This window comes from Enterobacter sp. Cy-643, from assembly GCF_011752815.1.
Classification (GTDB): Bacteria; Pseudomonadota; Gammaproteobacteria; order Enterobacterales; family Enterobacteriaceae; genus Cedecea.
This window is the reverse complement of the sequence record NZ_VWWV01000001.1, coordinates 1-55346: the sequence shown is the minus strand read 5'-3', so window position 1 is coordinate 55346 and position 55346 is coordinate 1. Positions and strand designations below refer to the sequence as shown.

60 protein-coding genes and 1 rRNA gene (1 of these 61 running past the window's edge) are annotated in these 55346 nt (G+C 54.5%); 14 read left to right on the top strand and 47 right to left on the bottom strand.

What is annotated here, in order from left to right; all coding sequences use genetic code 11:
• A protein-coding gene (locus F3J29_RS00305; protein ID WP_008459451.1) for a KpsF/GutQ family sugar-phosphate isomerase crosses the window boundary here: on the top strand, nt 1–297 show its 3' end. The gene continues 303 nt to the left of window position 1, outside the view; the window shows 297 of its 600 coding nt (coding positions 304–600); its start codon lies beyond the left edge, outside the window; its stop codon occupies nt 295–297.
• A 207-nt stretch (nt 298–504) separates the two neighbouring features.
• On the opposite strand, the gene glyA is transcribed toward F3J29_RS00305, so the two are convergent.
• Nucleotides 505–1758 carry a serine hydroxymethyltransferase gene (glyA, locus tag F3J29_RS00300; RefSeq protein ID WP_038479905.1) on the bottom strand — a complete coding sequence of 418 codons (1254 nt, stop codon included), beginning with the start codon at nt 1756–1758 and terminating at the stop codon, nt 505–507.
• A 328-nt stretch (nt 1759–2086) separates the two neighbouring features.
• On the opposite strand from glyA, the gene hmpA reads away from it, so the two are divergent.
• Entirely contained in the window at nt 2087–3277 is a 1191-nt protein-coding gene (gene hmpA, locus F3J29_RS00295) for an NO-inducible flavohemoprotein (RefSeq protein ID WP_166862112.1), read from the top strand.
• Nucleotides 3278–3368: 91 nt separating this feature from the next.
• Here hmpA and glnB read toward each other — a convergent pair whose 3' ends face one another.
• The 5 genes from glnB to purL all read right to left on the bottom strand — a co-directional run bounded on the left by glnB (nt 3369) and on the right by purL (nt 11833).
• Nucleotides 3369–3707, bottom strand: a complete 339-nt coding sequence (gene glnB / locus F3J29_RS00290) for a nitrogen regulatory protein P-II (RefSeq protein ID WP_002438074.1) — start codon at nt 3705–3707, stop codon at nt 3369–3371.
• A 66-nt stretch (nt 3708–3773) separates the two neighbouring features.
• Nucleotides 3774–5111, bottom strand: coding sequence for a two-component system response regulator GlrR (gene glrR / locus F3J29_RS00285; protein WP_008459460.1), 1338 nt, complete (start codon nt 5109–5111; stop codon nt 3774–3776).
• A complete protein-coding gene (gene qseG / locus F3J29_RS00280; protein WP_502706540.1) occupies nt 5108–5857 on the bottom strand; it encodes a two-component system QseEF-associated lipoprotein QseG in 750 nt (249 codons plus the stop codon). Before qseG ends, glrR begins: the two co-directional genes overlap by 4 nt.
• 4 nt (nt 5858–5861) lie before the next feature.
• Complete coding sequence (locus F3J29_RS00275; RefSeq protein ID WP_166862108.1) at nt 5862–7298, bottom strand: sensor histidine kinase; 1437 nt, start codon at nt 7296–7298, stop codon at nt 5862–5864.
• 647 nt (nt 7299–7945) lie between these two features.
• Nucleotides 7946–11833 (bottom strand): phosphoribosylformylglycinamidine synthase, encoded by a 3888-nt coding sequence (gene purL, locus F3J29_RS00270; protein WP_166862106.1) that lies wholly within the window; start codon nt 11831–11833, stop codon nt 7946–7948.
• A 248-nt stretch (nt 11834–12081) separates the two neighbouring features.
• Between purL and mltF the strand changes: the two genes are divergently transcribed.
• Nucleotides 12082–13632: a membrane-bound lytic murein transglycosylase MltF gene (mltF, locus tag F3J29_RS00265; RefSeq protein ID WP_166862104.1), complete on the top strand. Its 1551-nt coding sequence runs from the start codon at nt 12082–12084 to the stop codon at nt 13630–13632.
• On the opposite strand, the gene tadA is transcribed toward mltF, so the two are convergent.
• Together tadA and yfhb are read right to left on the bottom strand one after the other, a co-directional pair.
• Nucleotides 13523–14026 (bottom strand): tRNA adenosine(34) deaminase TadA, encoded by a 504-nt coding sequence (gene tadA / locus F3J29_RS00260; RefSeq protein ID WP_166862102.1) that lies wholly within the window; start codon nt 14024–14026, stop codon nt 13523–13525. The two genes, mltF and tadA, sit on opposite strands and share 110 nt — an antisense overlap.
• Nucleotides 14027–14089: 63 nt before the next feature.
• Nucleotides 14090–14728: a phosphatidylglycerophosphatase C gene (yfhb, locus tag F3J29_RS00255; RefSeq protein ID WP_166862100.1), complete on the bottom strand. Its 639-nt coding sequence runs from the start codon at nt 14726–14728 to the stop codon at nt 14090–14092.
• A 207-nt stretch (nt 14729–14935) separates the two neighbouring features.
• Between yfhb and F3J29_RS00250 the strand changes: the two genes are divergently transcribed.
• Nucleotides 14936–15784, top strand: coding sequence for a MurR/RpiR family transcriptional regulator (locus F3J29_RS00250; protein WP_008459467.1), 849 nt, complete (start codon nt 14936–14938; stop codon nt 15782–15784).
• Nucleotides 15785–15787: 3 nt separating this feature from the next.
• On the opposite strand, the gene F3J29_RS00245 is transcribed toward F3J29_RS00250, so the two are convergent.
• Nucleotides 15788–16348 (bottom strand): recombinase family protein, encoded by a 561-nt coding sequence (locus F3J29_RS00245; protein WP_166862098.1) that lies wholly within the window; start codon nt 16346–16348, stop codon nt 15788–15790.
• Nucleotides 16349–16377: 29 nt separating this feature from the next.
• Here F3J29_RS00245 and F3J29_RS00240 point away from each other — a divergent pair, with 29 nt between their 5' ends.
• On the top strand, nt 16378–16776 hold the full coding sequence (locus tag F3J29_RS00240) for a gp53-like domain-containing protein (RefSeq protein WP_286175094.1): 399 nt from the start codon (nt 16378–16380) through the stop codon (nt 16774–16776).
• A 3-nt stretch (nt 16777–16779) separates the two neighbouring features.
• Entirely contained in the window at nt 16780–17190 is a 411-nt protein-coding gene (locus F3J29_RS00235) for a tail fiber assembly protein (protein ID WP_166862096.1), read from the top strand.
• Here F3J29_RS00235 and F3J29_RS00230 read toward each other — a convergent pair.
• The 21 genes from F3J29_RS00230 to F3J29_RS00130 all read right to left on the bottom strand — a co-directional run bounded on the left by F3J29_RS00230 (nt 17171) and on the right by F3J29_RS00130 (nt 31224).
• Nucleotides 17171–17356 carry a hypothetical protein gene (locus tag F3J29_RS00230; RefSeq protein WP_166862094.1) on the bottom strand — a complete coding sequence of 62 codons (186 nt, stop codon included), beginning with the start codon at nt 17354–17356 and terminating at the stop codon, nt 17171–17173. The two genes, F3J29_RS00235 and F3J29_RS00230, sit on opposite strands and share 20 nt — an antisense overlap.
• A 13-nt stretch (nt 17357–17369) precedes the next feature.
• Nucleotides 17370–18056, bottom strand: coding sequence for a hypothetical protein (locus F3J29_RS00225; RefSeq protein ID WP_166862092.1), 687 nt, complete (start codon nt 18054–18056; stop codon nt 17370–17372).
• Nucleotides 18056–18736: a DUF2612 domain-containing protein gene (locus F3J29_RS00220; RefSeq protein WP_166862090.1), complete on the bottom strand. Its 681-nt coding sequence runs from the start codon at nt 18734–18736 to the stop codon at nt 18056–18058. The genes F3J29_RS00225 and F3J29_RS00220 overlap by 1 nt, the downstream gene beginning before the upstream one ends.
• Nucleotides 18733–19932: a baseplate J/gp47 family protein gene (locus tag F3J29_RS00215; protein ID WP_166862088.1), complete on the bottom strand. Its 1200-nt coding sequence runs from the start codon at nt 19930–19932 to the stop codon at nt 18733–18735. Before F3J29_RS00215 ends, F3J29_RS00220 begins: the two co-directional genes overlap by 4 nt.
• On the bottom strand, nt 19933–20283 hold the full coding sequence (locus F3J29_RS00210) for a contractile injection system sheath initiator (protein WP_166862086.1): 351 nt from the start codon (nt 20281–20283) through the stop codon (nt 19933–19935).
• Nucleotides 20280–20963 carry a Gp138 family membrane-puncturing spike protein gene (locus F3J29_RS00205; RefSeq protein ID WP_166862084.1) on the bottom strand — a complete coding sequence of 228 codons (684 nt, stop codon included), beginning with the start codon at nt 20961–20963 and terminating at the stop codon, nt 20280–20282. The genes F3J29_RS00210 and F3J29_RS00205 overlap by 4 nt, the downstream gene beginning before the upstream one ends.
• A 44-nt stretch (nt 20964–21007) precedes the next feature.
• Nucleotides 21008–22009 carry a hypothetical protein gene (locus F3J29_RS00200; RefSeq protein ID WP_166862082.1) on the bottom strand — a complete coding sequence of 334 codons (1002 nt, stop codon included), beginning with the start codon at nt 22007–22009 and terminating at the stop codon, nt 21008–21010.
• A 10-nt stretch (nt 22010–22019) separates the two neighbouring features.
• Nucleotides 22020–22328, bottom strand: a complete 309-nt coding sequence (locus F3J29_RS00195) for a phage baseplate plug family protein (RefSeq protein WP_166862080.1) — start codon at nt 22326–22328, stop codon at nt 22020–22022.
• Between the two features lie 9 nt (nt 22329–22337).
• Nucleotides 22338–22916 (bottom strand): phage baseplate protein, encoded by a 579-nt coding sequence (locus F3J29_RS00190; RefSeq protein ID WP_166862078.1) that lies wholly within the window; start codon nt 22914–22916, stop codon nt 22338–22340.
• Nucleotides 22916–24667: a phage tail tape measure protein gene (locus tag F3J29_RS00185; protein WP_166862076.1), complete on the bottom strand. Its 1752-nt coding sequence runs from the start codon at nt 24665–24667 to the stop codon at nt 22916–22918. Before F3J29_RS00185 ends, F3J29_RS00190 begins: the two co-directional genes overlap by 1 nt.
• A complete protein-coding gene (locus F3J29_RS00180; RefSeq protein WP_166862032.1) occupies nt 24657–24845 on the bottom strand; it encodes a DUF6889 family protein in 189 nt (62 codons plus the stop codon). Before F3J29_RS00180 ends, F3J29_RS00185 begins: the two co-directional genes overlap by 11 nt.
• On the bottom strand, nt 24845–25258 hold the full coding sequence (locus tag F3J29_RS00175) for a phage tail assembly chaperone (protein ID WP_166862074.1): 414 nt from the start codon (nt 25256–25258) through the stop codon (nt 24845–24847). The genes F3J29_RS00180 and F3J29_RS00175 overlap by 1 nt, the downstream gene beginning before the upstream one ends.
• Before the next feature lie 3 nt (nt 25259–25261).
• The gene (locus tag F3J29_RS00170) at nt 25262–25702 is read right to left on the bottom strand and encodes a phage structural protein (protein ID WP_166862072.1); all 441 of its coding nucleotides are present in this window, start codon (nt 25700–25702) and stop codon (nt 25262–25264) included.
• A gap of 10 nt (nt 25703–25712) precedes the next feature.
• Nucleotides 25713–26852 carry a DUF3383 domain-containing protein gene (locus tag F3J29_RS00165; protein WP_166862070.1) on the bottom strand — a complete coding sequence of 380 codons (1140 nt, stop codon included), beginning with the start codon at nt 26850–26852 and terminating at the stop codon, nt 25713–25715.
• Between the two features lie 3 nt (nt 26853–26855).
• Nucleotides 26856–27395 carry a phage neck terminator protein gene (locus F3J29_RS00160; protein ID WP_166862068.1) on the bottom strand — a complete coding sequence of 180 codons (540 nt, stop codon included), beginning with the start codon at nt 27393–27395 and terminating at the stop codon, nt 26856–26858.
• A gap of 199 nt (nt 27396–27594) precedes the next feature.
• Nucleotides 27595–28473 (bottom strand): esterase/lipase family protein, encoded by an 879-nt coding sequence (locus F3J29_RS00155; protein WP_045783583.1) that lies wholly within the window; start codon nt 28471–28473, stop codon nt 27595–27597.
• Between the two features lie 50 nt (nt 28474–28523).
• Nucleotides 28524–28976: a lysis protein gene (locus F3J29_RS00150; RefSeq protein ID WP_166862066.1), complete on the bottom strand. Its 453-nt coding sequence runs from the start codon at nt 28974–28976 to the stop codon at nt 28524–28526.
• On the bottom strand, nt 28973–29464 hold the full coding sequence (locus F3J29_RS00145) for a lysozyme (RefSeq protein WP_166862064.1): 492 nt from the start codon (nt 29462–29464) through the stop codon (nt 28973–28975). Before F3J29_RS00145 ends, F3J29_RS00150 begins: the two co-directional genes overlap by 4 nt.
• The gene (locus tag F3J29_RS00140) at nt 29464–29763 is read right to left on the bottom strand and encodes a hypothetical protein (protein ID WP_045783586.1); all 300 of its coding nucleotides are present in this window, start codon (nt 29761–29763) and stop codon (nt 29464–29466) included. Before F3J29_RS00140 ends, F3J29_RS00145 begins: the two co-directional genes overlap by 1 nt.
• Before the next feature lie 57 nt (nt 29764–29820).
• A complete protein-coding gene (locus F3J29_RS00135; protein ID WP_166862062.1) occupies nt 29821–30156 on the bottom strand; it encodes an antitermination protein N in 336 nt (111 codons plus the stop codon).
• Nucleotides 30157–30477: 321 nt separating this feature from the next.
• Entirely contained in the window at nt 30478–31224 is a 747-nt protein-coding gene (locus F3J29_RS00130; protein ID WP_166862059.1) for a LexA family transcriptional regulator, read from the bottom strand.
• A 261-nt stretch (nt 31225–31485) separates the two neighbouring features.
• On the opposite strand from F3J29_RS00130, the gene F3J29_RS00125 reads away from it, so the two are divergent.
• Nucleotides 31486–31746 carry a YfhL family 4Fe-4S dicluster ferredoxin gene (locus F3J29_RS00125; protein ID WP_045783589.1) on the top strand — a complete coding sequence of 87 codons (261 nt, stop codon included), beginning with the start codon at nt 31486–31488 and terminating at the stop codon, nt 31744–31746.
• Here the strand turns inward: F3J29_RS00125 and acpS are convergent.
• The 12 genes from acpS to rseD form a co-directional block, all read right to left on the bottom strand.
• Nucleotides 31743–32123: a holo-ACP synthase gene (gene acpS / locus F3J29_RS00120; RefSeq protein ID WP_008459499.1), complete on the bottom strand. Its 381-nt coding sequence runs from the start codon at nt 32121–32123 to the stop codon at nt 31743–31745. The genes F3J29_RS00125 and acpS overlap by 4 nt on opposite strands.
• Entirely contained in the window at nt 32123–32854 is a 732-nt protein-coding gene (gene pdxJ, locus F3J29_RS00115; RefSeq protein WP_166862057.1) for a pyridoxine 5'-phosphate synthase, read from the bottom strand. Before pdxJ ends, acpS begins: the two co-directional genes overlap by 1 nt.
• Nucleotides 32855–32928: 74 nt before the next feature.
• The gene (recO, locus tag F3J29_RS00110) at nt 32929–33666 is read right to left on the bottom strand and encodes a DNA repair protein RecO (RefSeq protein WP_166862056.1); all 738 of its coding nucleotides are present in this window, start codon (nt 33664–33666) and stop codon (nt 32929–32931) included.
• A 5-nt stretch (nt 33667–33671) separates the two neighbouring features.
• Complete coding sequence (era, locus tag F3J29_RS00105; protein ID WP_008459503.1) at nt 33672–34580, bottom strand: GTPase Era; 909 nt, start codon at nt 34578–34580, stop codon at nt 33672–33674.
• Nucleotides 34577–35257, bottom strand: a complete 681-nt coding sequence (gene rnc / locus F3J29_RS00100) for a ribonuclease III (protein ID WP_008459505.1) — start codon at nt 35255–35257, stop codon at nt 34577–34579. The genes era and rnc overlap by 4 nt, the downstream gene beginning before the upstream one ends.
• 172 nt (nt 35258–35429) lie before the next feature.
• Complete coding sequence (gene lepB / locus F3J29_RS00095) at nt 35430–36404, bottom strand: signal peptidase I (RefSeq protein WP_008459507.1); 975 nt, start codon at nt 36402–36404, stop codon at nt 35430–35432.
• Nucleotides 36405–36418: 14 nt separating this feature from the next.
• Nucleotides 36419–38218 carry a translation elongation factor 4 gene (lepA, locus tag F3J29_RS00090; RefSeq protein WP_008459509.1) on the bottom strand — a complete coding sequence of 600 codons (1800 nt, stop codon included), beginning with the start codon at nt 38216–38218 and terminating at the stop codon, nt 36419–36421.
• A gap of 194 nt (nt 38219–38412) precedes the next feature.
• Nucleotides 38413–38895: a SoxR-reducing system protein RseC gene (gene rseC, locus F3J29_RS00085; protein ID WP_166862054.1), complete on the bottom strand. Its 483-nt coding sequence runs from the start codon at nt 38893–38895 to the stop codon at nt 38413–38415.
• Nucleotides 38892–39857 (bottom strand): sigma-E factor regulatory protein RseB, encoded by a 966-nt coding sequence (gene rseB / locus F3J29_RS00080; RefSeq protein WP_166862052.1) that lies wholly within the window; start codon nt 39855–39857, stop codon nt 38892–38894. Before rseB ends, rseC begins: the two co-directional genes overlap by 4 nt.
• Complete coding sequence (gene rseA, locus F3J29_RS00075; RefSeq protein WP_166862050.1) at nt 39857–40504, bottom strand: anti-sigma-E factor RseA; 648 nt, start codon at nt 40502–40504, stop codon at nt 39857–39859. The genes rseB and rseA overlap by 1 nt, the downstream gene beginning before the upstream one ends.
• Before the next feature lie 31 nt (nt 40505–40535).
• Nucleotides 40536–41111 (bottom strand): RNA polymerase sigma factor RpoE, encoded by a 576-nt coding sequence (gene rpoE, locus F3J29_RS00070; RefSeq protein ID WP_008459517.1) that lies wholly within the window; start codon nt 41109–41111, stop codon nt 40536–40538.
• Nucleotides 41108–41245, bottom strand: coding sequence for a rpoE leader peptide RseD (gene rseD / locus F3J29_RS22820; protein WP_166990376.1), 138 nt, complete (start codon nt 41243–41245; stop codon nt 41108–41110). Before rseD ends, rpoE begins: the two co-directional genes overlap by 4 nt.
• Before the next feature lie 298 nt (nt 41246–41543).
• Between rseD and nadB the strand changes: the two genes are divergently transcribed.
• A complete protein-coding gene (gene nadB, locus F3J29_RS00060) occupies nt 41544–43160 on the top strand; it encodes an L-aspartate oxidase (protein WP_166862046.1) in 1617 nt (538 codons plus the stop codon).
• Here nadB and trmN read toward each other — a convergent pair.
• Nucleotides 43145–43882 carry a tRNA(1)(Val) (adenine(37)-N(6))-methyltransferase TrmN gene (gene trmN, locus F3J29_RS00055; RefSeq protein ID WP_166862044.1) on the bottom strand — a complete coding sequence of 246 codons (738 nt, stop codon included), beginning with the start codon at nt 43880–43882 and terminating at the stop codon, nt 43145–43147. The genes nadB and trmN overlap by 16 nt on opposite strands.
• Nucleotides 43883–44003: 121 nt before the next feature.
• On the opposite strand from trmN, the gene srmB reads away from it, so the two are divergent.
• The gene (srmB, locus tag F3J29_RS00050) at nt 44004–45341 is read left to right on the top strand and encodes an ATP-dependent RNA helicase SrmB (protein WP_166862042.1); all 1338 of its coding nucleotides are present in this window, start codon (nt 44004–44006) and stop codon (nt 45339–45341) included.
• Nucleotides 45342–45602: 261 nt separating this feature from the next.
• Here the strand turns inward: srmB and grcA are convergent, their stop codons facing one another.
• Nucleotides 45603–45986 carry an autonomous glycyl radical cofactor GrcA gene (gene grcA, locus F3J29_RS00045; RefSeq protein WP_008459527.1) on the bottom strand — a complete coding sequence of 128 codons (384 nt, stop codon included), beginning with the start codon at nt 45984–45986 and terminating at the stop codon, nt 45603–45605.
• A 319-nt stretch (nt 45987–46305) separates the two neighbouring features.
• Here grcA and ung point away from each other — a divergent pair, with 319 nt between their 5' ends.
• Nucleotides 46306–46995: a uracil-DNA glycosylase gene (gene ung / locus F3J29_RS00040; protein WP_166862041.1), complete on the top strand. Its 690-nt coding sequence runs from the start codon at nt 46306–46308 to the stop codon at nt 46993–46995.
• Between the two features lie 57 nt (nt 46996–47052).
• On the opposite strand, the gene F3J29_RS00035 is transcribed toward ung, so the two are convergent.
• Nucleotides 47053–48123 (bottom strand): tRNA/rRNA methyltransferase, encoded by a 1071-nt coding sequence (locus tag F3J29_RS00035; RefSeq protein ID WP_166862040.1) that lies wholly within the window; start codon nt 48121–48123, stop codon nt 47053–47055.
• A gap of 206 nt (nt 48124–48329) precedes the next feature.
• Here F3J29_RS00035 and trxC point away from each other — a divergent pair, with 206 nt between their 5' ends.
• The 4 genes from trxC (at nt 48330) to pssA (ending at nt 53690) form a co-directional block, all read left to right on the top strand.
• Nucleotides 48330–48749 (top strand): thioredoxin TrxC, encoded by a 420-nt coding sequence (gene trxC, locus F3J29_RS00030; protein WP_166862039.1) that lies wholly within the window; start codon nt 48330–48332, stop codon nt 48747–48749.
• Between the two features lie 76 nt (nt 48750–48825).
• Nucleotides 48826–49527 carry a tRNA-uridine aminocarboxypropyltransferase gene (locus F3J29_RS00025; RefSeq protein WP_166862038.1) on the top strand — a complete coding sequence of 234 codons (702 nt, stop codon included), beginning with the start codon at nt 48826–48828 and terminating at the stop codon, nt 49525–49527.
• A 32-nt stretch (nt 49528–49559) separates the two neighbouring features.
• A complete protein-coding gene (locus F3J29_RS00020; protein WP_166862037.1) occupies nt 49560–52220 on the top strand; it encodes a bifunctional acetate--CoA ligase family protein/GNAT family N-acetyltransferase in 2661 nt (886 codons plus the stop codon).
• Nucleotides 52221–52334: 114 nt separating this feature from the next.
• The gene (pssA, locus tag F3J29_RS00015) at nt 52335–53690 is read left to right on the top strand and encodes a CDP-diacylglycerol--serine O-phosphatidyltransferase (protein WP_166864823.1); all 1356 of its coding nucleotides are present in this window, start codon (nt 52335–52337) and stop codon (nt 53688–53690) included.
• Between the two features lie 34 nt (nt 53691–53724).
• Here the strand turns inward: pssA and F3J29_RS00010 are convergent, their stop codons facing one another.
• Together F3J29_RS00010 and rrf are read right to left on the bottom strand one after the other, a co-directional pair.
• On the bottom strand, nt 53725–55023 hold the full coding sequence (locus tag F3J29_RS00010; RefSeq protein ID WP_166862035.1) for an MFS transporter: 1299 nt from the start codon (nt 55021–55023) through the stop codon (nt 53725–53727).
• A 203-nt stretch (nt 55024–55226) separates the two neighbouring features.
• Nucleotides 55227–55342 (bottom strand): 5S ribosomal RNA (gene rrf / locus F3J29_RS00005).
• Between the last annotated feature and the right edge of the window lie 4 nt (nt 55343–55346).

Below are 55346 nucleotides of genomic sequence, written 5' to 3'. Positions count from 1 at the left end.
TCCGACGAGCTAACGCGGCTGCTGCCGGGCCTGGCGGCCAGAAACGTGCCGCTCATTAGCGTCACTGAGAACCCGGATTCGGCCATCGCCCAGGCAGCAAGGCTGGTGATTTCTACCGGCGTGAAGCAGGAAATGGATCCGCTGAATATGCTGGCGACCACGTCGATAATTCTGGCGCTGGCGATTTTTGATGCTGCCTGCGCCTGCCTGATGAGCGAGAGCGGGTATTCGAAGGAGACGCTGCTGGCCGTTCATCCCGGCGGGGATGTCGGGCTGACGCTAAGCCAGAAGCAATAAAAAAGGCTCCCGATTGGGAGCCTTTAAGCTTGCTGACAAAGAGGGAAAAAGCGTGGTTTTTCCCTCTTTGTGGTTATCAGCCGAAAATCAATGAATTGATTTTCCGGTTTGTTTTTCTGACGACACATTGCAGAATTTTATCCGCATCAGGTTTGTCATCAGTATCAGGCTCCCGATTGGGAGCCTTTAAGCTTTTCAGCTTAACGGTTATGCGTAAACCGGGAAGCGGGCGCAGATATCCAGCACTTTACCTTTGACGCGCTCGATAACCGCTTCGTCATTGATGTTGTCCAGCACGTCACACATCCAGCCAGCCAGCTCTTTCACTTCCGCTTCTTTAAAGCCGCGGCGAGTGACAGCCGGAGAACCGATACGGATACCGGAAGTCACGAACGGGCTCTTCGGATCGTTCGGTACGCTGTTTTTGTTCACGGTGATGTTGGCACGGCCCAGGGCAGCATCAGCTTCTTTACCGGTCAGGTTTTTATCCACCAGATCCAGCAGGAACAGGTGGTTTTCAGTCCCGCCGGAAACCACTTTGTAGCCACGGTTCAGGAACACTTCCACCATCGCTTTGGCGTTTTTCGCAACCTGCTGCTGATAAACCTTGAACTCAGGCTCCATCGCTTCTTTCAGCGCCACAGCCTTGGCCGCGATAACGTGCATCAGCGGGCCGCCCTGCGCGCTTGGGAATACGGCAGAGTTCAGTTTCTTGTACAGATCTTCGTCGCCGCCCTTCGCCAGGATCAGACCACCGCGTGGGCCTGCCAGGGTTTTGTGGGTGGTGGTGGTCACAACGTGAGCGTGTGGCACCGGGTTCGGGTAAACGTCTGCGGCGATCAGGCCCGCAACGTGCGCCATGTCAACGAACAGGTAAGCGCCGATGCTGTCTGCGATTTCGCGCATCTTAGCCCAGTCAACCACGCCAGAGTATGCGGAGAAGCCGCCGATGATCATCTTCGGCTTGTGCTCTTTAGCCTGCTTCGCCATGTCTTCGTAGTCAATTTTACCGGACTCATCAATACCGTAAGGAATGATGTTGTACAGCTTACCGGAGAAGTTAACCGGGGAGCCGTGAGTCAGGTGGCCGCCCTGCGCCAGGTTCATGCCCAGCACGGTATCGCCCGGCTGCAGCAGCGCGGTGTATACCGCGAAGTTAGCCTGGGAACCGGAGTGCGGCTGCACGTTCGCATAGTCTGCGCCAAACAGCTCTTTTGCACGGTCGATAGCCAGCTGCTCGACGATGTCCACGTACTCGCAACCGCCGTAGTAACGCTTGCCCGGATAACCTTCAGCATATTTGTTTGTCAGCTGAGAACCCTGAGCCTGCATCACGCGCGGACTGGTGTAGTTTTCGGAGGCGATCAGTTCAATGTGCTCTTCCTGACGTACTTTCTCTTGCTCCATGGCCTGCCACAGTTCGGCATCATAATCGGCAATGTTCATTTCACGCTTTAACATTCGCATCTCCTGACTCAGCTAACGGTAAAAATTTTACTGCAATGAGGGGGCCCATTTGGGCGACGGGCAACAGTGTAAACCGAAACCCTTTCGGGTGATAGGGCTTGACAGAGGTTTTTACGCAAACGATTACCCAGGCATGAAATAAGGCTTCCCGGCAATAAAACCTGCTCCTCTTAGCAGGATATTTCTTCATCAATACTCTGTGCATTTTTCATGTTCTGTGAGCTCAGTCGTTAACAACGATAACCCATTTACAACATAAGGCCATTTCTATAAGATGCATTTAAAATGCAATTTATACACTACGCTGTTTATGGAGACCGCCATGCTAGACGCACAAACCATCGCCGTTGTTAAGTCGACCATCCCTCTGCTGGCCGCGACCGGGCCGAAACTTACCGCCCACTTTTATGAGCGTATGTTCAGCTACAACCCGGAGCTGAAAGAGATCTTTAACATGAGCAACCAGCGCAACGGTGACCAGCGTGAAGCGCTGTTCAACGCCATTTGCGCCTATGCTTCCAACATCGAAAATCTGGCCGCCCTGCTGCCCGCAGTAGAGAAAATTGCCCAGAAACACACTACCTTCCAGATTAAGCCGGAGCAGTACAACATTGTGGGCGGCCATCTGCTGGCCACGTTAGACGAGCTGTTCAGCCCGGGGCAGGAAGTGCTGGACGCCTGGGGAAAAGCCTACGGCGTTCTGGCGCAGGTCTTTATTAACCGTGAATCAGAAATTTACCAGGATAACGCCGCTAAGCAGGGTGGCTGGGAAGGTACGCGTCCCTTCACCATTGTAGAGAAAAAAGAGCAAAGCTCGCTGATTACAAGCTTTGAACTCGTTCCGCTCGATGGCGGCCCGGTGGCTGATTATCAGCCGGGGCAATACCTCGGCGTCTGGCTGAAGCCTGTTGGTTTCCCGCATCAGGAAATTCGTCAGTACTCTTTGACCCGCCAGCCGAACGGGAAAAGTTACCGCATTGCCGTGAAGCGTGAAGAGAAAGGCATGGTCTCAAACTGGCTGCACAATCATGCTCAGGCGGGGGATCGGGTGCATCTGGCTTCACCGGCAGGCGACTTCTTTATGAACGTAAAATCCGACACGCCGGTGACGCTGATTTCCGCGGGCGTGGGCCAGACGCCGATGCTCTCGATGCTGGACGCGCTGGCGAACGGCGGCCATCAGGCACAGGTCAACTGGCTGCACGCCGCCGAGCACGGGGATGTGCACGCGTTTAGCGAAGAAGTCGCAGGGCTTGGCGCTCGGTTGCCGAAATTTGAAAGTCACGTCTGGTACCGTGAACCTTCCGCAGAGGATCGTGCCCTGGCACGCTTTGACCGTGAAGGACTGATGAACCTGCTGGAAATCGAGGGGAAGTTAAGCGACCCGGCGATGCAGTTCTATCTCTGCGGCCCGATCAACTTTATGCGCTTTGCGGCGGAACAGCTGGTGAAGATTGGCGTGAATAAAGACAGTATTCACTATGAGTGCTTTGGTCCGCACAAGGTGATGTAGTTTAGTAAGACTGCCCCTCACCCCAGCCCTCTCCCCAAAGGGGCAAGGGCGTAAAAGGCAATGTTCGCCTGGGTGAGGGTAAAAATCTAAATCAAATCGCCGCGTCGTCTTCTTCGCCGGTACGAATACGCACCACGCGCGCCACATCAAACACGAAAATTTTACCGTCACCAATCTTGCCGGTCTGTGCGGTGCGGATAATGGTGTCCACGCAGGTATCAACGATATCGTCGGTCACCACAATTTCAATTTTTACTTTTGGCAGAAAGTCCACCATGTACTCGGCACCGCGGTACAGCTCGGTATGCCCTTTCTGACGGCCAAAGCCTTTGACTTCCGTCACCGTCATGCCGGTAATGCCCACTTCAGCCAGCGCTTCGCGCACATCGTCCAGTTTGAAAGGTTTAATAATCGCATCAATTTTTTTCATGGTATTACCGGTGTCCCCGCGCGGCGTTTTGTACTGTTAGTAATCGGTTGCTCACACTACCACAGCCTACTCTTTAAAGTCATTGGCCTCGAGTTCATGCCTGGCCAGTAATTTATAGAATTCGGTTCGGTTACGCCCCGCCATGCGTGCGGCATGGGTGACATTGCCTTTGGTAATTTGCAGCAGCTTACGCAGATAGTTTAGTTCGAACTGGTTACGGGCTTCGACAAAAGTCGGCAAGGCGGTGTTTTCACCTTCCAGCGCCTGTTCCACCAGCGCTTCGCCAATCACCGGGGCTGAGGTCAGGGCTACGCACTGCTCAATCACGTTCACCAGCTGGCGTACGTTGCCCGGCCAGCTTGCGGTCATCAGCCGCTTCATCGCGTCGGTAGAGAAACTCCGCACGAACGGTTTATGCCTGTCGGCGGACTGGCGTAACAAATGATTCGCCAGCAGTGGAATATCTTCGGCACGTTCGTGCAGCGCAGGGATTTTCAGGTTCACAACGTTAAGGCGGTAGAAGAGATCTTCGCGAAACTCTCCGCGCTCCATCGCTTTCGGTAAGTCGCGGTGCGTGGCGGAGATAATCCGCACGTCAATGTCCAGATCGCGGTTGCTGCCCAGCGGACGAACTTTCCGCTCCTGCAAAACGCGCAGCAGCTTCACCTGCAGCGGAATAGGCATATCGCCGATTTCATCGAGGAAAAGCGTCCCGCCTTCCGCCGCCTGGAACAACCCTTCACGGCTGCTGACCGCGCCGGTAAAGGCCCCGCGAGCGTGGCCGAACAGCTCAGACTCCAGTAACTGCTCAGGCAGCGCGCCACAGTTGATAGCGATAAACGCTTTTTTGCTGCGCGGGCTGGCGTTGTGTATCGCCTGGGCCAGAATCTCTTTCCCGGTGCCGCTTTGACCGTTAATCAACACGCTAACGTCCGACTGCGCCACCATCCGCGCCTGCTCGAGCAAGCGCTGCATAATCGGGCTGCGGGTCACAATGGTGTCGCGCCACATGTCATCGCCAGCGATGACCGTGTGCTCAAGCGCATTGTCGATGGCCTGATAAAGCGCGTCTCTGTCCACCGGCTTGGTGAGGAAGCTGAACACACCTTGCTGGGTCGCCGCCACAGCATCAGGAATAGATCCGTGCGCGGTCAGAATGATCACCGGCATCCCCGGCTGGCCTTTTTGGATCTCCGCGAACAGCGCCATGCCGTCCATTTCGTCCATTCTGAGATCGCTTATCACCAGGTCGATTTTTTCTCGCGCCAGGACTTTCAGCCCCTCGGCCCCACTTTCAGCCGTGGTAACCGTATAACCCTCACTCGACAGACGCATTCCCAGCAGCTTTAACAGGCCGGGATCATCATCCACTAATAATAAGCGCGCGGGTTTCCTTTGCGTCATGGTTTTGCCTCCGGCTGCGATTTGTTTGAAACGCCGCTATCGTCGTCGTCGTTCTCATCCGTGCTGTGCGTGTCGGGCACCAGATTACTTCCCGGCTTGCGGCTGGAAAGCTGGCGCTCAATGTCGGTCAGATTTTCCAGTTTGCGGGTAGTGAGATCGAGCTGGCCGCGAAGGCGCTGCTGCTGCTCCCGCAGCGTATCCAGTTCGCCGTCGGTCGACTGCTGTAGCTTACTGTAGCGCGTGCGCTCATCCGAGAGCTTAAGCTGAGACTGTTGCCCGTCGCGCCAGATCTCAAACAGGGGACGCACCTGCACAGGCACTTCGCTGGTCATGGTGTCGAGCTGGGTCATGTAGCGGCGACGCTCGGTCGGGGTGATTTTAGCCGTGGACAGCAAAATGCCACGCTTGAACGTGTCCTGCCAGGTATCCGCAGGCCACTGGCGAGCTTCCGCCCGGGCTTCCGCGGGCGGCAGGCGCTGTGCGCAATCCATACCGCGCAGCCAGTAAAGCGGGTTACTGCTAACGTCATGCCCCGTGAGATCCCATATTTCGGTACAGTCCGTGGACAAATAATCAGGAATTTGCTGTTCCGGAATGTGCGGTTTGTGGGCCTCATCCAGGCTGCTGGACACGCTTGCGGGGGAGCATCCTGTCAACAGCGCCGCGCCAGCCAGCGCCCCCGATATCCAGCAAATCAGGCGAGTCAAAGACCCGCGGCGTGGTTCACGCAATAAAAGTACTTTCATCGTTTTAATCATTCTCAGGGAAAACCGGTAATTCGATACGGAAGCACACTTCCGCGCTGTTAGCGTTGATCAGGCTAAGTTTTCCGTGCATACGTCGAATGCAATCCCTGGCGATACTTAACCCCAGCCCACTTCCCTTTACGGAGCCCTTCCGCTGGTGGCTGCCCTGGAAGAAAGGCTCAAAAATCATCTCTTGTTCCGTGGCCGGAATCGGCTCGCCGGTATTCGCGACCTCAATGTACAGTATCGCGCCCACCTGCAAACTCCGGAGGTAAATGGTACCGGATTCACTGCCATAGTGCACCGCATTGGAGTAGAGATTATCCAGTACGCTCATCAGTAGCGTAGCCTCTGCGAGACAGGCTTTGGGGCTTAATTGAATGTCCGTATGCATCATTTTAGCCCTCGCCGGCAGACTGTGGGCAGAGATAACCATCTCCACAATCGGGGCCAGCTCGACCCTTTCCAGCGTGACCGTTCCGTCTGCCAGCTTGCGGTTATAGTCCAGCAGCTGTTCAATCAGCTTTTGCAGATGGCGGCTGCTGTTGTCCAGGATGGCAACGACCTCCTTCTGGTCGGCATTGAGCGGCCCGGCAACCTGGTCAGCAAGCAGCTCAGTTCCTTCTCGCATACTGGCGAGCGGCGTTTTTAATTCATGGGAAAGATGGCGGAGGAACTCGTGGCGCTGGGACTCAAGCCAGGACAAGCGCTCGCTTAGCCAGACAATGCGCTGCCCAACGGAGCGCAGCTCACGCGGGCCTTTAAATACCTCGCTGTTGCCGAGAGAACGCCCTTCCCCCAGCCGGTTAATCATCCGTTCGATGCCTTTCACCGGGCCGATAATCATGCGGGTGAAGATAATAACCAGCCCCAGGCTGAGCAGAAACAGCACTAAAGCCTGCCAGCCGAAGAACTGGCCTCGTTCGGCAATTTCCTGCTGCAGCTGCTGTCCGCGAGAGAATACCACCGCCCGCGTGGCCTGCACCATTTCAGCATTGGTTGAGGCGAATTGCTCCAGCTGGTTCGCCGCAGGCGCTTCCGGCCCGCTGTTTTTACATTTGAGTTCTGCCAAATCGTTCAAAGACTGGCTGAGCGATTGGTAGAGTTTCGGATCGGGTAATACGGAGGCATGGGCTTCGAGCATTTGAGCATAACGCTGGCGCTGCCCCTGATACAGCTGGGCAAGGCGTGAATCATCAAGCACGCAATACTGCCGGTAGCTCCGCTCCATTTCCAGCGCGACATTGGTCATCGCTTCGCTGCGGCGGGCATCGGTCAGCGTGGTGCGGTTGGTCAATGCGGCCTGAGCGCTCAGGGCGTTAAGGCTTTGCCACGCCTGCCACGCAAGCACCAGCAGCGGTACGAGCACCAATAAAAAGGCCATCATGACAAGCTGGCGCAAAGATCGAGGGAAAAAATGCCACTGGTTCAATAGCTTCATCTCACATTACCTGTATGACACGATGCTAGCCGCGATTGCGCGTGGTGGAAAGGTGCGATTCCCGGAAACAACAAAGGCAGGGTTAAAAACCCTGCCTTTGCTTAGGAATTAGGCGGCGCCTTACTCAACGTTTCGCCCGGAGCATGATAAGCCAGAAGGCATTTATCAAAAATCGGACGGCAGGCACCTTTTTGTGCGTCATTCGGCGGTTTATGTAGTCTGTCTGAAAAGACGCTGACATAAGAGATTGAATGAGCCACTGGGCTTTATTAAGCAGATATCATGCCAACTTCATCTATTTCAATTCAACTCATTGTTTTAAAAATGATTAAAAGAGCCAGAAGGAAGATATATTGTGCGTATTTTTTGTTCTTTGTGTCGCCATTTCACAACACTCTAAAATCCACCCAATTACATCATTTAAAATCAATGCGTTAAATGTCTCCTTTTGGAGACATCATATAAATGGAAATGTCGTGATTTAGTGACAAAAAAGGCCCCTCACCTGGCCCTCTCCCCAAAGGGGAGAGGGGACTGGATCGGAGCCTGTTGGCTATTTCACACCCTCTAAAAGCAGGGCACCGGATCGGAGCCTGCCGACCGTTTTCCCCCTCTCCCTTTTAGGGAGAGGGTCGGGGTGAGGGTAATCAGCCCAGCTGCTTACGTGCGTTGCGGAAAATACGCATCCACGGGCTGTCTTCGCCCCACTCTGCCGGATGCCAGGAATTACTCACGGTACGGAACACGCGCTCAGGATGCGGCATCATGATGGTCACGCGCCCGCTTTCGTTGCTCACCGCGGTGATCCCATTTGGCGAACCGTTCGGGTTAGCCGGGTAGGTTTCCGTGACTTTCGCGAAGTTATCCACGAAGCGCAGCGCCACCAGCCCTTTGCTTTCAAGCGCGGCGAGATGAGCGGCATCACGCACTTCCACACGACCTTCGCCGTGAGAAACCGCGATAGGCATATGAGAGCCGGCCATGCCCTGCAGCAGCAGCGACGGGCTGGAGGTCACCTCAACCAGGCTGAAGCGCGCTTCAAAGCGATCGGACTGGTTACGCACAAAGCGCGGCCACAAATCACTGCCTGGGATCAGCTCACGCAGGTTAGACATCATTTGGCAGCCGTTACAAACGCCAAGCGCCAGGGTTTCCGGGCGATGGAAGAAGGTTTCAAACTCATCGCGCACGCGAGCGTTGAACAGGATGGACTTCGCCCAGCCTTCACCCGCGCCCAGCACGTCACCATAAGAGAAGCCGCCGCACGCCACCAGCGTGTGGAAGTTTTCCAGCCCGGTGCGGCCCGCAAGCAGGTCGCTCATATGCACGTCGATGGCGTCAAAGCCCGCACGGTGGAAGGCGGCCGCCATCTCAACGTGGGAGTTAACGCCCTGCTCACGCAGGATGGCCACTTTAGGACGCGCGCCCGTCGCGATGAACGGCGCAGCAATATCTTCTTTGATATCGAAGCTCAGCTTCACGCTCAAGCCTGGATCGTTATCGTTCGCCTTGGCGTTGTGCTCTTCATCCGCACAGGCCGGGTTATCACGCAGACGCTGCATCTGCCAGGTGGTTTCTGCCCACCACATACGCAGCGTGGTACGGCTTTCACTGAACACCGCGCGCCCGTCAGCGCTAATGGTGAAGCGGTCGCCTTCGACAGCTTTACCGAGGTAATGCACGCAGTCAGCCAGGCCATGCTTAGCCAGCAGCGCCTCAACGGCTGCGCGATCCTCAGCGCGAACCTGGATCACGCCACCCAGCTCTTCGTTAAACAATGCGGCCAGGCGATCGTTCCCGAGACCGGCGATATCAACCTCAACGCCGCAGTGGCCGGTAAAGGCCATCTCCGCCAGGGTCACCAGCAGCCCACCGTCGGAACGGTCGTGCCAGGCCAGCAGTTTACGATCCGCCACCAGCGCCTGCATTGCATCCCAGAAGCCTTTCAGTTGCTCAACGCTGCGAACGTCAGCAGGCTTGTCGCCCAGTTGACGATAAACCTGGGACAGCGCGGTTGCACCCAGCGCGTTATGACCTTTGCCTAAATCGATCAGCAGCAGGGCGTTGTCTTCGGTGCTCAACTGCGGCGTCACGGTGCCGCGCACGTCTTCCACGCGGGCAAACGCGGTGATCACCAGCGACAGCGGAGAAGTCATCTCGCGCTGCTCGTTACCTTCCTGCCAGCGGGTTTTCATCGACATGGAGTCTTTGCCGACCGGGATAGTGATCCCCAGCGCTGGGCACAGCTCTTCCCCCACGGCTTTCACCGCTTCATACAGGCCAGCGTCTTCACCAGGGTGGCCGGCGGCGGCCATCCAGTTTGCGGAGAGTTTAATGCGCTTCAGGGAGCCAATTTGGGTCGCGGCGATGTTCGTTAAGGCTTCACCCACGGCCAGGCGACCGGATGCCGCGAAGTCCAGCAGGGCTACCGGCGCACGTTCGCCGATAGACATCGCTTCACCGTAATAGCTGTCCAGGCTGGCGGTAGTTACCGCGCAGTTGGCAACCGGGATCTGCCACGGGCCAACCATCTGATCGCGCGAAACCATACCGGTTACCGTGCGGTCGCCGATTGTCACGAGGAAGGTTTTTTCAGCCACGGTCGGCAGGTGCAGAACGCGTTTCACCGCATCGGCAATTGAAATTTCGCTGCTGTCGAAGGCATCGCCTTTAGCTTTCAGCGTCTCAACGTTGCGCTCCATCTTCGGCGTTTTGCCCAGCAGCACATCCAGAGGCATGTCGATCGGCTGGTTATCAAAGTGGCTGTCGTTGAGCGTCAGGTGCTGTTCGGTGGTGGCTTCACCAATCACCGCATACGGCGCGCGCTCGCGGCGGCAAAGTTCATCAAACAGCGGCAGCTGCTCTGGCGCAACGGCCAGCACATAGCGCTCCTGAGATTCGTTACACCAGACTTCGAGCGGGCTCATCCCCGGTTCGTCGTTAAGAATATCGCGCAGCTCGAAGCGGCCACCGCGCCCGCCGTCGCTGACCAGCTCAGGCATGGCGTTGGACAGACCACCCGCCCCAACGTCGTGGATAAACAGGATTGGGTTGTCGTCGCCCATCTGCCAGCAGCGGTCGATCACTTCCTGGCAGCGGCGTTCCATTTCAGGGTTGTCGCGCTGCACGGAAGCAAAATCTAAATCCGCATCGGACTGGCCGGAAGCCATTGACGAAGCCGCCCCGCCGCCCAGGCCGATGTTCATTGCCGGGCCACCCAGCACAATCAGCTTCGCGCCCGGCGTGATTTCGCCCTTCTGCACGTGGTCGGCACGGATGTTGCCGATCCCGCCCGCCAGCATGATAGGTTTGTGGTAACCGCGCAGCTCCAGACCGTTGTGGCTGTTCACCTGCTCTTCGTAGGTACGGAAGTAGCCGGTCAGCGCCGGACGACCAAATTCGTTGTTAAACGCCGCCCCGCCCAAAGGACCTTCGGTCATAATATCCAGCGCGGTGACGATGCGGTCTGGCTTGCCGAAATCCTGCTCCCACGGCTGTTCGAAGCCCGGAATACGCAGGTTAGACACGGAGAAGCCCACCAGGCCCGCTTTTGGCTTCGCGCCGCGCCCGGTAGCACCTTCGTCACGGATTTCACCGCCGGAACCGGTTGCCGCCCCCGGCCACGGAGAGATAGCGGTCGGATGGTTGTGGGTTTCAACCTTCATCAGGATGTGCGCGTCTTCCTGATGGAAGTCATAGCGCCCTGCTTCACGGTCAGCGAAGAAGCGACCGACGGCGGAACCTTCCATCACCGCCGCGTTGTCTTTATAAGCAGACAGCACATAATCCGGCGTTTTCTCGAAGGTATTTTTGATCATTTTGAACAGCGATTTCGGCTGCTTCTGCCCGTCGATAATCCAGTCGGCGTTAAAGATCTTATGGCGGCAGTGCTCGGAGTTCGCCTGAGCAAACATGTACAGTTCGATGTCGTTCGGGTTGCGGCCAAGCTTGTTGAACGCATCCTGCAGGTAGTCGATTTCGTCTTCCGCCAGCGCCAGGCCGAGGCGAATATTCGCTTCCACCAGCGCATTGCGCCCTTTGCCGAGCAGGTCAACGCTCTGCACCGGAGCCGGCTGCTGCTGGGTAAACAGCTGCTGCGCATCGTTCAGAGAGGAAAACACGCTCTCCATCATGCGGTCGTGCAGCAGGGCCGCCACGTCCTGCAGTTGCTCAGCGGTCAGCGTGCTGCCGGTAACATACCAGGCCACGCCGCGCTCAAGGCGCTTAATCTGCGGCAGGTCACAGTTGTGGGCGATATCGGTAGCTTTAGAAGACCAGGGGGAGATGGTGCCAGGGCGCGGAGTCACCAACAGCAGGGTGCCTTCCGGCGCATGCTCTGCGAGGGTTGGACCATATTTCAACAGCCGCTGCAGGCGGGCAAGCTCGTCGGCGTTTAGCGGCGCCTCGAGGTCGGCAAAATGAACATACTCGGCATAAATATCGCTTACCGGGAGGTTAGCATCGTTGAAACGGGCCAGGAGTTTGTTAATACGAAATGCCGAAAGAGCAGGCGAACCACGCAGAATTTCCATCATTAAAGATCTCTCGTCTTCAGGGCGAAGGGGGGAAAACGGGCGTCATTATAGAGAATCCTCCGTCGCGACGAAACCGTTTGCGTAGAAATAACAGCAGAAGTTTTTATTGCACGAAAAGTAAACGATATATTCTTAAAAGTTGCTTACTGGCGTTTTCTTACGCAAAATGCGCCTCATTCACTGACGGGGTTCAGACAAATCATGGTTATTGTTGGCTAAGGCTCATCCTGCTGCAGAATGTTATCTATTTGAAAAGAATAAAGATTAATTATCTGCTTATCGGTATCGTCACCTTGTTGCTGGCAGTGGCTTTATGGCCCTCCATTCCAGGTTTCAATCAGGCCGAAAACCGTATCGCCGCGATCAAAGCGCGGGGGGTTTTGCGCGTCAGTACCATTTCATCGCCGCTCACCTGGACGATGATTAACGGCAAGGCAACGGGTCTGGATTACGAGCTCGCGAAACAGTTTGCGGACTACCTGGGCGTGAAGCTGTTAGTCGTCGTGCGGCCAAACATCAACGCGCTGTTTGATGACCTGGACAATGACAATGCCGACCTGCTCGCCGCAGGCCTGGTGTACAACTCTCGCCGCAGCAGTGACTACCAGGCGGGGCCAACTTATTATTCCGTTTCGCAGCAGATGGTCTACCGCGTGGGCAGCCCGCGCCCCAAATCTCTCGGCGGCGTCAAGCCGTCGCAGCTGGTGCTTTCTCCCGGCCAGGCGGTGGTGAGCGATTTGCAAAAGCTAAAAGACGCTCAGTACCCCGACCTGAGCTGGAGCATTGACGCCAAACAAACCAGCAACCAACTCTTGCAGCAGGTAATTGACGGCAATATCGCGTTTACCATCTCAGACTCCATCGCCATCAGCCTTTTCCAGCGCGTGCATCCTCAACTGGCCGTTGCCCTGGACGTCACGGATGAACAACCGGTCACCTGGTTCTCTAAACGCGATGGCGACGACAGCATGAGCGCCGCGCTGCTCGATTTCTATAATCAGATCAGCAGCGACGGCACGCTGGCGAGGGTTGAGGAGAAATACCTGGGCCATATTGGTGATTTTGATTACGTCGATACCCGAACCTTCCTGAACGCGGTGGATGCCGTTTTGCCGGAACTCCAGCCGCTGTTTGAAAAGTACTCTGACGACATTGACTGGCCGCTGCTGGCGGCCATTTCCTATCAGGAATCCCACTGGGATACTCACGCGACTTCACCGACCGGCGTGCGCGGGTTAATGATGCTGACAAAAAATACGGCCCAAAGCCTCGGCATCACAGACAGGCTCGACGCCGAACAGAGCATCAGCGGCGGCAGCCGGTATCTGAAAGATATGATGAGCAAGGTCCCGGCCACGGTACCGGAATACGAGCGCATCTGGTTCGCGCTGGCGGCCTATAACATGGGCTATGCCCACATGCTGGATGCCCGTCAGCTGACGGCCAGACAAAAAGGCAACCCGGACAGCTGGGCCGATGTGAAAACGCGCCTGCCGTTGCTGAGCCTGAAGCCTTATTACAGTAAAACAACCTATGGCTATGCTCGCGGACACGAGGCTTACGCGTATGTGGAGAACATTCGCAAGTATCAGCTAAGTCTGGAAGGGTATTTGCAGGAGAAACAGAAGATCGCAGCTCAGGCGGATAAGTTTGCCGAGGCTTACCCTGCGGTTGCCCCGGTTGAGCTGGCTAGTCCGTCTTACGGGCCTTTTCCTTTAGGGCCTTTTTCTCAAGGCGACGAGCGCGAAAAAAATCGCTCAGCATGGCTGAGCACTCTGTCGCGAGCACCCCTTCACTGACCTGCACCTGATGGTTCATTCCCGGATGGCCGAGCACGTCCATCAGCGAGCCTATCGCCCCGGTTTTAGCGTCACGCGCCCCAAACACTAAATGGCCAATGCGGCTATGCACCATCGCCCCCGCGCACATGACGCAAGGTTCGAGCGTGACGTAGAGCGTGGTGTCCAGCAGACGGTAATTTTGCAGTACCAGTCCGCCCTGGCGCAGCGCCATGATCTCCGCATGAGCCGTAGGATCGTGGCGACCTATCGGACGATTCCAGCCTTCACCGATGACCTGATTATTGTGTACCAGCACCGCACCAACGGGTACTTCTCCTTCATCCCAGGCTCGCTGAGCGAGGGTCAGGGCGTGGCGCATCCAGTGTTCATGGGTAAATTCTGTCTCTGACACAACGCTCTCCGCGGCAGAAGTGGGCGGCGCATTATACACACCGCTTAACGGATTCAAAACGCCTCACTCAAGCTGCTGCAGTTCCCCCTGAGGCGTGACGCGCCAGCGGTGCTCACAGAAATACAGCAGAGGATTATCCTGATGGCTGTCGCTGTAGCCGCTATAAAGCCGCAGCGGCACGCCGAGATGCTGCTCCAGTTGAGCCACTTTCTCATGGCCGAGACAGCGCAGGGTCAGGATCCATCCACCGTAAGCTCGCGCCATCTGGCTGGCAATAACGTTGACCTCCGGCAGCCACGGCGTATCAAAATAGACTTTCTCTACCAGCGGCTGCGGCGAGCCGGTAATCAGCCAGACGTCGGCGTTCGGGCTGTGCAAATAATCCGTGAGGCGCTGCTGGACAACCGGAAATACCCTCACCTTCTGGCGGAACCAGGCGACAAACTCACTTTGCAGCCGCTGGAGCCGGGCCTCGCGGCGCCCAAACGTGATGCTCCACAGCAGCAGGCTCATTGGCTGGCGGGCCGCGCTGCCTTTGATCAGCATCATGCCGCCAATCAGCGGCAGCAGCATAATAACCAGCGGCACGTTCAGCGGCAGGCGACGCAGAAGATAAAACAGGAAACTGCCGAACATGTCCTGCTGATGCAGGGTGCCATCGAGGTCAAAAAAGACGATGCGGCGCGGATAATGAGTTGTCAATTCTGGCTCCTTTGAGACTCGCGTGCACAAAACGACGCAGGGTAAAGCCTAACAGATAGCCCGGTGATTTTCCGCGCGCCTTCCAGGCTGGCCGGTTGAACACAACAGAATATTTAATTCGGCAACATTGCTCTATAATGGAATTTATAATTCGCTCAGATGCTTACCAGAGCAAGTCGTTATCAGAAGTGCCGCCCCGGAGGTGAAATGAACTGTTTACTGCGCATTCGAAGCCGTTACGCCATGCTGGCCCAGAGTGACCGCAAGCTGGCCGACTTTTTGCTCGCGGAGCCCGATCGCGCACGCCATCTCAGTTCACAGCAGCTGGCAGAAGAAGCCGGTGTCAGCCAGTCCAGCGTCGTAAAATTTGCGCAGAAACTGGGGTTCAAGGGCTTCCCGGCGATGAAACTGGCTATCAGCGAAGCGCTGGCGAGCGGCCAAAACCCTAACTCCGTTCCGGTTCACAACCAAATTTTGGGTGACGATCCGCTGAGGCTTGTTGGGGAGAAGTTGATTAAAGAGAATATCGCGGCAATGCACGCCACGCTGGATATTAATGCGGAAGATAAATTGCTGGCGAGCGTTTCACTGCTGCGCAATGCGCGGCGCGTGCTGCTCGTGGGAATAGGCGCATCCGGCCTGGTAGCGAAGAATTTCTCGTGGAAGTTAATGAAGATTGGTATTCACGCCGTCGCCGAGCAGGATATGCATGCCCTGCTGGCAACCGTGCAGGCGATGACGCCGGAGGATGTGCTGCTCGCTATTTCCTACTCGGGCGAGCGGCGGGAGATCAATCTGGCGGCCGATGAAGCGTTGAACGCCGGGGCGAAAATCCTCGCAATTACCGGCTTCACGCCTAATGCTCTGCAGCAGCGAGCCAGTCTGTGCCTGTATACCATCGCGGAAGAACAGGCCACGCGCAGCGCAGCCATCTCCTCAACCAGTGCCCAAATGATGCTGACCGATCTGCTCTTTATGGCGCTGGTGCAGCAGGACCTGGAAAATGCGCCGGAGCGGATCCGCCAGAGCGAGGCGCTGGTGAAGAAGCTGGTTTAGGGCTCAAGGCTGCTTCGCATTTGCCGGAAATTTTTTATACAGCGTGGAAACGCCGACATCGTAAATAATCGCCACCTGCTGCCTTGTTTCTCCGGCAGCAATTAATCGCCCGGCCTGCGCCCACTGCGTGGCCGACAGTTTAGGCCGCCGCCCGCCAATTCGCCCTTCCACTCTGGCCGCAGCCAGTCCGGCCCGGGTTCTTTCGACGATAAGCTCGCGTTCCATCTCGGCCAAAGCGCCCATCACGTGAAAGAAAAATCGCCCCATCGGCGTAGAGGTATCAATGCTGTCCGTCAGGCTACGGAAGTTAATCCCGCGCGTGCGCAGTTCCTCAATCAGCGAAACAAGGTGGCGCATACTCCGCCCAAGCCGGTCCAGCTTCCAGACAACAAGCGTATCGCCTTCACCGAGCGTTCTGAGCACTTTTTTTAACCCCGGCCTGTCCGCCGTTTTACCGCTGATTTTATCCTCAAAAATCAGCTCACATCCTGCACACTCCAGCGCATTTTTCTGCAGCGCGGTGTTTTGGTCATTTGTTGACACCCTGACATAGCCTACCAGCATGACGTTTTGCCTCACAAAAGGCTGAGAGCATGCCACGGCGCGGCAGGATGTGCATTTTCTTAAAGGTTGGTTTGGGGGAAGCGGCGAAACGGGGTGTAGGGACGGGAGCAAGCCAGATACCTGATATGTCTTTCTGGCAAAAAAGTGCAGGTACTAGTCGATGGAGAAAATTTCCAGACGGAACAATAATTCAGACAGGAATTTCCGTTGCTGGTAATTTAGGAACACCATCAAATATTACATTGCCTGTATCGTTCAGCAATACAGCTTATTCAGTTGTAACATCTTATGATAATGCTCGTTCAGGGGTCACTGCCGTTTATAGTTTCTCGGCCTTGCCCGTTACACCATCTCAATTTTCTTTGATGGGTTCGCTAGCATCTCAGATATCTGAGCAATTTGCTTACTGGATAGCTATAGGGGATTAACAGATGAAAAATTATTTTTATTCTAAAAAAGAGAATGGCTTTTTTATTGATGCTGAATATGCACCTGATGATTCGGTTGAAATAAGTGCTGAGCGCTGGTCAGAGTTGCTCAAGGGCCAAGAGAAAGGACTTTTTATTTCAGGTGATAAAAACGGGGAGCCAGTACTACTCGAAAAGCCACCGCTCACCCATGATAATCTTATTCATATGGAAGAAATGAATAAGAACTTTTATATATTAAAAGCAAACGAATTCATTAACAATAAACAATGGCCTGGTAAAGCCGTAATTGGCCGTCTAAAAGACGACGAACGGATGCAGTACAATTTATGGCTAGATTACCTTGATGCACTAGAGGCTGTTGATACCTCTAGCGCACCAAATATTGAATGGCCTACTGCTCCGAATCAGTAATATCAACTAATATTGGCTCGCCGTTTTCATTGGCTGCGAGTCTTTTTCCTTGTGGCATATATGATAACGTAAAGAACCAATTGTCATCCGGTAACTCAATCGTACCAGCAGTATTATGTATGACAGGCAAAACCTCAGTCATTGTTGTAGGATCAAAATAACGCATGGTAACCTCTTTATTAATTAGATGAGCAATAAACACGCCATGAAAATCCGTATCCTGATGGACCACCATTTATAGTTTGACAACGAGCTTTAAATCCGCTGGTTGTTATTGTGTCATCTATAACCATAGAAACATGTAGTTGTTCAACAGATGACCCTAGATCAGTATTTAAATGCTCAGCAATAGATATATTCACTGCCAGTTTTGGTAAGGTTATTGGAAAAATGACGGTTGCGAGACCATCAACAATCGTTGACCTATAGCCATTCAACTCAATAGTACCATCGGACCAAATGGTCCAATCGCCATTAACGTTGCTCCCTTGGTTAGTTACAAACTTCGCATTTCCCAAACCAAGGTTTGCGAGAGCCGTAGAAACAGCCCCGGCACCGTCGGCCTTAATATCCGCGAAGGGGTTTTGGCGGCTGAGATATTGGTTACCAAAACCTGAAGTAAGCTTCGCCAGGAAGGCGGCGATGTCGCCGTCGTCCAGCACGTCCTGCCCGCTTTTATCGCTCACGAACTGGGCCAGCGCGGCGGCAATAAATGACGTCTGGCGCAGCGCTTTGTTCACCTGAGCGCTGCTGGCTTTACCGCCGGCAAAGCCGCTTAACAGCGCGGGCAAATTTTCCCATTCATTTTGCGGCGTGACGTTGGCGTCAGGCCTGGTCGCAAAAGGTTTAAACTGATTTGTAGCCATTAAAGTTTCCTCTCCCATGCGCCGTCGTCAAAACCGGCGATATAGTGATTGTTGATATCAAACCCAAAGAATTTGCCGCCCTGCGACGGCGCTTCTACCGAAGGCGTCTGAATGTCTCCGGCCCAAACGCCCGCGGCTTTCACCGTCAGGTAGCCCTGTTTGATGGCCGCAATAAGCTCCAGAGAAACGTCTGCAATGTCCGTTTCCGGCAGCACCCATACGGAAATGGTCATGTCCTGGTTGTCGACGATTTGCATGCGCAAACCCGCCCCTGCCGTGGCGGCGTCCAGAATCGCGGGCAGCGTGTCGTTCTGCCCGTCCCAGTTGTTCATCGCGATTTTTGCCTTGAGGATGATGCGGTAGGTTTCATCGCTCAGTGAGGTGTAGCCTGCATCAGGATCGTAAGGCCCCTGCCACACGCCCTGGTCGTAACCCAGCCCGTCGGTGTCCCAACTGAAATAGACGCCGGAAATAGGCTGACTAACGATACGGCTTCGCCCAATCCACTTTCCCAGCGCGTCAAGCTGAACCCCAACCGCAGTGTCGATATCAAACGCATTGACCAGACTTTCGGTGGTGTTGGCGGTTTCAGTGAAAGGACGGGTACTCAGATCCACGTGGGCAAAAAACAGGGGCTTGCTGGCGTGGTAACTGGTGATGCGCCCGGTATATTTACTCATGAGCTCACCGTGATAGTGATGTTATCCACGCGGCAGGAGGCGGCTTCGCTGTAGCCAATATTGACGTTTGCTGCCGCGACCGCAGAAGAGGATTTGCCGATCAGCAGGTCAGTGATGTCGTAATATCGCGCTTGCCCGCCGCTGACCACGCCCAGGTTAGCCGGTGAGTAAATGCGGCTCAGCAGCACGCTGTCGCCAATGCCCAGGCCGTTGATATAGTCGGCAATCGCCTGCTTCATCTGTTCGCCGATTTGCGACGTATAGCCGGTGAACACTTTCAGCACGATGTCGACGTAAATCGGCACATTGTCAGATCGTGAGAAAGCAATACAGTGGGGATTGCCATAGAGATCGGGCACCACAATGGACGTCGCGCCGAAGGTTGCTACGCCCTGCCCCTTTTTGCCCCTGATCGTCCGGGCAATTTCCGTCACATCCCCACCGTCCACAATCGCGGCAATGGAATGCGGCGGCAGGCCATTGGCGTTGACGGCACCGGTATCATTTTCGTAGAGCTTATGCCGGGTTACCCCTGCGATGTTGGCAATCGCCCCCTCAACCGCCTCAAACGGCGTGAGCGCAGGTAAGGCAACGCTCTGCGACTGCCGGATGCGTAATTCGGCATCGGTTTCCGCTGCAACACCCGGCGTGGCAGCCTGAGGGTTCGTGACGGCAGTCCAGCCGCGCGTTGGGGTGCCCATAATGGTGATGGACCCCGCGGGGGCAGCCATTACGCCGCTGCTGGCGCAGGTTGCGGTGGCTGTTACCGAGCCATCAACGCCGAGCGATACCACCTCAGGCAAAAACCACGTCACGCCGCTGTCATCTCTGACAGAACCTCGGGTGATAGTCGTGCCGGGAATGCCCGTGAGAAGCAGATCGACCGTCGAGAAGGTCGCCGCACGCCTGACAATACCGTTGATCTTAACGTTGCTCGATAACGCCCGCCCCATCGCTGTCGCAGGCGAAAAGCTGTTGTAGGTGGCAATCGCCGCGTTGTTGGCGTCATGAATGGCCAGCGCCACCAGCGAGATGAGCTGCCCGTCTTTGCTGTCCGGCTCCAGGTACGCATCGGTGCCGTAGATTTGCCTGAACGCATCCATCAAAGTCCCTAGCAGGCTTTGATAATCAGGCGCGGTTATCCCCTGGGCCGTTACCGTTGCCGATAACCCCAGCGTTTCAGAATTGAGGGCCATTTATGCCTCGCTGTTTAAAGTGGTGGGACCGTAAACGGTGTCGATGGTGGCGTTGAAGGTTACGGTGCGTTTTTCAGTACGTGCGGCGGTGACATCCAGCACGGACTTAACGCCCATGGTCTGGCTGACGCGGTCAATCAGCATTAATACCCAGGTATCATCCTGCTGCTTGCCAAGAACGGACTGGCGGTAAGGCGTGCCGGCGCGGTTATCCAGAAACCACTCCCCCTGCCACAGTTTTAGCCGGGTACTCACTGCCTGAGCTACGCACTCGGGCGAATTTTCCAGGAAAGTGTTTTCTCCCTGGCCAAAGGTGTAATCCCCGTCGCTGTTCTCTCTGCGATATTTCATACCGGACCTCCCGTATTTGCGCCGCCGGACTGCACGCCGCCGTGGCGGTGCTTTGTCAGGCTTATGCCGCTGGCAGTAACATCGCCGCTCACTGTCAGGTTGCCTTTGATATTCACCTCACCGGTCAACTCAATGCTGGCCGCCGTCGCGGTGAGCTTTCCCGGCGTAGCGAGCGTGATGCCGTGACTGCCGGGATCCAGCTCAACAAAGGCTTTGCCGTCTTCGCTGCGCAGTTGGACTGCCGTGGAACTGATACCGCTGATTTTTTTCGCCTGTGATTGGGGGCCGGGTAGCACGAAAGCGTCCGACAACGAGTGCTGGCGGGCATCGACCGGCTCCTGGATGCCCCCGCTTTGCCACCAAAAATCGATGGCGCGATCGGCGAAAATGACCAGACATTCGTCTCCCTTTTTAAGCGGAAACGTTAGCGAGCAGCCCCCGCCGTGCGGGAAAACAACCGGCACATCCACCAGCAGCGGGTAGGCGACTGAAGCCATTGTCCCGTCACTCTCCATCCTCGCGCCCCGGATAGCAGGCGCAACTTCACAGGTAACAGATAGCGGATCAAAAGATTGAATAATGCCGGGTAACGCGACCCGAAGATCGTTACTTAATGCGGCCCGGCTGGCCGCAAGCGTATCGGCCAGCTCACCGCTGAGAACCGAAGTCGTCAGAGCCATGATTCCTCCAGGGATAAAAAAACCCGCAGAGGCGGGTTTGGCTTTTATTTATTAGAGGTGGAATGGTTTTTCCACGCCCCTTCTACATCCTTGACGTACTGGCCTGCCGGGAAGCACATCATGGTCATATACCATTGATTTTCGCGGGTATCCCCGTTGTAGGTAATGCCATAAATATCGTACACGCCGTCCGGAGAAGGCCGGGTATAGTCATCCTTAGCAAGTAGCGCAGGCTTATAGAGCGTGTTTTGATCTAACTTCACCTGGCCGTGGAGCAGGATTGTGGGATTAATCAGGCATTTCAGGGTTACGCCAGCATTGGTTGACGTTTGCGGCCGCCCAACCAGGCCACTCTGGCTGTTAAGGTTCACGGGCGGATGCGCTTTCTCAGCGGCGTTGAAATAGTCCAGCCTGTCATTCGACAGCTTCCAGGTGGCGTTGCAGAGCTTACCGATTTGATCGAGATAGCTGCTGACCTTGCCGTGGAAGGTATACCCTCTGGGAAACTTCGTTTCAGGAAAAGGCGGCAGCCTGCCGGGCAGAACGCCAAAAGGTTTCAGCGCCCCTGCCGCAAGCTGGTACATGTCATATACCGTGTAGCCTTTAGCAAGCGTGGCGCTCAGCACCGCGGACATCAGCGCCTCATGGCCATCAATAGCCTGAATTAAAATCCAGTCGTCAGGGGTATCCTCTCGCCCGGTCATCCAGATGCGTATATCCCCGCTGAAAAGCACCCCGAAATTCATGCCATCTCGCGGCCCCCACTCGGCAGGTTCGACAACCCGGATTTTTCCCACTTCACTGCTGTCTACAACCGGTTCTAATCCGTTGTAGCCCGCAATCAGCCGGATTTTGCTGTACTCCTTTTGAGCAATCCGATTCACGTTGTCCGGCGCGAGATTATAGATCTTCACCTCGGCCGTTTTCGGTGAGCTGCCGGCATGCCAGTCGATTTTAAACGTCACCTTAAAGCCAGAGAGCGCAATACCGCTGCCGTCTTCCTTCAGAAGCTGGAGCTCAAAGTGGCGGGACCAGTTTTGACTCATCTCCTCCTCCTTAATCTGCCGTCACGAAGTAAAGATGGCTGCCGTGCCCGAGATCGGTTTTGCTCGGGTAATCCTGAGCCTCATTATCACAGCCAACCCATAGTCCTCCGCCAAAACCAAGCCAGTTATATGGCGCCAATAAATCGGCACCGGCCACCAGCGGGATCCCGTTCACAACAGGCTGATTGTCAGCATCGAGAATATCCAGGATCCAGCCAGCGGCATCCCGATACAGCAGCCGCATGCGCAGAGTCCGTCCGGCAAGTTGGATCGTAAAGACCTGGTTATCCGCGCTGAGGGGAATTTCTGCAATTGACATTGTCTCTCCTCATTTTGTTTTCGGCTGGAGCGGCGTGATTTTGGCCGAGCCCATTGGGGTGGTAACCACTTTCTCTCCCTTATTGCCGACAGAAGTCGTCGAAACCCCTTCGTCCATATCGGTTTTCGGCGGCATGGCACTCGCTTCTGTGGCCGTCAGTAATACTTCCGTCAGCACCAGCTTGCAGCCAAGAATATTTTCCGATTTAGCCCCCGTCGTTACCGTCAGCGAGGTAATCAACATATTGTCGTAAGAGCGTCGACGGGTGATGACCCTGAAGGGTTCGGCTTTGGTCTGGAGATCCAACAGCTGCTGGTAAATTTGTGCCGGGCTGGGGCCCGCGTTTAGCCAGGAGCCGAGCGCGGTCGTATTGGCAAAATCAACCAGTGAGCCACCGGCCTTAAAGATGCAATCTATCGTTAACTCGCCGGGCTCGGCCCAGGCGTGGTCGCTGATATTCGGGCCAAACTCGACCGGGTGTTTAGCCACGGTTAATTTATCGGTATGCACCTCGCTGACCACCACATCCGGCACCAGAAAACCGGAGAAGCTCGTACGTGGCTGAAAGTAAGCACCAAAAATATCCATTAGCTCATCCTCCTGTCATACTGCTGCGCCAGCTGAGAATGAACATTGAACAAGCGCTCAGATGTCTCGGTCGCGGCCAGATGGGGTTCAGAGACGCCATTCACGACGATATGGGTATTACTGTTAATCGTGGGTGAATGCGTAGTGCTGTTGTTCGCCGTGGTAAAATCTCCCGAAGTCGCCAGGCGTTCATTGTTGGCAACACCAGCGGGAAGCAGCATTGAGACAGGATCGGGCTGAATGAGATTATTGACAGCATTGGATAACTTTCCGCCAGAGCCTTTTTCTTCATCTCCAGCAAGCCAGCCCTGGAATGTGTGCCATCCTTTAGAGAGCTTCTCTTTAATAATTCCTGCTGCGCCATCCGCAATTTTGGTCGCCGGCGTCTGGAACAGACCGTTTGCTACCAATGACTTTCCGATATTGGCTGCTTCTGTCCAGTTCCCCTCTTTTAGCGCATTGATCAGACTCCCAATCAGTCTTAGCGTTGCGCCTAACTGATTAAAGTTGTCCAGAAGCCCCTTAAAGATGGTGCTGATAGACCACTTGCTAAAATCGATGCCCAGTAGGCTGCCAATATCAACAATAAGATCTTTTATGGTTTTCGCGAGGCTACCGATCGTGTCCGCAGCCATTTCAATAACCGGTCCCCACTCTCCCCAGTTAATAAAGCTCTCTTCCCCAGCTTTCCATTTCTGGTAGTCGTTATAAAGCAGGCCAATGGCCGCAGCCAGCGAGAGGATAATCCCGACAGGGGAAGCGAGAAATGCGCTGTTCAGAACCAGCCAGGCCGCGGTAAGCCCCGCTAAACCACCGATTAGCCCCTGAGAACCTTCGTCAAGGCGCTCCCACCAGGCCATCACGTCGGTAACCCAGTCGATGGTGCCGCTCAGTGCATCAACGAAAATGTCAGCAAACTGTTCAACGACGGCGCCAATTTTGTCCAACACGCGTTCAATTTGTGGCGCTTTAACCAGCATTTTTTCGGCCAGTCTCTCAACGGGCTCAGCCAATTTTTCGGCCAGATCGCCGCCTGATTTTGCTACTAACAAATCAAACACGGAGTCGGCTTTACGCCAGGACTGCATAAATTTTTCGGACTGGTCGGCGCTTTGCTCTGCGCTTCCGCCTATGCGGAGGGACAAGTCCTGATACTCTTCGGCAAACTGGCCTAATCCGCGCTGCATCGCATGCAGCGTGTCGTCATCAATCCCCAGATTCAATGCATAGAAATCGGCGCTGTCTCTGTTCACTGCGCCCAAAGAACGGGCAACCTGCGTGAAAATATCGGCGTTATCCCGCTTTAAGCCAGCGCTATCATGCGTTTTTACGCCGAGACTTTTCAACAGGCTCTCGTGCAGAGAGTCACCGTTCACATACTCACTGACGTTTTTAATCGACTTTTGCAGCGCACCAATGTCCGCCCCTGACTGACTGGCACCGTATTGCAGTGCCTTGTAAGCCTCTAAATCGGCGTTCAGAGATTGAGCTGCCTGTGCATCCTTCTCGATGCCAGACAGCCGCTTTTCAAACCAGGATCCCGCTTTAGTTAGCGGAGACAGCACCTGATTACTGAAGTTTTCGAAACTTTTGGTCAGTTTTTCAAAATCAACTTTTGCCGCCTCTTCTTTTCCCTTTTTCAGCGTTTTATCCAGTTCCCCAAAAGCGGCGTTGATTCGCGAGCTAAGGTCTTCTTGATAAAAAAAATCTGGGATCGGGACGTAAGGAACAAGCTGTGCGCTAGCGCTCATTTTCCTCTCTCCAGCGTGCGACGCAGACCTTATTCTCGGCCTGCATCTCAAGGTAATCATTCATCAGCGCAATGTCGTAGAGATCCACCGCGCCGCTTTTCAGATCCAGCCAGCTGAGGCCGAAGACCTCCGCCGGGCGAAGAATGTAATCTTCCCCGCCCGGCAGCGTCTCCAGCATCAGGCCGCCGACGGGGCCAGGTTTTCGCTGCCGGGGAGTTCTTGCAAAAAATTTCCCAACGAGTCGGCCACCACCCGGGCCACCAGCTGCAGCAGCGTCATCAGGTCGATATCATCAAAGGACAATGCGCCCTGACTAAAGACCGGCACCCAACCCTTCATATGCTCGCGCGTCACGACCGAGAGGCATGGATACAGAATGGTGTTGCAATCCTCCTCGCTGAGGTCAGCCAGTGTCCGGGCAATTTTAGGCAGCACGGTTTCGAGGGCGTTACCGCCCTCCTTACCCTGTAAGCTGCGAAAATCACCCACAACGCCCGCCAGAACCGGCAGCAGCTTGCGTGCAACGCTAAGCTGCTCAAAAACGCCGAGCTTGCCAATGCGGTAGTTCACCGCTTTCAGGGTAATTTCCATGGCTTAGAACTCCCCGAGCTGCTGATCGATTTTGCCGCAGTCAAACTTCCAGTCCATGGTGCCTGCATCCTTGCCATTGCTGTTCGCTGGCAGCTGGGAAAACGCCACGCTGCTGGCCGACACCAAATCGCCGGAGGAAGTGTTGCGCACGACGATCGTATTCTTACCCCACAGGGCCGAAGAGAGGGTTTGGGCGTTGTAGGCCTGCATCAGCTTTTTGTTCACCGGCGAGGTTTTCATCAGCGTCACGGTGATAGCGCCGTTTTTCGCCGGAGAGAGGTTATGCATTACCTCACCGTCAATACCCACGGTCATGGTATTTTTTGGGCCAGCCATTTCCACTTTGATCCCGGCGTCGCCGTTCGCGCTGCCCGCGCCCAAATCAATCACGCCGGTTGGCCCCACGAGAGAGGCCGTAACATCCATAAAAGAATAAGTACCCATTTAAATCTCCTTAACGAACAACATTGATTTCGACGTCGGCGAAGTGCACGGCACCCGCCAGTTTGCAGGCCACCTGAATCACTGGCGCCTTACGCGCCTCGCGGTCTGACTGCGCCTGAGTCGCTACAGCCGGAGCGTAGACGTAGTAGCCTTTGGTCAGCGTGTCGCCGGAGGCCAGTTGGCCAATATCGGCGCCATTCCAGACACCCGGTGCCACCAGGCCATTGGTGACCGCCTGCGCCATAGAATGCTCGACGTTGCTCAGCAGACGGGTTACACCGGCATCGGTTTGTGGGATTTTGGTGGTGCTGGTGTAAAGCAGGTTGTAGAGGTTGGTCTGCACATAGTTTTGCAGCCAGTCCAGGCCGTGGCGCTCATCAATAAAGCTGCCGTTGCTCATTACGCCTTCCTGAATAATGGCGGTGTCGTTGTTGTAATTCACAAAGACGTTGGCGTTTTTCGCGGAAAGAGCATTGATTTGCGTTTGGGTCAGCGTTTCTGCGGTAATCCCCGGTTCCTGCTTGAATTTCAGGGTAATGGTGGTGTTATTGCCGTTGAAGTTAACGGTGAACGCACGGCCAAACAGGGAGGCTGCCGCAAACGGCGTGGCGCTGGAATACTGACCAAAAGTGCGGGCGAACTTAGCCGCTTTCAGTTTGCTGAAGATATCGGTGCTGTCGTTAGCGTCCAACACTTTAGCGCTGGCGGAAGTATGACCAAAGATACGGGAAACGCCGTCGCCTTCAATAACCGCCGCCACGGCCAGCACGCCTTCATCGGTAAGGGTATCGTCGGCAATCACCAGACCATACCAGTCGGTCGAGTGCGCACTCAGCGCGGAGACGCATTCGGCGATGGTTTCTCCGGCTTTGCCCTCGCTCTCTTCTTTTACCCAGCGCCCGATATACAGGTCGGCAGGCTGCGGGGACTGCTGGTAGTAAAGGCTGGCGGCTTTGTATTCCGGGGCGTCCAGGCCAAAGTCGGCGGCCACGCCGCTCAGGCTGGAATAAGCGCGCATACGCTCTTTCGCATCGATAACGTTGCTCGCCCCTACGACCAGAAGCGCACCATAGTTACGGGACTGCGCCGCTCGTGGCGCCATATTCACTGTCACGCTGACAATGTTAGATACAGGTAAACCCTGTGACATAGCTTACTCTCCAATGATTTTTACTGCGGATGAAAGGATGGAACGAATACCGTAGCGCCGGGCAATACTGCGCTTGAGCGCCACGGTGAGGGTGTAGCGGCGTAGCCACTGGTTGTTGATAAATTCAGGATCCGGCGTGAGGCCACTGCACCGTAAAAACGTCAGGCCCAGCCGGTTCAGCTCGGCATTGTTTTGCGGCACGTTCAGGCCATCACGAAAAAGCGCGGCAACGGCCTGAGCGCCGGGGCCATAAAAGCCGCAGGTCACGTCCACGGACTCGATGCTCTGAAGTACGCTTTGGTCGCTGTCCTGCGAGTGGAAGAAAGGCGTTTCCGTCTGCTTCACATGGGTAAAAAAGTCACACCAGGTAATACCGGCTGCAGGCGTGGCGGGGGGTGGATCGCTCCACTTCGCCATCACCATTTCCGGCGGCAGGCCCGATACGCCGACAATCCAGCCGGTAAGATCCGCATCAAGCGCATCGTCATAATGTGGCGATGCCCCCAGCGGCGTCAGAAAGCCCGGACGCGTGGTGTCATTCATTGATTTCTCCTAAGAAAAACCGCCCAAAGGCGGTTGAGGTTGCTAACAAAGAGGGAAAAGCGTGGTTTTTCCCTCTTTGTGGTTATCAGCCGAAAATCAATGAATTGATTTTCCAGTTTTTTCACGAGCCGTCCGGCATATCTTCTATTACCGGAGGTTTGTCAGCAGTCTGAACCGCCCGAAGGCGGTCAGATAAGGCTTACAGCCCTTTGGCCTGCAGACGAGCCACGTGGTCGACGTACAGCTTGACCGGGTCGCTGTTGCTGGCCACCACGCCGGCAAGCTGGTTGATGGCATCGACGTGATCCATTGAATAGTCGGAGCCAATCACCTTGCCCAGATGACTGCTGTAGCGACCGACCAGGCCATCGTTCTGGAAACGTTCGTTGGTAAACAGGATGGAAAACGCCAGCATGGCCACGTGCAGTGGATCCAGGTTATTCGCGCCCTGGTTCAGCGGGTTGTAGTCGATAATCCCGCTCCAGGAGTAGTAGTACACGCCGTTGTCCAGCTCTTTGCCCTGGCCGCCCCACTGTGCAGGCAGCCCCTGCGGATACTTCTTGTTAAAGGCGGCCACGCCTTCGCTGGTCAACGCATCCAGGGCATCCACGCCGGATTGAGGCAGACGAGGCGCCCCGGCCAGGGCGGAAAGCAACTGCCCAAAGGCCGACAAAGCCGCATTAGCGATAGACTCAGGCAGGCGGCCAGGCTTCAGCGCCAGTCGAACAAGGTCTGCCACTTCTGAGCCATGGTTAACGCCGTTCACGGAGGTGACCGAGGCAATAAGTTCAGGATGGGTCGCCGCAGCGTAGCGACAGGCCAAGGGCCCCTGACTGTGGCCAATCAGGTTAACTTTTGCAGCCCCCGTTTCAGCCAGGACTTTACGTACAAATTCCAGCAGCTGCTCGCCGCGCATTTCATTGCTGTTCAGCGCGGAAATCGTGGCGATGTAGACCTTCGCCCCGGCTTTCTCCAGCGCCTCTTTGATGCCGTAGAAATAGGGGTAGATCCCGCCAATTTTGTCGAAACCAAACAGACCGTGGACCAGAACAATCGGGTACTTCAGGGATGTAGACATAGGAATGACCTCTTTGACGTAGGAATAAAAAAGCCTCGAAAATTCGAGGCTTAGTTCAGGCACTGATTGCGGATGTACTCCTGCAGCCCCGCCAGCTGCTTGTTGCTCGTTTCTATTCGCTCCCGGAGAAGGAAATAATCCCGCTGAGCGGCGTCAGTAAGTCCGGGGGCGGCGCCATCATCCAGCCTGGCGGTGGCGGTGGGGGCAGGCACAGTTTTGCAGGTGGCGCTGACGCGCAGCCGCTGAGTACCAGCAGCCACATCACGCTGCAGATTTTCAATGGTGAGCCGGGCATGGGTTAACTCCTCGCTATAGTGGGTATCCAGTTCGGCTAGCGCCTGCTGGCGCAGGACAAGGTTTTGCAGCGCATTTTTTTGCTGAGCCAGCTGCTGTATGGCTGACTCTGCCCTTTGTTTTTGTACCGCGTAGCGTTGGTGAAACCACCAGCTGATGGCGATGAGCAGCGTAAAGGCTGCCAGCATAAATGAGGTTAAAGGCTTCATTTTTCCGGCTCCGACCAGGTACAAAGCTGGTACTCCACTTCGCGACGGTTGATAAGCCCCTGCCACTGCTTCCCCCCCGCCCGGATCCATTTTTTCAGTCCAGCGCAGGCTTGTTCATAATCGCCCGCGTTTAACATCCTGAGCACGGCCGAGTGCTGAAAAGCGGCTGTGCCGACGTTGTAGGTAAAGCTGATCAAAGCTGCACGTTGGTACTCACTCACCGGGACTGTGACGGCCCTGGAGACTACCTGAGCTGCGGGACGGAGATCCTGGTCAAGCCAGCGTCTGCACTCAGACAGGGTGTAAGTTTTATCGGGAATAATATCTTTACCGGTATGCCCGTAGCAGACGGTCAGCACGCCAGCGACATCGTAATACGGGGTGTAGCTCACGCCTTCCAGTTCGGGCAGGAGCGTGCCAGCAATCGTCAGAGCGCCCGCCCCTGACAATCCGAGTAATGTTTTTCTGAGTCCGGGAGAAAGCGCCATCAGTTACCTGCCTTTTTCAGTACCTCGCTGACTGCCCTGATAATCTCAATCTGCTCGGCTCGGTTTAGGGTTTGCAAGTCATCCACCAGCGTCTGGAGGATACGGGTGCGTTTTTGATCTTCGAGATGCTGGCGGTGAGCATCCAGCCTGCCGCCCAGCCAGGAAGCCAGTGAAATCAGTACGCTTAGCAGCCCGAATATCATGTAGACCATATCCTGTGTCGTGATACCCAGACCGGCGGCAAGCGCCGCCAGCCACGCAAAAGACTGCGTGACCAGATTTGCGGGTTGGTCGTGCATGGAAGAACCTTCGGTTGAGGAGTCGAACTGCCGTGGGGGTAAAGAAGCGATTTGGCGTTAAATCAGTGGAATCGGTTTTCCGCGTCGGATCTGCTTGCCCGCGGCTTCCGGTAAGCCGGATTCGTTGCGGGGCGCGGCCTGATAAACGCTTTTTTGCCTGGCGTCTAACTTCTGGCGCAGTCGCTGATAATGCTCTGCCTGCTGGATGATTTGCAGGCCATAGATGTTAATCACCTCCAGCGCCTTGTCGGGACGATGCCCGGGTTTACGGGCTAGCGAGAGAACAGGTCGTGCGTCAGGTTTCGCTCTTATCCCGACTAACAGCGGGTTGGCAGCTTTCCAGACGGCCTGTTTAGCTTCGCGGCGCTGGCGGCGACGTGCCTGTGCGTCCATACAACCTCCTGTCAATCAACTTTGGCGATATCTCTCTGATATCCCAAAGCTTCTTGCTTTGGTGTATGTGCCCTTTTTCAGGGCCAGATGTTAAGGAGCGTTCACTTGCCTTGTGAGTCGGTGCGTCCTGCCGATGAATTAATATTGAACCAATAGTACGATTTCGTCAAGAACCAAAAGTACGAAATATTTAAAAAAAAAGCCTAAATGACAATTAGCAATTGATTTATAACATCATTTTTATATCAATTAGCATTCGAGTTGCTGCAAGGCGGCAGGAGAGTGCAGCCAACACGGCTGCAGCTTGAGGGATGAGTTATCTCAGGCGTGGCGGCGAATGGAATGGCTGTACATCACCCGACCAATGATTTTGAGGTGCTGTTCGTTCTCTTCGCTGATCCGCCAGTCGGCGTACTTCGGGTTGTCCGAGCGAACCAGCAGGCAGTCGTGAGTCATCTGCAGGCGCTTCACCAGCAGTTGCCCCTTATAGAGGAACACGTAGATGCCGTCCCCGTCGAAATAATCTTTGCCGATATCCACAAAGATATAGTCGCCCAGTTCAATGGTGCCGGACATGCTGTCGCCGGTGACGGTAATGACTTTTATTGTTGAAGCCGGACGGTGACCGAACAGTTCCAGCGCTTCCTGGCTGTCGTAAACAATGTGGTTAATGGTTTCGGTAACTTCACTGGAGACCAGTCGCCCGGGCCCCGCGCTGGCCTCAATGTCCAGCACATCGATACGAAAACCCGGCTCTTCGCGCGGCTGGAAAGGATAAACGGCCGCCTCTTCATGACCGGCTGAACTCTCGCGCCCTTCACTTTGATAGCCCGTTTCACTGCCGTGCTGAAGCCAGAGCGCGTCGGCCCGAAGAAAGGTTGCCAGTTCGTACATTTTATCCTGCCGGGGGATCGCTTCGGCGTTAAGCCACTTGCTGACGGCCTTGGAGGAAACGCCCAGCGCGCGCGCTATCGCCATACCGCGCCCGAACTCATCGAGGTTTGCTTCGCTGCAGGCCTGCGCCAGCCTGCGGGAAAAAGCTTCGCGCAGTTGTTCTCTCTGTACCATAAGTACGATCCCACCGTGTTTATCGTGACCAATAGTTCAATGATAACACGTACTGAAAGTACACAAAGCACAAAACTTAAAGGCGCAGTATCATTGGGGATGATCTGCTTTTGTGGTAAAGTGCGCGCCATCAAAACGTCCCTGCCTTAGCCGTTATCTTTAATCAGATTTAACACTGGTTAAATATACAGTCTTTTGCAATGTTTTGAGCGCGAAATATGAATATATCTTTTAGTACGGTGGGGCTGGTAACAGGTTGAAATGGCGTTATTAATTACGAAGAAGTGCATCAACTGCGATATGTGCGAGCCGGAGTGCCCTAATCAGGCCATCTCCATGGGAGATGCTATCTATCAGATCGATACCGACCGCTGCACGGAATGCGTGGGCCATTACGAAACCCCGACCTGCCAGAAAGTTTGCCCTATCCCCAGCACGATAATTAGCGACCCGGCACACATTGAAAGTGAAGAGCAGCTGTGGGATAAGTTCGTGCTGCTCCACCATGCGGACAAACTTTAGCTTTCGATGATCACCGTCGCGCAGGCGTAATGGCGCTCATCCGCCAGGGTAACGTGCACCGATCGCACCCCCATCTTTTCAGCCAGCCGTTCCGCCTCTTCCCAAAAACGCAGCTGAGGCTTGCCCAGCGCGTCGTTAAACACTTCAAACTGGTTAAACGCCAGTCCGTTACGGATCCCGGTGCCAAAGGCTTTCGCTGCCGCCTCTTTCACCGCAAAACGCTTCGCCAGAAAACGCACCGGCTGCTGGTGTGCCTGATACAGCACCCATTCGTTTTGACTCAGCACGCGCTTTGCCAGCCGGTCACCGGAACGGGAAATGACGCTTTCAATACGCGCAATTTCCACAATGTCCGTGCCGAGACCGAGAATGGCCATTAGCGGCGCGCTTCCTGCATCAGGCGTTTCATTTCAGCCACGGCCTCTTTAAGACCGCTCATGACCGCACGCCCGATAATAGCGTGGCCAATGTTCAGCTCATGCATTTCAGGGATCCGAGCGATAGCCTGAACGTTGTGATACGTCAGCCCGTGGCCAGCATTCACCTTCAGCCCTTTAGCAGCGGCATAGCTCGCGGCTTCAGCAATACGCGCCAGTTCTTTGGCCTGGGTAGCTTCGTTTTCAGCATCCGCATAGCAGCCGGTGTGAATTTCAATGTAAGGCGCACCCACGGCCACCGCCGCGTCAATCTGCGCGTGGTCGGCATCAATAAACAGAGAAACCAGAATACCGGCGTCAGCCAGGCGCCGACAGGCATCGCGCATTTTCTCCAGTTGACCGGCAACATCGAGGCCACCTTCAGTGGTCACTTCCTGACGTTTTTCCGGCACCAGGCAGCAGAAATGCGGTTTCGTCTGGCAGGCAATACCGATCATCTCTTCGGTGACGGCCATTTCAAGATTCATGCGGGTGTCGAGGGTTTCACGCAGAACGCGAACGTCACGGTCGGTGATGTGGCGACGATCTTCACGCAGGTGCACGGTAATACCATCGGCACCCGCCTGCTCCGCAATAAACGCGGCCTGAACCGGGTCCGGATATGCCGTACCGCGCGCGTTACGCAGGGTAGCGATGTGATCGATGTTGACGCCTAACAGTAATTCAGCCATGACAATCCTCAGAGTTCGCAGACAGATGCCGGGCAGTGTACACCTGCCGGGGAAATCCTGGCTACGGTCTGTGATTACTGTGAGCTATCCGAAGGTTCATGTGGTGTTTTTTTAGGCACAAACTGGCGGAACAGCTCGCGACTTTTGAGGGGTTTTCCCTGCAGATACGGTTTGAGGGCCATACGCGTGAAACGCTTGGCGGCACGGAGCGTGTCGGCGTCCGGAAACTCGCGTTCGGCCAGCGCTCTGAGCTGGCGTCCGGTAAAACTGCTGTGGCCAATCACCACGCTGGCAATAAAGCCTTTCTCTTCACGATAAGTGTAAGTCATGGTGTCATCGACGCCCGCCCCGCTGCCGGCGCAGTGCAGGAAGTCCACGCCGTAGCCAAGGTGCCCCAATAACGCCAGCTCAAAGCGGCGCAGCGCAGGCTCCGGTGTGCCCGTAGCGCCAGCTAAGGCCTGAATACAGTGGAGGTAATCAAAGAACAGTTCGGAGAAGCGGGTTTCCTGCTCAAGGACACGAGCCACCAGCTCGTTGACGTACAGGCCGCTATAGAGCGCGATACCGCTTAAGGGAAGTGCCAGAGAAACCGCTTCGGCGCTGCGCAGCGTTTTGACTTCGCCACGGCCGCCCCAGCGAACCAGCAGAGGGGTAAAAGGCTGCAGAGCGCCTTTCAGGTTTGAGCGTTTGGAGCGCGCGCCTTTGGCAATCAGACGAACGCGGCCGGACTCTTCAGAAAACAGGTCGAGCAGAAGGCTGGTTTCGCTCCAGGGGCGACTATGCAGGACAAAAGCCCGTTGCCAGCCTTCCATTAGTTTTAGCTCAGGTCGTCGGTATAACCGAGACTGCGTAATGCACGCTCGTCATCGGCCCAGCCGGATTTCACCTTCACCCAAAGTTCGAGGTGAACTTTAGCTTCGAACATCTCTTCCATGTCTTTACGGGCTTCGATGCCGATGGTTTTGATTTTGGCCCCTTTGTTGCCAATCACCATCTTCTTCTGCCCTTCACGCTCAACGAGGATCAGTCCGTTGATGTCGTAGCCACCGCGTTCGTTGGTCACAAACTGCTCGATTTCTACGGTTACGGAATACGGCAGTTCAGCGCCCAGGAAGCGCATCAGCTTTTCACGAATGATCTCAGACGCCATGAAGCGCTGGGAACGGTCGGTAATATACTCTTCCGGGAAGTGGTGGATCGCTTCCGGCAGGTGCTTACGGACGATTTCCGCGATGGTATCAACGTTCATCCCGGTTTCTGCTGAGATAGGCACGATATCGAGGAAATTCATCTGGCTGCCGAGGAACTGCAGGTGCGGCAGCAGGACGGTTTTATCCTGAACGTTATCAACTTTGTTGACCGCCAGAATTACCGGCGCGCGGCTGTCGCGCAGCTTGTTCAGCACCATTTCGTCATCCGGCGTCCAGCGGGTGCCTTCCACCACGAAGATAACCAGCTCAACGTCGCCGATGGAGCTGCTCGCGGCGCGGTTCATCAGGCGGTTAATCGCGCGTTTTTCTTCCATGTGCAGCCCCGGGGTATCGACGTAAATCGCCTGATATGGCCCTTCGGTATGGATGCCCATGATGCGGTGGCGCGTGGTTTGCGCCTTACGCGAGGTAATGGAAACTTTTTGCCCAAGCAGCTGATTCAGCAGCGTGGATTTGCCGACGTTCGGGCGACCAACAATGGCCGCGAAGCCGCAATACGTTTTTTCTTCGCTCATTCCAGCTCCAGCTTTTTCAGCGCCTGCTCAGCCGCAGCCTGTTCTGCTTTACGGCGGCTTGAACCCGTGCCTACAACAGGCTCAGGCAGGCCACTCACCTGACAGTGAATGGTAAATTCTTGATCGTGCGCTTCACCACGCACCTGCACCACCAGATACGACGGCAGCGGCAGATGGCGACCCTGCAGATACTCCTGCAGACGCGTTTTCGGATCTTTTTGCTTGTCGCCTGGACTGATTTCGTCGAGACGGGTCTGATACCAGGAGAGAATCAGACGCTCAACGTTCTGAATGTCGCTGTCGAGGAAGACGCCACCGATCAGCGCTTCCACGGTATCGGCAAGAATCGACTCCCGGCGGAAACCGCCACTTTTCAGTTCACCCGGCCCAAGACGCAGGCATTCGCCCAGTTCGAACTCCCGCGCGATTTCCGCCAGCGTATTGCCACGAACCAGCGTCGCGCGCATGCGGCTCATGTCCCCCTCGTCTACGCGAGGAAAACGGTGATACAGCGCATTCGCGATGACATAACTGAGAATGGAGTCACCCAAAAACTCAAGACGCTCGTTGTGTTTGCTGCTGGCACTACGATGGGTTAATGCCTGCTGCAACAGATCCTGATGTTGAAAAGTGTAGCCCAGCTTCCGCTGCAGCCTGTTTATTACGATGGGATTCATGCGATACCAAAATTAATGAATGCGTCAACTATTCAGCACACGGAACAGACCTGAAAAAAGGAAACCAACGCTGTTTCGTGTGCCGTGGCTCCCTTTCGGGAGCCAATCTTTAAAGGCGGGAATATTCTATACACAACGACAGGGGATGTCGTTAGTTTGTGGGATTAATTATTTAATGAATGCCGCCAATTCGGCTTAAACGAACACCCGTTGGCCATTCACCTTCTTGTTTCTCGAAACTCATCCAAATGGCTGTCGCTTTACCGACCAGATTTTGCTCCGGTACAAAGCCCCAATAGCGGCTGTCTGCGCTATTGTCGCGGTTATCACCCATCATGAAATAATGACCCGGCGGAACAATCCATGTCGCCAGCGGCAAGCCGGACTGCTGGTAGTACATCCCCACCTGATCCTGCGCGATTGGCACCGTCAGAATGTTATGGGTGACGTTGCCCAGCGTTTCTTTGCGCTCGCTCAGGCGAACACCGTCTTCACGGGTCTGGTCTTTAGGCAACTGGAAGAAACCGGAAGTCGCTTCACTGCCGTTGCGACGAGCAAAAGTCTGCACAAAATCACTGGCTTCAACGTTGGAATAAGTGATTGGCAGCGCGTTATCGCAGGCCTGGCCGGAACTGCAATTAGGCTGAACGGTAACTTCTTTTGACTGCGGGTCGTAGCTTACCCGGTCGCCCGGCAGCCCCACAACGCGCTTAATATAATCCAGACGCGGATCTTCAGGATATTTAAATACCGCAATATCGCCGCGTTTTGGATGCCCGGTTTCAATTAAGGTTTTCTGATAAATCGGATCTTTAATGCCGTAGGCAAATTTCTCCACCAGAATAAAGTCACCGATTAACAGCGTTGGCATCATCGAACCGGAAGGGATCTGGAAAGGCTCATAAATAAATGAACGCACCACCAGCACAATCGCCAGCACCGGAAATACCGACGCACCGGTTTCCAGCCAGCCCGGTTTAGGGCCAACTTTTTTTAGCGTCTTTTTGTCCAGTGCGTCACCGGTGGCAGCTTGCGCTGCCGCCTGTTTTTCACGACGTTTTGGTGCAAAGATAAACTTATCCAGACACCATAAAATGCCCGTCACCAGCGTGGCTACCACGAGGATCAAAGCAAACATATTCGCCATGCCAACTCCTTAGATTATTTGCTGTCTTTGCCGACGTGCAGAATGGCCAGGAACGCTTCCTGCGGCAGCTCGACGTTGCCGACCTGCTTCATGCGTTTCTTACCGTCTTTCTGTTTCTGCAGCAGCTTTTTCTTACGGCTAACGTCGCCGCCGTAGCACTTAGCCAGAACGTTTTTACGCAGCTGTTTCACCGTCGAACGCGCAATAATATGGTTGCCGATGGCAGCCTGAATCGCGATGTCGAACTGTTGGCGAGGGATCAGATCCTTCATTTTTTCCACCAGCTCACGGCCACGGTAAGGCGCGTTGTCGTTGTGGGTGATAAGCGCCAGCGCATCAACGCGATCGCCATTTATCAGTACATCAACGCGTACCATGTTGGAAGCCTGGAAACGTTTGAAATTGTAATCCAGCGACGCATAGCCACGAGAAGTGGACTTCAGGCGGTCGAAGAAGTCGAGCACCACTTCCGCCATTGGGATTTCATAGGTCAGCGCAACCTGGTTGCCGTGATAAACCATGTTGGTTTGCACGCCGCGTTTTTCGATACACAGCGTAATCACGTTGCCGAGGAACTCCTGCGGCAGCAGCATGTGACATTCCGCAATCGGCTCGCGCAGCTCTTCGATGTTGTTGAGCGGAGGTAGCTTAGACGGGCTGTCAACGTAGACGATCTCTTTGCTCGTCGTTTGCACTTCGTAAACTACGGTTGGCGCGGTGGTGATCAGATCGAGATCGTACTCACGCTCCAGACGCTCCTGGATAATCTCCATGTGCAGCAGGCCCAGGAAGCCACAGCGGAAGCCGAAGCCCAGCGCCGTTGAGCTTTCTGGCTCGTAGAACAGGGAGGCGTCGTTCAGGCTGAGCTTGCCGAGTGCATCGCGGAAGTTTTCGTAATCGTCGGAGCTGACAGGGAACAGGCCGGCATAAACTTGCGGCTTCACTTTTTTAAAGCCCGGCAGCGCTTTATCCGCCGGATTACGGGACAGCGTCAGGGTATCGCCCACCGGCGCGCCCAGGATGTCTTTGATGGCACAAACCAGCCAGCCTACTTCACCGCATTTCAGTTCGGTACGGTCGATTTGCTTAGGCGTAAAGATGCCCAGGCGATCGGCGTTATACACCTGGCCTGTGCTCATGACTTTGACTTTGTCACCTTTGCGCAGAGTACCGTTTTTCACGCGGATCAGGGAAACAACGCCCAGGTAGTTATCGAACCAGGAGTCGATGATCAGCGCCTGCAGCGGGGCATCTGGATCGCCTTCTGGCGCCGGAATATCACGCACCAGGCGCTCTAATACATCCGGTACGCCCACGCCAGTTTTCGCCGAGCAGCGCACCGCGTCGGTGGCGTCGATGCCCACGATGTCTTCAATTTCTTCCGCTACGCGCTCAGGATCGGCCGCCGGCAGGTCAATTTTGTTCAGAACCGGCACCACTTCCAGATCCATTTCCATCGCCGTGTAGCAGTTCGCCAGGGTTTGAGCCTCAACGCCCTGCCCGGCATCCACCACCAGCAGCGCCCCTTCACATGCCGCAAGCGAGCGGGATACTTCATAAGAGAAGTCAACGTGCCCTGGGGTATCAATGAAGTTCAGCTGGTAAGTTTCACCGTCGCTGGCTTTGTAGTCGAGGGTGACGCTTTGCGCTTTGATGGTGATACCACGTTCGCGTTCCAGGTCCATTGAGTCGAGAACCTGCGCGGCCATTTCACGGTCGGACAAGCCGCCGCAAATCTGGATGATACGGTCAGACAGCGTCGATTTACCGTGGTCGATGTGGGCAATAATAGAAAAGTTACGTATATTCTTCATAGTTAGAGGTTTTATGCCTTACAAATGGCCTGTGAGCTCGGCGCTTCGCGCTGTACGGAGCAGGATGTCAGAGACTGTCTTCTGCCTGAAACGCCGCATTCTACACTACAACCAGAAAGTGAGGAAACTGCTCATCCTGCAAGCTTAGGTAAGCCATAAGCAGGATGTGCAAAGAGATGTCAGTTGAAGGGAATTTATTGATTTTCAGCCGGCGGCGCAGACGTATCGACGCGCAGCGCATCCGGACTAAGCGCAACGCTTAGAATTACCGGCTGCCAGCTCTCGCGGCGGCTGAAATGCAGGGAAAAACCGCGAGCAAGCAGAAAGCCTCCCACGCCGCCAAGCAAAGCCCCGCACATGGCGGCCAGGTTGGTACCAAACAGCGTCTGGAAAAGGCCTGAGCACAAAAATAGCCCGACCAGCGGCAGCATGTACACTAACAGCGCGGACCCTAACAGGCTACTTTCCGCAATGCCCAGCTCCACTTTTTGCCCTGCAACCAGCGGCTGTTCGCTTGGCACAGACAGCAGATGGCTGGTTTGCGGTCCCAGTTTGTTCAGAACACGCGTGCCACATCCCGAACGCGAAGCGCAGCTGTTACAAGAGGCTTTTACATCACAGTGCAGCAACGCTTCACCGTTTTGCCAGGAGACGACCGTCGCCCATTCTTTAATCATTGCGTCGCACCATTAAACTTCACGCTATCGCTAATGCGTTTTGCCGTTTGCGGAGGCAATTCACCTACAACGGTGATTTCGGTTTTATCACGAATTTCTGTGCTAATTGTCCGCCGACCGGTCCGCACAAGCTGCTCGCCATTAACTGCCTGAGACGGAGCCTGGCTGATGTTCACCGAGAAACTGAACAACCCATCAGAATAAAGTCGAGATTCGATAGGAACACCCACGGTTGGCAGCGGCCGGCGGCTACTCGACACTTCGCTGAAGCCTTGCGGCAGCCATGTTGGTGCCCATGTAAAACTGGCCTTTTCTGCACCAGGAACAGACAGCAGCGGAGGCAGCGTCGCCTTCGCTAAATTCTGCAGCAGCCCGCTCGCCTGATTTTCGACAGAGAATGAAACAACCCGGAACTGTTCGAGCGTTTCGCCATCGCGATCCAGTAAATCAACGCGAAGCGGCAGCTTGGTTTCGGTATCGAGCCAGACAATGTAGTTATAGCGGGTGCCATCCCGAGCGACGATGCGAATCACTTCGCATAATCTGTCGGCAATACGCGTGCGCCCGACAGAAATGAAGTCGTAGTACGGGGTCAGACGCTTAAAGTCGGTATAAACGATGGAAGGCAGAGAATCGACGATGTAGTCCCCGGTGAGCGTGAATGGCTCAAGCCCAGGTTCAAAGTAGCTGATTTCATTGCCGCGCTGAACGACTTCGCGGCGCGGGCCATCCATTTGCAGGAATTGCGCAAGCGGGCGGTTATCAAGACGTGCGTGGCGATAACTAAGGGACTCAATCCCTTGTTTGCTGATATTGATAAACGCCAGCTCATAATTGAGTGACTGACTAGCCTGGTTCATCTGCTGCAACAGCGCCCCGGACGAAACAGTGTCCGCCGAGGCGCTGGAGGTGAACAACAGGCTGCCTGCCACGAGAGACAGGGCACACCAAAGTTGCTTCATTACTGCGATTGCGTTCCTAAAGTTTGGTTTCCTGGCACTTGCACAGCAGCCTGCTGGGTTTGCGCCTGCTCAAACTGGAGCTGCTCGGAGTGTAAACGACGCTGCAATTCGTAATCCTGCAGCATAGCGTTAATACGGCGACGCTGTTCCTGTACTTGCTGACTGCTGTTGCTGGCGGTCGTGTCAGACGGTACACCCAAGCTTACCGGGCTAGCTTTACCCATCATAGGCAAGGTGTTAAACACCGGCGTTTCCGGCTGTGCGGTGCTGTCAGACTGAACGTTATAGTGCTGCACGCCTACGATAACCGCAAGCGATACGCACGCAGCAACGCCCATTTGGGTAAGCTGGCTTGCCCACGGACGCACCTTATGCCAGAACGGCATTTTCTGCCACTGCTGAGGCTGCGGCTGAGACTCGGTAATGAGCGGCGCGACGTTACGCGCAGGTTCATTTGCGATAGCCGCCATCACGTTGGCAGAAATATCAAAATGGAGCACTTCGCTGGTATCTCCGCGCATTGTGTCGCGGATAAGGTGGTAACTCTCCCAGCTTTGCTGCAACTCACTGTCGTTTGACAGGCGATTGAGCAACTCGCTATCGAGAGATTCGCCATCCATTAAAGCGGAAAGTTGTTCTTTCTGCATGCCTAAATACCCTTCCAGTAATCCGCTATCGTCAACGCCTGATAAGCGGTTGAACTTTATTATCAATAGCTTCCCTTGCGCGGAAAATACGAGAACGCACAGTACCTACCGGGCAATCCATGATGTCGGCTATCTCTTCATAGCTCAGACCATCCAACTCCCGCAACGTAATTGCCATGCGTAAATCTTCCGGGAGTGACTCAATAGTACGGAAAACTATTTGTCTCAGTTCTTCAGACAACATTAAGTTCTCAGGGTTCGAAATTTCTTTCAATGCGCTGCCACTTTCGTAGTTTTCAGCGTCAATGGCGTCCACATCACTTGATGGCGGACGCCGTCCCTGAGCAACCAGATAATTTTTGGCCGTGTTGACCGCTATACGATACAACCACGTATAAAACGCACTATCGCCACGGAACGAATCCAGCGCGCGATAAGCTTTAATAAAAGATTCCTGCACCACATCGGGAACATCTCCCGAAGGCACATAGCGGGAAACCAGGCTCGCAACCTTATGCTGGTAGCGTATCACCAGTAGGTTAAATGATTTCTGATCTCCCTTTTGGACCCGTTCGACGAGGACCTGATCCGTTAACTGCTCGCTCATCCGAGGTAATGTCTCCCCAAACCCAATTTCCACGCGTAATCGAAATGCCACTCGAACCCTGCATTTTTGAGCAAGCTTTGAGTTTGAGTGCCCGAGGCCAGCAAAGTTCCGTTACGCCTTTGTTTTTCTGTCATGTTTAGCGGATTGCATATTTTCATTATAAGTTCCGCTTCGCAAAACGGTAACGCCGATTCTTCTGAATCAATGCTCAAAAAGTTAGCGAGCAGAGTATCGCATGAATCCAGGTATTTCATCACCTAATCTGCCGTATATCCTTTCGGGATGAGATTTATTTACGCAATTTGCTCAGTTCCTCTCAACCACGTTACCGCCCGGCCTGTTTAGTCTGCACAACGCTAAAACAAAAAAAGTGTGTTCAAAATCCCATCCGATGCTATGCTCCGGCAATCCTTGTTTAGTAAATTAAACATAATGAACATAAATAGCGATCTGGTCTGTGATGTATTAATTGTTGGTAGCGGCGCGGCCGGTCTTTCTCTCGCGCTACGCCTGGCTCAAACCAGCAAGGTCATTGTGCTAAGTAAAGGCCCGGTTAACGAAGGCTCAACTTTTTATGCACAGGGAGGGATTGCCGCCGTTTTCGATGAAACCGACAGCATCGCTTCCCATATTGACGATACGCTAATAGCCGGGGCAGGAATTTGCGATCCTGACGCCGTAGAATTTGTGGCAAGCAATGCAAAACACTGCGTCCAGTGGCTGATTGATCAGGGCGTCATGTTCGACACCCACACGCTGGCGAATGGTGAAGAGAGCTACCATTTGACGCGTGAAGGTGGCCACAGCCATCGGCGAATTCTTCATTCTGCAGATGCCACCGGGAAGGAAGTTGAAACCACGCTAGTCGGCAAGGCCCTCAATCACCCAAATATTCGTATCATCGAACGCAGCAACGCCGTCGACCTGATTATCTCTGACAAAATAGGCCTGCCGGGTACAAGGCGAGTCGTCGGTGCCTGGATATGGAATCGTAATCTTGAAAAAGTTGAAACCTGCCGTGCGAAATCAGTCGTTTTAGCCACTGGTGGCGCTTCAAAGGTCTATCAATATACAACAAACCCTGATATCGCATCCGGAGACGGTATCGCGATGGCATGGCGCGCAGGCTGCCGGGTCGCCAACCTGGAATTCAACCAGTTTCATCCGACGGCGCTGTTCCATCCTCAGGCGCGAAACTTCCTGCTGACCGAGGCGCTACGTGGGGAAGGTGCCTACCTGAAGCGTCCGGATGGTTCACGCTTTATGCCAGAGTTTGATGACCGGGCCGAGCTTGCCCCGCGTGATATTGTTGCCAGGGCTATCGATCACGAAATGAAACGCCTGGGCGCAGACTGCATGTATCTGGATATCAGTCATAAGCCAGAGGCGTTTGTTCGCCAGCACTTCCCCACTATTTATGAGAAGCTGCTTGGGCTAGGCATTGATTTAACCAAAGATCCGGTTCCCGTAGTCCCTGCCGCGCATTATACCTGCGGTGGCGTAATGGTAGATGAGCACGGGCGCACCGACGTTGACGGGCTGTACGCCATTGGCGAAGTAACGTATACCGGCCTGCACGGCGCTAACCGAATGGCCTCAAACTCTCTGCTAGAATGCCTGGTTTATGGCTGGTCTGCTGCGGAAGATATTCTGAAACGCCTGCCGTACGCGCGAGAAAGTAAAACGTTGCCCGACTGGGATGACAGCCGTGTGGATAATCCAGACGAACAGGTTGTTATCCAGCATAACTGGCATGAGCTGCGGCTCTTTATGTGGGACTACGTTGGGATCGTTCGTACCACTCGCCGACTGGAGCGGGCGCTGCGAAGAATTACCATGCTGCAGCAAGAGATTGATGAGTACTATGCTAATTTCCGCGTTTCAAACAATCTTCTTGAGCTAAGAAACCTGGTGCAGGTTGCCGAACTCATCGTGCGCTGCGCTATGCAGCGTAAAGAGAGTCGGGGCCTGCACTACACGCTGGATTATCCCGAGCAGCTCAATGAATCCGGCCCAAGCGTACTTTCCCCGCTCTACATAAACAGGTAGAAGTCCTGGGTCAGGCTGCAATAGCCTTCAGAGTAGCTTTGGTCTGGCCCACGAATCACCAGGCGGTCGTTGTAGTATTCTCCGCCCGTTGGAGAAAGCGCGAGCATCACCCGATGCGGCAGGCGAGTTTCATTGTCGGCCACATCAGTACGGTAACGCACGTGCCAACCCTGTGATTTTGCCAGCTCGCTGAATGCCGTCCCGGCAGTTTCCGGCATGATCACACAGAAGAAACCGTCTTCGGTGATCAGCTGTTCAGCGCTGCTGAGCAAGGCCTGATGATCCAGCGTCGTGGTATAACGTGCCTGAGCTCGCTCTGGCGATGCACAGTTGCTGCCCTGCTCAAAGAAAGGCGGATTACTGACAATTAAAGAGTAGCGCTGAGTTGCCTGCTGAGCCCACTCGCGAATGTCCGCACAGTGAACATGAATACGTGAAGCCCAGCGGCAGCCTTTGGCGTTTTCTGCCGCCTGCTCTGCAGCAACCGGATCCAGCTCCACGGCTTCGATAGTGACATCATCAGCGGTTCTCTGGGCGAGCATCAGCGCCAGCAAACCGCTGCCGGTGCCAATATCCAGGACACTTTTTACATTAACTACCGGCACCCATGCACCGAGCAGCGTCCCATCTGTTCCCACCTTCATGGCGCAGCGATCGTGCGCCACAAAGAACTGTTTGAAGGTGAAACCATCCCGACGTAATACCGCTTTTTGATCCGACATCTTATCTACCTTGCAAAGAAACCGCCGTAGCATAAGTGAAACGGACATCTACGGAAAGACACAAACAGATGAAGATCGCGGTCATTATGTCTATAATCGGCGTCCCAAACAGAGGTAGACCATGACTGTAAGCACTTTTTCCGAACTCGAACTTGATGAAAGCCTTTTGGACGCGCTCCAGGAGAAAGGCTTTACTCGCCCGACTGCCATCCAGGCAGCGGCCATTCCTCCTGCACTTGAAGGACGCGACGTGCTGGGTTCAGCACCGACGGGTACCGGTAAAACCGCAGCTTACCTGCTGCCAGCGCTACAGCATCTGGTCGACTTTCCTCGTAAGAAATCTGGCCCGCCGCGTATTCTGATCGTCACGCCGACCCGTGAACTCGCGATGCAGGTCGCCGACCATGCGCGTGAACTGGCAAAGCATACTCATCTGGATATCGCCACCATCACCGGCGGCGTAGCATATATGAACCACGCTGAAGTTTTCAGCGAGAACCAGGATATCGTGGTTGCCACCACCGGCCGACTGCTGCAATACATAAAGGAAGAGAACTTCGACTGCCGTGCGGTTGAAACGTTGATCCTTGATGAAGCAGATCGCATGCTGGACATGGGCTTCGCACAAGACATTGAAACCATCGCAGCAGAAACCCGCTGGCGCAAGCAAACCATGCTGTTTTCGGCTACCCTGGAAGGCAACGCGGTTAAAGACTTTGCCGAGCGTCTGCTGGAAGATCCGGTTGAGGTTTCCGCCACGCCATCCACGCGCGAGCGCAAGAAGATTCATCAGTGGTACTACCGCGCTGATGACGTTGAGCACAAAACAAAATTACTCGTTCATTTGCTGAACCAGCCGGATACCACCCGCTCTATCGTCTTCGTGCGTAAACGTGAGCGAGTGCATGAGCTGGTTGCCTGGCTGCGCGAAGTGGGGATCAACACCTGCTATCTTGAAGGCGAAATGGTACAGGCCAAGCGTAACGAAGCGATCAAGCGCCTGACCGACGGTCGCGTAAACGTTCTGGTCGCTACCGATGTAGCTGCGCGTGGGATCGATATTCCTGACGTTAGCCACGTGTTCAACTTTGACCTGCCGCGCACCGCGGATATTTACCTGCACCGTATCGGCCGCACTGGTCGCGCAGGCATGAAAGGCACAGCGATTTCGCTGGTTGAAGCACACGATCATCTGTTGCTGGGTAAAATTACCCGCTACATGAAAGAGCCGCTTAAATCTCGCGTTATTGACGAATTGCGCCCAACGACGCGAGCACCAAGCGAGAAGCTGACCGGTAAGCCATCCAAAAAAGTACTGGCTAAGCGCGAAGAGAAGAAGAAAGAAAAAGACAAAGAGAAGCCGCGCGTTAAAGTGCGTCATCGCGACAAGAAAAACGTCGGTAAACGCCGGAAGCCAACTGCGGCAGCCACAACAGAGTCGCCGAAAGTCGACGAATAACATTCACGCCGGGACCTTCCCGGCGTTTTTTATTGCCCTGACCCGGCGTTTTCCTGCAAACAGTTATTCTTTACGGCATTCCTGCCCTATCGTATACGGTGAAGATGGCGACATCGAAGGAATGAGCGTCGTGCTGGCAGCCCCAGGAAATTTAGGGAACCTGTGCCGGGTGCTGATGCGGGTTTACTGTGCAGTGCGGATTTTCTATTAGCGTGAAAGAGCGCCAGGCGGCGCTCTTTATTCTCAACGGCAGGAACTGAATTACAGGCTTTCAGTGAAAGTACGGGTAATCACGTCGCGCTGCTGTTCCGGGGTCAGAGAGTTGAAGCGCACCGCGTAGCCGGAAACACGAATGGTCAGCTGCGGATATTTTTCCGGATGCTTAACCGCATCTTCCAGCGTTTCACGACGCAGGACGTTAACGTTCAGGTGCTGTCCGCCTTCAACGCGAACTTCAGGTTTCACTTCCATTGGAATTTCACGGTATTCAAACTGGCCCAGTTTACTGACCGCTACTACTTCATCTTCCGCAAAACCCGCTTTCGCACACACGCAGCGAGCTTCGCCTTTTTCACTGTCGAGCAGCCAGAAAGAGTTCAGAAGTTCGTCGTTTGCCGCTTTTGTAATTTGGATACCAGTAATCATTTTATTTCTCCCTCAGGGTAATGTGCTGATTCTTTGGGCCAGCGCTCTGGCTCATTGGTAAAACCTTTGTTGCTTTGTTGTTCTTATATCAGTCCGCCAGGCGTGATTCTTTGACTTAAATCAATTAAATCCACACACTAAAAATGGCTTTAACTGGTTTTATTTGTTTTACATCAACTTAGCCCATTCACTGCATGCTAAAATTTTTGTAAATTTTCAACTTTATTTAGTGCCGTAGCCCATTGATGCCACGCACTATTTTGCTCGGGAGGAAGAAGCAGTTAAGCTATCGGGCAATACTGATTCGCGGGAGAGCGAGATGACCACCCACCTCACCTGGCACGACGTGCTGGCAGAAGAGAAACGGCAGCCTTACTTTATTAATACGCTTAGCGCCGTCGCGGCAGAGCGCGCTGCAGGCGTGACCGTTTACCCTCCGCAAAAAGATGTTTTCAACGCTTTTCGCTTTACCGAGCTAGGCGATGTCAAAGTGGTGATTTTGGGGCAGGATCCCTATCACGGCCCAGGCCAGGCGCACGGACTTTCTTTCTCCGTGCTTCCGGGCATTGCGCCCCCGCCTTCGCTGGTCAATATGTATAAAGAGCTTGAGGCTTCAGTCCCTGGCTTTACCCGCCCTACGCACGGATATCTTGAAAGCTGGGCCCGGCAGGGCGTGTTGCTCCTCAATACGGTACTTACCGTCGAAGCAAGCAAAGCGCATTCTCACGCCAATTTTGGCTGGGAAACTTTTACCGACAAAGTTATCGCCCTCATTAATGAACACCGTGAAGGCGTGGTGTTCCTGCTGTGGGGGGCCCATGCCCAGCGCAAAGGCAGCATTATCGATCGCCAGCGCCACCACGTCCTGACCGCCCCGCATCCTTCTCCGCTTTCTGCGCATCGTGGTTTTCTTGGCTGCGGGCATTTCGTGAAGGCGAATGAGTATCTGGCCGGGCGGGGAGAACAGCCCATCGACTGGGTGCCACAGCTGCCACAGGCAAATGGCTAAAACCCGGGCGAAAAAAAACCAGCAATTACGCTGGTTTTTTTATCGCTGGTGAAGGTATTACGCCTTGTTCTGGCGCCACCATTCGCCCAGCAGCACGCCAGTCGCTACCGATACGTTGAGGCTCTCAACGTTACCGGTGCCTTCAATGGCGACGCTCATATCTGCGCTTTCAAAAGTCGTGTCGGAAACGCCATCTCGTTCCTGGCCCAGCACCAGCACCATTTTCTTCGGCAGCTCCGCTTTATACAGCGGGGTGCCCTGGTGGCTTGAGGTGGTCACGATGGTGTAGCCAGCTTTACGGAAAGCTTCCAGCCCATCGCCAAACGTCTCGCCGCTGATCGCCACCACGTGCTCGGCCCCGCCTTCTGCGGTACGAATCGCCGCCCCGGACTCCAGCAGGGAAGCATCCTGAATCAACAAACCTTTCACGCCGAAGTGCGCGCAACTGCGCATGATCCCACCCAGGTTGTGCGGGTTGCCCACATCCTCCAGGGCCAGCACGCAGTCTTCTTCTCCGGCTTTGTTCAGCCAGGTCTGCACGCTGATGCCGCTGCGTTTTTTAATAATGAAGCAAACGCCGCCATGATGTTCAGTGCCGGAGGCTTTTGTCAGCTCGGCATCGTCCACCACGTGGTAGGCCTTGCGATTTGCTGCCATCCAACGCAGCGCTTCTTTAAAGCGAGGCGTCACGCTCTGGATAAACCAGGCGCGCACGATGCTTTCCGGGCGGCTCTGGAACAGCGCCTGACAAGCATTCTCACCGTACACACGGGCTTCTTCGGCGCGCTGGCGACGAATCACTTCCGGGTCAACGATATGTTTAGTCGTACCTTCATTGTCTGATGTCGACAGCGCAGCGTCTACCGGGGCACGGGAAACGGTACGCCATGGGGAAGCCGCTTCACCGCGATCGCCTCTGTCGTTACGTTCATTACGATCGCGCCCGCCGCGAGGTTTATCATCGTGACGAGCCTGACGGCGACCGCCGCCTTCACCACGTGACGCACCGGCAGGACGCCCACCACCTTTGCCCGTACGCGGGTTTTGGCCGCGATTTTCGCTTTCGTCGTCACCGCGGACATACATCACTTTGACCTTGCCGCTTTTACCTTTAAATTCGTCGTTCATTTTTCCTCCACCGGGCTGAGCGCGAAGCGCGCAGATTACCTGATGTGCCATGGGTTAGCCATTAACTTTGCTTAAAAGCTAAAAACTATTGTACTCATCGAATAAATCACTTTGTTGGCCTCCCCATATTCGTCGATAATATGTAACATATTTGAAACATCCACGGTGCCAGACACCGATTTCAATCATTCTCTTTGAGGTGTGTTATGAATACCGTTTGTGCCGACTGCCAGGCCATTAATCGCATTCCTGACGACCGCATTGATGACGGCGCAAAGTGCGGTCGCTGCGGTCATGAACTGTTTGACGGTGAAATCGTCAACGCCACGGCGGCAACGCTGGATAAACTCCTGAAAGATGATCTGCCAGTTGTGGTTGATTTTTGGGCACCGTGGTGCGGCCCGTGCGTGAACTTCGCCCCTGTTTTTGAAGATGTTGCCGAAGAACGTAGCGGCAAGGTTCGCTTTGTGAAGGTGAATACCGAAGCCGAGCAGGAACTGAGCGCCCGTTTTCGCATCAGAAGCATCCCAACCATTATGATTTTTAAAAATGGCCAGGTCGTGGACATGCTGAATGGGGCGATGCCAAAAGCCCCTTTTGATAGCTGGCTGGACGAAAATATCTGATTGTGAGGGGGCATTTTTTAAGCCCCCTTTCCCTATCTACGGTAGAATGGCGTTTTTAGCCGAACATTCATCATTAATGACCGAAAACGCCGTTCTTCGCCTTCGCGCCACCCGCCTTGCCCGCGCGACGCGTCCCTTTCTCGCCCGTGGCAATCGCGTTCGCCGCTGCCAGCGTTGCCTGCTACCTTTGAAAAATTGCCTGTGCGAGACGCTTCAGCCGCAGCATGCCCGCAGCCGCTTTTGCCTTGTGATGTTTGATACTGAACCCATGAAGCCAAGTAATACCGGGCGGCTCATTGCCGATGTCTTACCGGAAACCGAAGCATTTCAATGGTCACGCACGGAGCCCCCTCAGGCGCTGCTGGATCTTGTTGCCAGCCCGGATTACCAGCCGATGGTGGTTTTTCCCGCCTCTTACGCCGACGGCGCTCGGGCAGTACTGACTGCGCCGCCGATGATCGGCAAGCCGCCGCTGTTTATCATGCTTGATGGCACCTGGACTGAGGCGCGCAAAATGTTCCGTAAAAGCCCTTATCTCGATGCGCTCCCGGTCATTTCCGTAGATTTAAGTATGACCTCAGCGTATCGCCTGCGTGAGGCCCATGCGGACGGCCAATATTGCACCGCAGAAGTCGCCGCAGCCCTGCTTGAACTGGCAGGGGATGCAGCAGCCTCCAAAGGATTAACGCAGCATTTCACTCTTTTCCGCGAGCGCTATCTGGCGGGGAAACCCCATCATCAGGGCAGCGTCACAGCAGAAGTGGAAGAAAACGTTTAGACTCTCCTGAACATCACTCAGGGGAGAGCGTCGTGAGCCAACGAGGCCTGGAAGCGCTGCTGCGTCCAAAATCCATTGCCGTTATCGGCGCTTCGGCAAAAGCCGACCGCGCCGGTTATTTAATGATGCGCAACTTGCTTGCTGGCGGCTTCAATGGCCCGGTAATGCCGGTGACGCCGACTCACAAAGCCGTGTGCGGAGTGCTTGCCTGGCCGGATATTGCCAGCCTGCCGCTGGCACCCGATTTGGCGATTATCTGTACGCATTCCCAACGAAACCTGACTCTGCTTGAAGCTCTGGGCAATAAAGGCTGCAAGGCCTGCATTATCTTATCTGCCCCACCTGAGCAATTATCCGAATTGCTGGCCTGCGCCGCTCGCTGGCAAATTCGCCTGCTTGGCCCGAATAGCCTTGGCCTGCTGGCGCCCTGGCAGGGGCTAAATGCCAGCTTTTCTCCAGTCCCCATCCAAAAAGGTAAACTGGCGTTTATTTCTCAGTCGGCCGCGGTGTCCAACACCATTCTGGACTGGGCACAGCAGCGCGAGATGGGCTTTTCCTGGTTTATCGCGCTTGGCGATAGCCTGGATATCGATGTGGATGAACTGCTTGATTATCTGGCCAGAGATACGAAAACCAGCGCTATCCTGCTGTATCTCGAACATCTGAGCGATGCGCGACGCTTTGTTTCCGCCGCAAGAAGTGCTTCGCGTAACAAACCGATTCTGGTCATCAAAAGCGGGCGCAGCAGCAAAGCACAAACGCTACTGAAAACCCATCCAGGCCTGGATGCAGCCTGGGATGCGGCGATACAGCGAGCAGGTTTACTTCGGGTGCAGGACACGCACGAACTTTTCTCCGCCGTAGAGACCCTCAGCCATATGCGCCCTTTACGCGGCGAACGGCTGATGATTGTCAGCAACGGCGCGGCGCCGGCGGCGCTGGCGCTTGATGAGCTGTGGCTACGTAACGGCAAACTGGCGACGTTGGGTGAAGAAACCCTGCAGACTCTCGTTGAAATACTTCCTCCGGGCGTTGAGGCAGGAAACCCAATAGACCTGCGTGATGATGCCACGCCCGGCCGTTACCTGCTGGCCGTGGAAAAATTGCTGGATAGCCATGATTTTGATGCCTTAATGGTTATTCATTCCCCCAGCGCCGCCGCGCCCGGAACCGCAAGCGCCCTCGCCCTGATCGATTTGCTGCAGCGGCATCCTCGTGGCAAATATCTCACTATTATTACCAACTGGTGCGGGGAGTATTCCTCCCAGGAAGCCCGGCGTCTGTTTAGCGATGCCGGTATTCCGACTTACAGAACACCAGAGGGCGCGGTAACGGCATTTATGCATATGGTCGAGTATCGCCGTAACCAGAAACAATTGCGTGAAACCCCTGCTCTGCCGGCGAACCTAACTGCAAACACCAGCGACGCTCACCGTCTTATCCAGCAGGCCTTGCATCAGGGAGCCACAACGCTCGACACCCATGAAGTCAGGCCGGTGCTTGAAGCTTATGGACTAACAACCCTGCCAACGTGGATTGCTGGCGACAGTGCGGAAGCGGTGCATATCGCCGAGCAAATTGGTTATCCCGTCGCATTAAAGCTTCGTTCTCCGGATATTCCCCATAAGTCGGAAGTTCAGGGCGTTATGCTCTATTTGCGAACGGCCAGTGAAGTGCAGCAAGCCGCCGAAGCCATCATCGACCGCGTAAAAATGGCCTGGCCCCAGGCTCGCATTCACGGTCTTCTGGTGCAAAGCATGGCAAACCGCGCAGGCGCGCAGGAGTTACGAGTCGTCGTTGAACACGATCCGGTGTTTGGGCCGTTGATCATGCTGGGCGAAGGTGGCGTAGAATGGCGGCCCGAGCGGCAGGCGGCGGTTGCCCTTCCCCCGCTAAACATGAATCTGGCCCGCTACCTTGTTATTCAGGCGATCAAAAACGGCAAGATTCGAAGCCGGAGCGCACTACGCCCGCTGGATATTGCCGGGATCAGCGAAGTGCTGGTTCAAGTCTCTAACCTGATCGTTGATTGCCCGGAGATTGTGAGACTTGATATTCATCCGCTGCTGGCATCCGGCAACGAGTTCACCCTGCTGGATGTCACTCTGGAATTGGCCGAATTTACGGGGGATGCCGATGGCAGGCTGGCGGTGCGTCCTTATCCTCATCAGCTTGAGGAATTGGTGCAGCTTAAGAACGGTGACCGCTGCCTGTTCCGCCCTATCCTTCCAGAGGATGAACCTCAGCTGCAGCGTTTTATTGCTCAGGTAACAAAAGAGGATCTCTACTATCGCTATTTCAGTGAGATCAATGAATTTACCCACGAAGATTTAGCCAATATGACGCAGATCGACTACGATCGAGAAATGGCGTTCGTGGCAGTCAGAAGAATAAAAGGCAACGATGAGATCCTCGGCGTCACGCGAGCCATTTCAGACCCTGACAACGTTGATGCCGAGTTCGCTGTGCTGGTTCGTTCCGATTTAAAAGGGCTTGGGCTCGGCCGACGTTTGCTGACTAAGCTCATCGATTACACCAGGCAACATGGCCTCCAGCGGCTGAATGGCATAACGATGCCGAACAACCAGGGCATGATTACCCTGGCCCGCAAACTGGGTTTCAGCGTTGATATTCAGCTTGAAGATGGCATTGTCAGTCTGACGCTACCGCTGGATAAAAGCGTAGATTCGTGAGTAAGGTACTGGAAAACATACTCACTTTGCGTAGCAGTAGTGGTATTATCAGCAAGTTATGACGTCTGGATTTTGCAGAAGGCCATCCAATGAAAAGAGAAGATAAGCACTGTGATGTTGTCTAAATTTAAACGTAATAAACATCAACAACACCTTGCCCAGTTACCGAAGCTTTCTCAATCAGTTGATGATGTAGAAACCCTGTTCTCCCCAGCGGATTTCCGCGAAACGCTGCTGAAAAAAATCGCCAGCGCAACGCAGCGTATTTGCATTATTGCGTTGTATCTTGAACAGGATGACGGCGGCAAAGGAATTCTGTCCGCGCTCTATCAGGCCAAGCAGCAGCGGCCAGATTTAGATGTTTCCGTGCTGGTTGACTGGCACCGAGCTCAACGCGGGCGTATTGGTGCTGCCGCTGCCAACACCAATGCGGACTGGTATCACCGCATGGCCGAGCAGTTCCCCGATGTGAATATTCCGGTCTACGGCGTGCCCGTCAATACTCGCGAAGCCCTTGGCGTGTTGCATTTCAAAGGCTTTATTATCGATGACAGCGTCGTATACAGTGGGGCCAGCCTCAATGACGTTTATCTGCATCAGCATGATAAATATCGCTATGACCGCTACCAAATCATTCGCAACCGCTCTCTGGCTGACATCATGTATGGCTGGGTTAACCAGAATCTGGTGAACGGCCGGGCGGTGAATCGTCTGGATGTTGCCGAGCGAGTAAAAAGCCCTGAGATCAAAAACGATATCCGCCTCTTCCGCCAGGAATTACGTGACGCTAGCTTTATTTTCCACGGTGATGCAGATAACGATCAGCTGTCAGTTACGCCGCTGGTTGGGCTGGGAAAATCCAGTCTGCTGAATAAAACGATTTTTCATCTCATGCCTTGTGCAGAGCAAAAGCTCACTATCTGCACGCCATACTTCAACCTGCCAGCAGTCCTGGTCCGCAATATCATACAGCTGCTGCGGGACGGCAAACAGGTTGAGATTATCGTTGGCGATAAGACGGCGAATGATTTCTATATTCCGGAAGATCAGCCATTCAAGATTATTGGCGCGCTGCCTTATCTCTATGAAATTAACCTGCGCCGCTTCCTCAGCCGCCTGCAATATTATGTCAATACCGGGCAGTTGATTGTACGTTTGTGGAAGGATGGGGATAACAGCTACCACCTGAAAGGCATGTGGGTGGACCACGAGTGGATGCTGCTAACCGGGAATAACCTTAATCCGCGCGCGTGGCGCCTGGATCTGGAAAATGCCCTGCTTATTCACGATCCCAAAAGAGAGCTGGAGGGCATTCGTACCAGGGAGCTGGAGCTTATCCGCACTCATACAACGGTTGTTAAGCATTATCGCGATCTGCAAAGCATCGCCGAATATCCGGTGAAAGTTCGCAAGCTGATTCGCCGCCTACGCCGGATCCGTATCGACCGCTTAATAAGCCGTATTCTCTAAATATTTAAGCCCTGCACTGCAGGGCTTTTTCTTTCTAGAGCTTTATCCCTTTCCCTTTACGGTGCAGCAGCAGAGAAACTGCAAATGCCAGGGCTCCCATCCCAGAGACGTACCAGAAGAAGGTTGTTTCGCTGCCCATAGATTTCAGCGATAAGGCGACATATTCTGCTGAGCCACCAAACAAGGCGTTGGCAACGGCATACGACAGGCCTACGCCCAGGGCACGGACTTCAGGCGGAAACATTTCTGCCTTAAGAATGCCGCTGATTGAAGTGTAAAAACTGACAATTAGCATCGCAGCCATCACCAGAGCAAAGGCTGCATAAGGTGAGCTAACATTTTGCAGCGCCGTCAAAATAGGAACCGTCAGCACCGCAGCCAGGCCGCCAAAGCAGAGCATAGAACTCCGACGACCAATTTTATCCGACAGTGCGCCGAAGAACGGCTGCAGCACCATAAAGATAAACAGCGCAAAGGTCATCAGTGCGCTGGCCGTATTCGCATGCATCCCTGCGGTATTCACCAGGTATTTCTGCATATAGGTGGTGAATGTATAGAAAGCCAGGGAGCCGCCGGCAGTGAAGCCAAGCACCATAATGAAGGCTTTTTTATTTTTCCACAGCCCGGAGAGCGTACCGGCATCCTTGTGCGCGCGGGTCGCTTTATCCGACGTTTCATCCAGAGAGCGACGAAGATAGAGAGCAACAATCGCCAGCACGGCCCCAATCGCAAAGGGAATTCTCCATCCCCAGCTACGTAAGTCCTCATCGCTTAGTACTTGCTGAAGCACAACCACAACAAGCAACGCGGCCAGTTGCCCACCAATGAGCGTAACGTACTGGAATGAGGCATAGAATCCTTTACGACCTTCTACCGCCACCTCACTCATGTAGGTTGCGCTGGTACCGTATTCTCCGCCCACCGATAATCCCTGGAACAGACGAGCTAAAAGTAATAACGCCGGAGCCCATGTGCCGATGGTGCCGTATCCTGGCAGGCAGGCAATGACCAGCGATCCAAAACACATCATACATACGGAGATAAGCATGGAGTTTTTACGTCCATGTTTATCGGCAATGTACCCGAATAACCAGCCTCCAATAGGTCGCATCAAAAAGCCAGCGGCAAAAACGCCGGCGGTTTGCAGAAGCTGAGTTGTGGTATTTCCCGTTGGGAAAAAGATATGAGCAAAATAGAGTGAGCAGAACGAGTAAACATAAAAATCAAACCACTCAACCAGATTCCCTGATGAAGCACCAACAATGGCCCAGACGCGACGGCGGGTATCCGACGCCGACGGCACAGTATTTGCTTCGCTTGTTGTTTCAATCATTTTATTTTCTTCTCCTGTCTTCCTGAATGGGTCTAATAACCCAGAATCCAGTAAAGCAGGAGAAAGAAATTTTGCGATGTGAAGTTTCTTGTTGCGGAGTTGTTACATTAACTTTTGTGAGCAGACGGAGATTTTTGTGAAAAGGCATGGTTTAAAAAGCAAAAAACCCCGTCCTTTCGGTCGGGGTTAATGCTTAATTTGATGCCTGGCAGTTCCCTACTCTCGCATGGGGAGACCCCACACTACCATCGGCGCTACGGCGTTTCACTTCTGAGTTCGGCATGGGGTCAGGTGGGACCACCGCGCTACGGCCGCCAGGCAAA

What these genes read in the sequence shown, in the direction of transcription:
- glyA (WP_038479905.1), bottom strand. Translation starts at nt 1,758, where the DNA reads ATGTTAAAGCGTGAAATGAACATTGCCGATTATGATGCCGAACTGTGG.
- hmpA (WP_166862112.1), top strand. Translation starts at nt 2,087, where the DNA reads ATGCTAGACGCACAAACCATCGCCGTTGTTAAGTCGACCATCCCTCTG.
- glnB (WP_002438074.1), bottom strand. Translation starts at nt 3,707, where the DNA reads ATGAAAAAAATTGATGCGATTATTAAACCTTTCAAACTGGACGATGTG.
- glrR (WP_008459460.1), bottom strand. Translation starts at nt 5,111, where the DNA reads ATGACGCAAAGGAAACCCGCGCGCTTATTATTAGTGGATGATGATCCC.
- qseG (WP_502706540.1), bottom strand. Translation starts at nt 5,857, where the DNA reads ATGAAAGTACTTTTATTGCGTGAACCACGCCGCGGGTCTTTGACTCGC.
- F3J29_RS00275 (WP_166862108.1), bottom strand. Translation starts at nt 7,298, where the DNA reads ATGAAGCTATTGAACCAGTGGCATTTTTTCCCTCGATCTTTGCGCCAG.
- purL (WP_166862106.1), bottom strand. Translation starts at nt 11,833, where the DNA reads ATGATGGAAATTCTGCGTGGTTCGCCTGCTCTTTCGGCATTTCGTATT.
- F3J29_RS00250 (WP_008459467.1), top strand. Translation starts at nt 14,936, where the DNA reads ATGAACTGTTTACTGCGCATTCGAAGCCGTTACGCCATGCTGGCCCAG.
- F3J29_RS00245 (WP_166862098.1), bottom strand. Translation starts at nt 16,348, where the DNA reads ATGCTGGTAGGCTATGTCAGGGTGTCAACAAATGACCAAAACACCGCG.
- F3J29_RS00240 (WP_286175094.1), top strand. Translation starts at nt 16,378, where the DNA reads ATGCCACGGCGCGGCAGGATGTGCATTTTCTTAAAGGTTGGTTTGGGG.
- F3J29_RS00235 (WP_166862096.1), top strand. Translation starts at nt 16,780, where the DNA reads ATGAAAAATTATTTTTATTCTAAAAAAGAGAATGGCTTTTTTATTGAT.
- F3J29_RS00230 (WP_166862094.1), bottom strand. Translation starts at nt 17,356, where the DNA reads ATGCGTTATTTTGATCCTACAACAATGACTGAGGTTTTGCCTGTCATA.
- F3J29_RS00225 (WP_166862092.1), bottom strand. Translation starts at nt 18,056, where the DNA reads ATGGCTACAAATCAGTTTAAACCTTTTGCGACCAGGCCTGACGCCAAC.
- F3J29_RS00220 (WP_166862090.1), bottom strand. Translation starts at nt 18,736, where the DNA reads ATGAGTAAATATACCGGGCGCATCACCAGTTACCACGCCAGCAAGCCC.
- F3J29_RS00215 (WP_166862088.1), bottom strand. Translation starts at nt 19,932, where the DNA reads ATGGCCCTCAATTCTGAAACGCTGGGGTTATCGGCAACGGTAACGGCC.
- F3J29_RS00210 (WP_166862086.1), bottom strand. Translation starts at nt 20,283, where the DNA reads ATGAAATATCGCAGAGAGAACAGCGACGGGGATTACACCTTTGGCCAG.
- F3J29_RS00205 (WP_166862084.1), bottom strand. Translation starts at nt 20,963, where the DNA reads ATGGCTCTGACGACTTCGGTTCTCAGCGGTGAGCTGGCCGATACGCTT.
- F3J29_RS00200 (WP_166862082.1), bottom strand. Translation starts at nt 22,009, where the DNA reads ATGAGTCAAAACTGGTCCCGCCACTTTGAGCTCCAGCTTCTGAAGGAA.
- F3J29_RS00195 (WP_166862080.1), bottom strand. Translation starts at nt 22,328, where the DNA reads ATGTCAATTGCAGAAATTCCCCTCAGCGCGGATAACCAGGTCTTTACG.
- F3J29_RS00190 (WP_166862078.1), bottom strand. Translation starts at nt 22,916, where the DNA reads ATGGATATTTTTGGTGCTTACTTTCAGCCACGTACGAGCTTCTCCGGT.
- F3J29_RS00185 (WP_166862076.1), bottom strand. Translation starts at nt 24,667, where the DNA reads ATGAGCGCTAGCGCACAGCTTGTTCCTTACGTCCCGATCCCAGATTTT.
- F3J29_RS00180 (WP_166862032.1), bottom strand. Translation starts at nt 24,845, where the DNA reads ATGCTGGAGACGCTGCCGGGCGGGGAAGATTACATTCTTCGCCCGGCG.
- F3J29_RS00175 (WP_166862074.1), bottom strand. Translation starts at nt 25,258, where the DNA reads ATGGAAATTACCCTGAAAGCGGTGAACTACCGCATTGGCAAGCTCGGC.
- F3J29_RS00170 (WP_166862072.1), bottom strand. Translation starts at nt 25,702, where the DNA reads ATGGGTACTTATTCTTTTATGGATGTTACGGCCTCTCTCGTGGGGCCA.
- F3J29_RS00165 (WP_166862070.1), bottom strand. Translation starts at nt 26,852, where the DNA reads ATGTCACAGGGTTTACCTGTATCTAACATTGTCAGCGTGACAGTGAAT.
- F3J29_RS00160 (WP_166862068.1), bottom strand. Translation starts at nt 27,395, where the DNA reads ATGAATGACACCACGCGTCCGGGCTTTCTGACGCCGCTGGGGGCATCG.
- F3J29_RS00155 (WP_045783583.1), bottom strand. Translation starts at nt 28,473, where the DNA reads ATGTCTACATCCCTGAAGTACCCGATTGTTCTGGTCCACGGTCTGTTT.
- F3J29_RS00150 (WP_166862066.1), bottom strand. Translation starts at nt 28,976, where the DNA reads ATGAAGCCTTTAACCTCATTTATGCTGGCAGCCTTTACGCTGCTCATC.
- F3J29_RS00145 (WP_166862064.1), bottom strand. Translation starts at nt 29,464, where the DNA reads ATGGCGCTTTCTCCCGGACTCAGAAAAACATTACTCGGATTGTCAGGG.
- F3J29_RS00140 (WP_045783586.1), bottom strand. Translation starts at nt 29,763, where the DNA reads ATGCACGACCAACCCGCAAATCTGGTCACGCAGTCTTTTGCGTGGCTG.
- F3J29_RS00135 (WP_166862062.1), bottom strand. Translation starts at nt 30,156, where the DNA reads ATGGACGCACAGGCACGTCGCCGCCAGCGCCGCGAAGCTAAACAGGCC.
- F3J29_RS00130 (WP_166862059.1), bottom strand. Translation starts at nt 31,224, where the DNA reads ATGGTACAGAGAGAACAACTGCGCGAAGCTTTTTCCCGCAGGCTGGCG.
- F3J29_RS00125 (WP_045783589.1), top strand. Translation starts at nt 31,486, where the DNA reads ATGGCGTTATTAATTACGAAGAAGTGCATCAACTGCGATATGTGCGAG.
- acpS (WP_008459499.1), bottom strand. Translation starts at nt 32,123, where the DNA reads ATGGCCATTCTCGGTCTCGGCACGGACATTGTGGAAATTGCGCGTATT.
- pdxJ (WP_166862057.1), bottom strand. Translation starts at nt 32,854, where the DNA reads ATGGCTGAATTACTGTTAGGCGTCAACATCGATCACATCGCTACCCTG.
- recO (WP_166862056.1), bottom strand. Translation starts at nt 33,666, where the DNA reads ATGGAAGGCTGGCAACGGGCTTTTGTCCTGCATAGTCGCCCCTGGAGC.
- era (WP_008459503.1), bottom strand. Translation starts at nt 34,580, where the DNA reads ATGAGCGAAGAAAAAACGTATTGCGGCTTCGCGGCCATTGTTGGTCGC.
- rnc (WP_008459505.1), bottom strand. Translation starts at nt 35,257, where the DNA reads ATGAATCCCATCGTAATAAACAGGCTGCAGCGGAAGCTGGGCTACACT.
- lepB (WP_008459507.1), bottom strand. Translation starts at nt 36,404, where the DNA reads ATGGCGAATATGTTTGCTTTGATCCTCGTGGTAGCCACGCTGGTGACG.
- lepA (WP_008459509.1), bottom strand. Translation starts at nt 38,218, where the DNA reads ATGAAGAATATACGTAACTTTTCTATTATTGCCCACATCGACCACGGT.
- rseC (WP_166862054.1), bottom strand. Translation starts at nt 38,895, where the DNA reads ATGATTAAAGAATGGGCGACGGTCGTCTCCTGGCAAAACGGTGAAGCG.
- rseB (WP_166862052.1), bottom strand. Translation starts at nt 39,857, where the DNA reads ATGAAGCAACTTTGGTGTGCCCTGTCTCTCGTGGCAGGCAGCCTGTTG.
- rseA (WP_166862050.1), bottom strand. Translation starts at nt 40,504, where the DNA reads ATGCAGAAAGAACAACTTTCCGCTTTAATGGATGGCGAATCTCTCGAT.
- rpoE (WP_008459517.1), bottom strand. Translation starts at nt 41,111, where the DNA reads ATGAGCGAGCAGTTAACGGATCAGGTCCTCGTCGAACGGGTCCAAAAG.
- rseD (WP_166990376.1), bottom strand. Translation starts at nt 41,245, where the DNA reads ATGACAGAAAAACAAAGGCGTAACGGAACTTTGCTGGCCTCGGGCACT.
- nadB (WP_166862046.1), top strand. Translation starts at nt 41,544, where the DNA reads ATGAACATAAATAGCGATCTGGTCTGTGATGTATTAATTGTTGGTAGC.
- trmN (WP_166862044.1), bottom strand. Translation starts at nt 43,882, where the DNA reads ATGTCGGATCAAAAAGCGGTATTACGTCGGGATGGTTTCACCTTCAAA.
- srmB (WP_166862042.1), top strand. Translation starts at nt 44,004, where the DNA reads ATGACTGTAAGCACTTTTTCCGAACTCGAACTTGATGAAAGCCTTTTG.
- grcA (WP_008459527.1), bottom strand. Translation starts at nt 45,986, where the DNA reads ATGATTACTGGTATCCAAATTACAAAAGCGGCAAACGACGAACTTCTG.
- ung (WP_166862041.1), top strand. Translation starts at nt 46,306, where the DNA reads ATGACCACCCACCTCACCTGGCACGACGTGCTGGCAGAAGAGAAACGG.
- F3J29_RS00035 (WP_166862040.1), bottom strand. Translation starts at nt 48,123, where the DNA reads ATGAACGACGAATTTAAAGGTAAAAGCGGCAAGGTCAAAGTGATGTAT.
- trxC (WP_166862039.1), top strand. Translation starts at nt 48,330, where the DNA reads ATGAATACCGTTTGTGCCGACTGCCAGGCCATTAATCGCATTCCTGAC.
- F3J29_RS00025 (WP_166862038.1), top strand. Translation starts at nt 48,826, where the DNA reads ATGACCGAAAACGCCGTTCTTCGCCTTCGCGCCACCCGCCTTGCCCGC.
- pssA (WP_166864823.1), top strand. Translation starts at nt 52,335, where the DNA reads ATGTTGTCTAAATTTAAACGTAATAAACATCAACAACACCTTGCCCAG.
- F3J29_RS00010 (WP_166862035.1), bottom strand. Translation starts at nt 55,023, where the DNA reads ATGATTGAAACAACAAGCGAAGCAAATACTGTGCCGTCGGCGTCGGAT.